This window comes from Pseudomonas sp. Bc-h, assembly GCF_002080045.1.
GTDB lineage: Bacteria > Pseudomonadota > Gammaproteobacteria > Pseudomonadales > Pseudomonadaceae > Aquipseudomonas.
In genome coordinates, this window is the sequence record NZ_MUIN01000011.1 from 1 (window position 1) to 57,032 (window position 57,032).

The 57,032-nt window shown below is 60.4% G+C and carries 53 protein-coding genes, 3 tRNA genes and 3 pseudogenes (1 of these 59 running past the window's edge); 10 read left to right on the forward strand and 49 right to left on the reverse strand.

Features of this window, described 5'->3' with window-relative positions; all coding sequences use genetic code 11:
• Window positions 1-437 (forward strand): annotated as a pseudogene (locus tag BWR59_RS20265) (threonine ammonia-lyase, biosynthetic); the annotation flags it as partial.
• A 212-nt stretch (window positions 438-649) separates the two neighbouring features.
• Here the strand turns inward: BWR59_RS20265 and BWR59_RS20270 are convergent.
• From BWR59_RS20270 to BWR59_RS20370, 21 genes and pseudogenes are all read right to left on the reverse strand, one after another.
• Window positions 650-1,537 (reverse strand): DUF2242 domain-containing protein, encoded by an 888-nt coding sequence (locus tag BWR59_RS20270; RefSeq protein ID WP_081567430.1) that lies wholly within the window; start codon window positions 1,535-1,537, stop codon window positions 650-652.
• Between the two features lie 271 nt (window positions 1,538-1,808).
• A complete protein-coding gene (locus BWR59_RS20275) occupies window positions 1,809-3,074 on the reverse strand; it encodes a 3-phosphoshikimate 1-carboxyvinyltransferase (protein ID WP_081567431.1) in 1,266 nt (421 codons plus the stop codon).
• A gap of 105 nt (window positions 3,075-3,179) precedes the next feature.
• On the reverse strand, window positions 3,180-4,133 hold the full coding sequence (locus BWR59_RS20280) for an NAD-dependent epimerase/dehydratase family protein (protein WP_081567432.1): 954 nt from the start codon (window positions 4,131-4,133) through the stop codon (window positions 3,180-3,182).
• A gap of 147 nt (window positions 4,134-4,280) precedes the next feature.
• A tRNA-Asp gene (locus BWR59_RS20285) sits at window positions 4,281-4,357 on the reverse strand.
• Window positions 4,358-4,492: 135 nt separating this feature from the next.
• Window positions 4,493-4,569: transfer RNA gene (locus tag BWR59_RS20290), tRNA-Asp, on the reverse strand.
• Window positions 4,570-4,657: 88 nt separating this feature from the next.
• Window positions 4,658-4,733, reverse strand: a tRNA-Val gene (locus BWR59_RS20295).
• Between the two features lie 180 nt (window positions 4,734-4,913).
• A complete protein-coding gene (locus tag BWR59_RS20300; protein WP_230982061.1) occupies window positions 4,914-5,693 on the reverse strand; it encodes an SDR family oxidoreductase in 780 nt (259 codons plus the stop codon).
• A gap of 9 nt (window positions 5,694-5,702) precedes the next feature.
• Window positions 5,703-6,914 carry an O-succinylhomoserine sulfhydrylase gene (locus tag BWR59_RS20305; RefSeq protein WP_081567434.1) on the reverse strand — a complete coding sequence of 404 codons (1,212 nt, stop codon included), beginning with the start codon at window positions 6,912-6,914 and terminating at the stop codon, window positions 5,703-5,705.
• A 21-nt stretch (window positions 6,915-6,935) separates the two neighbouring features.
• Window positions 6,936-8,444 carry an amidophosphoribosyltransferase gene (purF, locus tag BWR59_RS20310; RefSeq protein ID WP_081567435.1) on the reverse strand — a complete coding sequence of 503 codons (1,509 nt, stop codon included), beginning with the start codon at window positions 8,442-8,444 and terminating at the stop codon, window positions 6,936-6,938.
• A gap of 12 nt (window positions 8,445-8,456) precedes the next feature.
• Window positions 8,457-9,044 (reverse strand): CvpA family protein, encoded by a 588-nt coding sequence (locus tag BWR59_RS20315; protein ID WP_081567436.1) that lies wholly within the window; start codon window positions 9,042-9,044, stop codon window positions 8,457-8,459.
• Window positions 9,045-9,186: 142 nt separating this feature from the next.
• On the reverse strand, window positions 9,187-9,852 hold the full coding sequence (locus BWR59_RS20320) for an SPOR domain-containing protein (protein ID WP_081567437.1): 666 nt from the start codon (window positions 9,850-9,852) through the stop codon (window positions 9,187-9,189).
• Window positions 9,836-11,142: pseudogene (gene folC, locus BWR59_RS20325) on the reverse strand (bifunctional tetrahydrofolate synthase/dihydrofolate synthase). Before folC ends, BWR59_RS20320 begins: the two are co-directional and overlap by 17 nt.
• Window positions 11,139-12,059, reverse strand: coding sequence for an acetyl-CoA carboxylase, carboxyltransferase subunit beta (accD, locus tag BWR59_RS20330; protein WP_081567936.1), 921 nt, complete (start codon window positions 12,057-12,059; stop codon window positions 11,139-11,141). Before accD ends, folC begins: the two are co-directional and overlap by 4 nt.
• Window positions 12,060-12,349: 290 nt before the next feature.
• Entirely contained in the window at window positions 12,350-12,970 is a 621-nt protein-coding gene (locus BWR59_RS20335) for a phosphoribosylanthranilate isomerase (RefSeq protein WP_081567438.1), read from the reverse strand.
• Window positions 12,971-13,029: 59 nt separating this feature from the next.
• Window positions 13,030-13,854, reverse strand: coding sequence for a tRNA pseudouridine(38-40) synthase TruA (truA, locus tag BWR59_RS20340; protein ID WP_081567439.1), 825 nt, complete (start codon window positions 13,852-13,854; stop codon window positions 13,030-13,032).
• A 180-nt stretch (window positions 13,855-14,034) separates the two neighbouring features.
• Window positions 14,035-16,818, reverse strand: coding sequence for a FimV/HubP family polar landmark protein (locus BWR59_RS20345; protein WP_081567440.1), 2,784 nt, complete (start codon window positions 16,816-16,818; stop codon window positions 14,035-14,037).
• 116 nt (window positions 16,819-16,934) lie between these two features.
• Window positions 16,935-17,945: an aspartate-semialdehyde dehydrogenase gene (locus tag BWR59_RS20350; RefSeq protein WP_081567441.1), complete on the reverse strand. Its 1,011-nt coding sequence runs from the start codon at window positions 17,943-17,945 to the stop codon at window positions 16,935-16,937.
• A gap of 99 nt (window positions 17,946-18,044) precedes the next feature.
• Entirely contained in the window at window positions 18,045-18,608 is a 564-nt protein-coding gene (locus tag BWR59_RS20355; protein WP_081567442.1) for a DUF1285 domain-containing protein, read from the reverse strand.
• 10 nt (window positions 18,609-18,618) lie between these two features.
• Window positions 18,619-19,224 carry a DUF4823 domain-containing protein gene (locus BWR59_RS20360; RefSeq protein WP_081567443.1) on the reverse strand — a complete coding sequence of 202 codons (606 nt, stop codon included), beginning with the start codon at window positions 19,222-19,224 and terminating at the stop codon, window positions 18,619-18,621.
• A gap of 88 nt (window positions 19,225-19,312) precedes the next feature.
• Window positions 19,313-20,281, reverse strand: a complete 969-nt coding sequence (locus BWR59_RS20365; protein ID WP_081567444.1) for a radical SAM protein — start codon at window positions 20,279-20,281, stop codon at window positions 19,313-19,315.
• Between the two features lie 142 nt (window positions 20,282-20,423).
• Window positions 20,424-21,086: a TetR/AcrR family transcriptional regulator gene (locus BWR59_RS20370; protein ID WP_081567445.1), complete on the reverse strand. Its 663-nt coding sequence runs from the start codon at window positions 21,084-21,086 to the stop codon at window positions 20,424-20,426.
• Window positions 21,087-21,162: 76 nt separating this feature from the next.
• Between BWR59_RS20370 and BWR59_RS20375 the strand changes: the two genes are divergently transcribed.
• Complete coding sequence (locus BWR59_RS20375; protein WP_081567446.1) at window positions 21,163-22,296, forward strand: aminotransferase class V-fold PLP-dependent enzyme; 1,134 nt, start codon at window positions 21,163-21,165, stop codon at window positions 22,294-22,296.
• Window positions 22,297-22,524: 228 nt separating this feature from the next.
• Here the strand turns inward: BWR59_RS20375 and BWR59_RS20380 are convergent, their stop codons facing one another.
• The 13 genes from BWR59_RS20380 to BWR59_RS20440 form a co-directional block, all read right to left on the reverse strand.
• Window positions 22,525-23,316: a TatD family hydrolase gene (locus BWR59_RS20380; RefSeq protein WP_081567447.1), complete on the reverse strand. Its 792-nt coding sequence runs from the start codon at window positions 23,314-23,316 to the stop codon at window positions 22,525-22,527.
• Between the two features lie 14 nt (window positions 23,317-23,330).
• Entirely contained in the window at window positions 23,331-23,687 is a 357-nt protein-coding gene (locus BWR59_RS20385; RefSeq protein ID WP_037011754.1) for a PilZ domain-containing protein, read from the reverse strand.
• 43 nt (window positions 23,688-23,730) lie between these two features.
• Window positions 23,731-24,717 (reverse strand): DNA polymerase III subunit delta', encoded by a 987-nt coding sequence (locus BWR59_RS20390; RefSeq protein ID WP_081567448.1) that lies wholly within the window; start codon window positions 24,715-24,717, stop codon window positions 23,731-23,733.
• Window positions 24,710-25,354: a dTMP kinase gene (gene tmk, locus BWR59_RS20395; protein WP_081567449.1), complete on the reverse strand. Its 645-nt coding sequence runs from the start codon at window positions 25,352-25,354 to the stop codon at window positions 24,710-24,712. Before tmk ends, BWR59_RS20390 begins: the two co-directional genes overlap by 8 nt.
• 19 nt (window positions 25,355-25,373) lie before the next feature.
• A complete protein-coding gene (gene mltG, locus BWR59_RS20400; RefSeq protein ID WP_081567450.1) occupies window positions 25,374-26,627 on the reverse strand; it encodes an endolytic transglycosylase MltG in 1,254 nt (417 codons plus the stop codon).
• A gap of 3 nt (window positions 26,628-26,630) precedes the next feature.
• A complete protein-coding gene (gene pabC / locus BWR59_RS20405) occupies window positions 26,631-27,449 on the reverse strand; it encodes an aminodeoxychorismate lyase (RefSeq protein WP_081567451.1) in 819 nt (272 codons plus the stop codon).
• Window positions 27,446-28,690 (reverse strand): beta-ketoacyl-ACP synthase II, encoded by a 1,245-nt coding sequence (fabF, locus tag BWR59_RS20410; protein ID WP_081567452.1) that lies wholly within the window; start codon window positions 28,688-28,690, stop codon window positions 27,446-27,448. The genes pabC and fabF overlap by 4 nt, the downstream gene beginning before the upstream one ends.
• A 107-nt stretch (window positions 28,691-28,797) precedes the next feature.
• On the reverse strand, window positions 28,798-29,034 hold the full coding sequence (acpP, locus tag BWR59_RS20415; protein WP_081567453.1) for an acyl carrier protein: 237 nt from the start codon (window positions 29,032-29,034) through the stop codon (window positions 28,798-28,800).
• A 186-nt stretch (window positions 29,035-29,220) separates the two neighbouring features.
• On the reverse strand, window positions 29,221-29,958 hold the full coding sequence (gene fabG, locus BWR59_RS20420) for a 3-oxoacyl-ACP reductase FabG (RefSeq protein WP_081567454.1): 738 nt from the start codon (window positions 29,956-29,958) through the stop codon (window positions 29,221-29,223).
• A gap of 14 nt (window positions 29,959-29,972) precedes the next feature.
• Window positions 29,973-30,911, reverse strand: coding sequence for an ACP S-malonyltransferase (gene fabD / locus BWR59_RS20425; protein WP_081567455.1), 939 nt, complete (start codon window positions 30,909-30,911; stop codon window positions 29,973-29,975).
• Window positions 30,912-31,040: 129 nt separating this feature from the next.
• Window positions 31,041-32,048 (reverse strand): phosphate acyltransferase PlsX, encoded by a 1,008-nt coding sequence (gene plsX / locus BWR59_RS20430; RefSeq protein WP_081567456.1) that lies wholly within the window; start codon window positions 32,046-32,048, stop codon window positions 31,041-31,043.
• A 4-nt stretch (window positions 32,049-32,052) separates the two neighbouring features.
• A complete protein-coding gene (gene rpmF / locus BWR59_RS20435) occupies window positions 32,053-32,235 on the reverse strand; it encodes a 50S ribosomal protein L32 (protein WP_003179396.1) in 183 nt (60 codons plus the stop codon).
• A gap of 13 nt (window positions 32,236-32,248) precedes the next feature.
• Complete coding sequence (locus BWR59_RS20440; RefSeq protein WP_081567457.1) at window positions 32,249-32,776, reverse strand: YceD family protein; 528 nt, start codon at window positions 32,774-32,776, stop codon at window positions 32,249-32,251.
• Window positions 32,777-32,882: 106 nt separating this feature from the next.
• On the opposite strand from BWR59_RS20440, the gene BWR59_RS20445 reads away from it, so the two are divergent.
• Window positions 32,883-33,461, forward strand: a complete 579-nt coding sequence (locus BWR59_RS20445; RefSeq protein WP_081567458.1) for a nucleoside triphosphate pyrophosphatase — start codon at window positions 32,883-32,885, stop codon at window positions 33,459-33,461.
• A 58-nt stretch (window positions 33,462-33,519) separates the two neighbouring features.
• Here the strand turns inward: BWR59_RS20445 and sppA are convergent, their stop codons facing one another.
• Genes sppA through rluC form a run of 3 tightly spaced genes read right to left on the reverse strand, consistent with a single transcriptional unit; the run spans window position 33,520 to window position 36,155 of the window.
• Window positions 33,520-34,518 (reverse strand): signal peptide peptidase SppA, encoded by a 999-nt coding sequence (gene sppA / locus BWR59_RS20450; RefSeq protein ID WP_081567459.1) that lies wholly within the window; start codon window positions 34,516-34,518, stop codon window positions 33,520-33,522.
• Between the two features lie 7 nt (window positions 34,519-34,525).
• Window positions 34,526-35,206, reverse strand: a complete 681-nt coding sequence (locus BWR59_RS20455; protein ID WP_081567460.1) for an HAD-IA family hydrolase — start codon at window positions 35,204-35,206, stop codon at window positions 34,526-34,528.
• Complete coding sequence (gene rluC / locus BWR59_RS20460) at window positions 35,196-36,155, reverse strand: 23S rRNA pseudouridine(955/2504/2580) synthase RluC (protein ID WP_081567461.1); 960 nt, start codon at window positions 36,153-36,155, stop codon at window positions 35,196-35,198. Before rluC ends, BWR59_RS20455 begins: the two co-directional genes overlap by 11 nt.
• Window positions 36,156-36,871: 716 nt before the next feature.
• Here rluC and rne point away from each other — a divergent pair.
• On the forward strand, window positions 36,872-40,129 hold the full coding sequence (gene rne, locus BWR59_RS20470) for a ribonuclease E (RefSeq protein ID WP_081567463.1): 3,258 nt from the start codon (window positions 36,872-36,874) through the stop codon (window positions 40,127-40,129).
• 178 nt (window positions 40,130-40,307) lie between these two features.
• Here rne and BWR59_RS20475 read toward each other — a convergent pair whose 3' ends face one another.
• The 8 genes and pseudogenes from BWR59_RS20475 to BWR59_RS20510 all read right to left on the reverse strand — a co-directional run.
• Window positions 40,308-40,898, reverse strand: a complete 591-nt coding sequence (locus BWR59_RS20475; protein WP_081567937.1) for a nucleotidyltransferase family protein — start codon at window positions 40,896-40,898, stop codon at window positions 40,308-40,310.
• Window positions 40,899-40,969: 71 nt separating this feature from the next.
• Window positions 40,970-41,989: a UDP-N-acetylmuramate dehydrogenase gene (gene murB, locus BWR59_RS20480; protein ID WP_081567464.1), complete on the reverse strand. Its 1,020-nt coding sequence runs from the start codon at window positions 41,987-41,989 to the stop codon at window positions 40,970-40,972.
• 46 nt (window positions 41,990-42,035) lie between these two features.
• Window positions 42,036-42,800, reverse strand: coding sequence for a 3-deoxy-manno-octulosonate cytidylyltransferase (gene kdsB / locus BWR59_RS20485; RefSeq protein WP_081567465.1), 765 nt, complete (start codon window positions 42,798-42,800; stop codon window positions 42,036-42,038).
• Complete coding sequence (locus BWR59_RS20490; protein ID WP_003174668.1) at window positions 42,797-42,982, reverse strand: Trm112 family protein; 186 nt, start codon at window positions 42,980-42,982, stop codon at window positions 42,797-42,799. The genes kdsB and BWR59_RS20490 overlap by 4 nt, the downstream gene beginning before the upstream one ends.
• 17 nt (window positions 42,983-42,999) lie before the next feature.
• A complete protein-coding gene (gene lpxK / locus BWR59_RS20495) occupies window positions 43,000-43,995 on the reverse strand; it encodes a tetraacyldisaccharide 4'-kinase (protein ID WP_081567466.1) in 996 nt (331 codons plus the stop codon).
• A complete protein-coding gene (locus BWR59_RS20500; RefSeq protein ID WP_081567467.1) occupies window positions 43,995-44,426 on the reverse strand; it encodes a biopolymer transporter ExbD in 432 nt (143 codons plus the stop codon). Before BWR59_RS20500 ends, lpxK begins: the two co-directional genes overlap by 1 nt.
• A complete protein-coding gene (locus BWR59_RS20505) occupies window positions 44,423-45,097 on the reverse strand; it encodes a MotA/TolQ/ExbB proton channel family protein (protein WP_081567468.1) in 675 nt (224 codons plus the stop codon). Before BWR59_RS20505 ends, BWR59_RS20500 begins: the two co-directional genes overlap by 4 nt.
• A gap of 87 nt (window positions 45,098-45,184) precedes the next feature.
• Window positions 45,185-47,398 (reverse strand): annotated as a pseudogene (locus tag BWR59_RS20510) (DNA internalization-related competence protein ComEC/Rec2); the annotation flags it as partial.
• A 154-nt stretch (window positions 47,399-47,552) separates the two neighbouring features.
• On the opposite strand from BWR59_RS20510, the gene BWR59_RS20515 reads away from it, so the two are divergent.
• Window positions 47,553-48,068, forward strand: coding sequence for a DUF2062 domain-containing protein (locus BWR59_RS20515; RefSeq protein WP_081567470.1), 516 nt, complete (start codon window positions 47,553-47,555; stop codon window positions 48,066-48,068).
• A gap of 84 nt (window positions 48,069-48,152) precedes the next feature.
• On the opposite strand, the gene BWR59_RS20520 is transcribed toward BWR59_RS20515, so the two are convergent.
• The 3 genes from BWR59_RS20520 to BWR59_RS20530 form a co-directional block, all read right to left on the reverse strand.
• Window positions 48,153-48,932: an ABC transporter permease gene (locus tag BWR59_RS20520; RefSeq protein ID WP_081567471.1), complete on the reverse strand. Its 780-nt coding sequence runs from the start codon at window positions 48,930-48,932 to the stop codon at window positions 48,153-48,155.
• Window positions 48,929-49,861 carry an ABC transporter ATP-binding protein gene (locus tag BWR59_RS20525; protein ID WP_081567472.1) on the reverse strand — a complete coding sequence of 311 codons (933 nt, stop codon included), beginning with the start codon at window positions 49,859-49,861 and terminating at the stop codon, window positions 48,929-48,931. Before BWR59_RS20525 ends, BWR59_RS20520 begins: the two co-directional genes overlap by 4 nt.
• A 203-nt stretch (window positions 49,862-50,064) precedes the next feature.
• Window positions 50,065-50,688 (reverse strand): glutathione S-transferase, encoded by a 624-nt coding sequence (locus tag BWR59_RS20530; RefSeq protein ID WP_081567473.1) that lies wholly within the window; start codon window positions 50,686-50,688, stop codon window positions 50,065-50,067.
• A gap of 234 nt (window positions 50,689-50,922) precedes the next feature.
• On the opposite strand from BWR59_RS20530, the gene BWR59_RS20535 reads away from it, so the two are divergent.
• The 4 genes from BWR59_RS20535 to BWR59_RS20550 all read left to right on the forward strand — a co-directional run bounded on the left by BWR59_RS20535 (window position 50,923) and on the right by BWR59_RS20550 (window position 55,650).
• The gene (locus BWR59_RS20535; RefSeq protein WP_081567474.1) at window positions 50,923-53,367 is read left to right on the forward strand and encodes an acyl-CoA dehydrogenase; all 2,445 of its coding nucleotides are present in this window, start codon (window positions 50,923-50,925) and stop codon (window positions 53,365-53,367) included.
• Window positions 53,368-53,578: 211 nt separating this feature from the next.
• Window positions 53,579-53,782, forward strand: coding sequence for a hypothetical protein (locus BWR59_RS20540; RefSeq protein WP_081567475.1), 204 nt, complete (start codon window positions 53,579-53,581; stop codon window positions 53,780-53,782).
• Between the two features lie 121 nt (window positions 53,783-53,903).
• The gene (locus BWR59_RS20545; protein ID WP_081567476.1) at window positions 53,904-54,314 is read left to right on the forward strand and encodes a PA2817 family protein; all 411 of its coding nucleotides are present in this window, start codon (window positions 53,904-53,906) and stop codon (window positions 54,312-54,314) included.
• A gap of 247 nt (window positions 54,315-54,561) precedes the next feature.
• On the forward strand, window positions 54,562-55,650 hold the full coding sequence (locus tag BWR59_RS20550) for an LLM class flavin-dependent oxidoreductase (protein ID WP_081567477.1): 1,089 nt from the start codon (window positions 54,562-54,564) through the stop codon (window positions 55,648-55,650).
• A gap of 109 nt (window positions 55,651-55,759) precedes the next feature.
• On the opposite strand, the gene BWR59_RS20555 is transcribed toward BWR59_RS20550, so the two are convergent.
• Window positions 55,760-56,665 (reverse strand): LysR family transcriptional regulator, encoded by a 906-nt coding sequence (locus tag BWR59_RS20555; RefSeq protein WP_081567478.1) that lies wholly within the window; start codon window positions 56,663-56,665, stop codon window positions 55,760-55,762.
• A gap of 191 nt (window positions 56,666-56,856) precedes the next feature.
• On the opposite strand from BWR59_RS20555, the gene BWR59_RS20560 reads away from it, so the two are divergent.
• A protein-coding gene (locus BWR59_RS20560) for a cysteine dioxygenase (RefSeq protein WP_081567479.1) crosses the window boundary here: on the forward strand, window positions 56,857-57,032 show its start. It continues 433 nt past the right edge of the window; only the first 176 of its 609 coding nucleotides appear in the window; the start codon lies at window positions 56,857-56,859; the stop codon falls past the right edge of the window.

The following is a 57,032-nucleotide window of genomic DNA, read 5'->3' on the forward strand; positions in this document are numbered from 1 at the left end:
GCTACCACACCGACCGCGAGGCGCACATCTTCGTCGGCGTGCAGACGCACCCTGAGAACGACCCGCGCAAGGCCCTGATCGCCAGCCTTGGCGCGCAAGGCTTCCCGGTGCTGGACCTGACCGATAACGAACTGGCCAAGCTGCACCTGCGGCACATGGTCGGCGGGCATTCGGAGCGGGTCAGCGATGAGGTGGTGTTGCGCTTTGAATTCCCTGAGCGGCCGGGCGCGCTGTTCAACTTCCTTAACAAGCTGGGCGGCAAGTGGAATATCTCGATGTTCCACTACCGCAATCATGGTGCGGCGGACGGGCGAGTGGTCGCGGGGCTGGTGGTGCCGGAGGATGAACGGCATCTGGTGCCGCAGGCGCTGGCGGAGATCGGTTACCCGTACTGGGACGAGACGAATAACCCGGCGTACAGACTGTTTTTGGGCTGAGAACACGATATCGTCGGCAGCGCTACGCACTTGTGGGAGGGAGCTTGCTCGCGATGCGTTGGGTCCGACACAGCGATGCTGTCAGGTCCGACGCATTCGCGAGCAAGCTCCCTCCCACGAAATCAGGGGGTAGCTTGAAGCGCGGTGGCGGCTTGAAAATAGCTACCGCCGGCGAGCGGAGCGCCGCCGGCCGTACTGCTACAGATTCAGGCTTACTGAGCCGGTGTCGTCGTCTCGGAAACGGGCGCCGGTTCTGCCAATGGAGCACTCACTTCGGGAGTCGCTGTCGGTGCAGGGGTCGGTGCCACTTCTGCAGGTGCCGCAGTCTCGGCTTTCAACGGCTCAGGCTCGGCAGGCGCCGGCACCGGCTCGCTGCTCTGTTCGTTTGAGGCGGCAGGCGTCGTGGTCGGCGTGGCTAACGGCGCAGGTACAGCAGCGGGTGCTACGGGTGCAGCCGCCGGTGCTTCAACAGGCTTCTGCTCAGTCAGCGCAGCGGCTTTAGCGGCAGGCGCCGGTTCCGGCATGCCCATATCAGCCTTGGGCTTTTCTACAATGTGCGCGGCTTTCTTCACCTCAGGCGGCAGGAAGTTTTCCACCAGGGCGAAGAAACGGTCGTAGAACTTGTCGGACGCCACGGTCTCACTGGCAACTTTGACCATCGAGTCATCCGTGGAGCCAATCGGCATCGACACAGAACCCAACACGCCCACTCCCAGACTCGCCGAGTTGTTCACCTTCTTCAGCGCGTAACGGTCCTGCAGAGCGTTGGCGAACATGGTGGCCTTGGTGTCCGAACTGCCATCAGCTGCGCAGACCACATTGAAGCTGATCTCCATGTGGGTCTCGCCAGTCTGCTGGAAGCTCTTGTGGCCGCTGATGATCTTCGGGTCGCTGCTGGTGATGATGTAGCCCTGACTCAGCAACGCACGGCGACCGGCTTCACAACTGGCGGCATCGGAAACCGGATAGCTGCGCGAGAACGTTCCTGCGTCATCGAAATTCTCGTGCTCGTAAATAGCCTGTTTCTTTGACGAGCAGCCTGCGGCGGCCAGCAGGGCCAATACCCAGCACGCGGTACGAAAGCTCAGTAATTTAGACATCAAACATCCCGGGAAAAAAGGTCGACTGAACAGTGGACCGGAGAAATCGCCGGTAGTCTGCAACAAGGCTCGCGTGGGATCAACGCAGAGTTTGAAAGGATGTCGATACATCGAGGATTTTCAAAGGATATCCACCGTCTCTAGGCCCACTGCGCGGCGGTATGGGAGCAACCGCCGCGCATTGACGCACCTTGGGTGAAATTCGCCGAATGGCATCGGCATTCGACTGACGGTCGTGTTTCCCGCCTCGCTTGGCTACCGCTTGAGGTGATCAGACCTCGCCGTGCTCCAGACGCACGCCAAGGAACTCCAGCGCTCGCCAGTAGCCGGGATAGGTCTTGCCGACGCAATCCGGGTCCTGAATACGAATACCAGAAACTTTCAGCCCAGCCAGCGCGAAGCACATGGCGATGCGGTGGTCGGAATGGGTGTCGATCAGCCCGTTGCTGTTGGTGCCGGCAAGGCCTGGGTCCGACGCCACCAGCAAATCGTCGCCCTCCACTGTCGCCAAACCTGAACGCACCTGATTCAGGCCGTCGTGCAATGCCTGAACCCGGTCACATTCCTTGACTCGCAGGTTGGCCAGGTCGACGAAGCGCACCGGCGTCTCATTGAATGCAGCCAGTACCGCCAACGTCGGGATGGCGTCCTGCATCTGCGAGCCGTTGATCACTGCAGGCATTTTCGGGAATTGCGCGATCACGTCCATGGCCTTGGAGTCGGGCTGGGTGAATGCTTTGGCGGCCACGCCCAGATCGATCTTGCCAGCGGTCAGCGCCTCGGCAGCCCACAGATAAGTGGCGGCGGAGGCATCGGGTTCGATCTGATAATCGCAGGCGGTGTAGCCAGTCGGCGACACACGCCACAGTGATTCATCCACCACCTCGACTTCGGCACCGAAAGCGCGCATACAGGCGATGGTCAGATCGATATAACCGCGGGCGCCGATTTCCTTGCCGGTCAGCGCGACTTCAATCGGCGCATCGCCACAGGCCGCAACCATCAACAACGCCGACACGTATTGGCTGGAGAGACCGCCGTCGATTTCGAAGCGAGTGGCCTTGATCGAACCGGTGCCGTGGATGATCACAGGCGGGCAACCGGTGGCGCTCTCGGCGTTCAGACCGCCTTTACGCAGGGACTCGAGCAACGGGCCAATGGGGCGCTTCTGCATGTAATGATCGCCGTCCAGCGTGACGCTGCCGTTGACCGTGCACACCGCTGCCGTCAGAAAACGTACTGCGGTGCCCGCATTCCCCAGAAACAGCGGGCCCTCGGGAATGGTGAGGCTGCCACTGCCGGTGACCACGAAGCTGGTGTCGTCCGGCTCGTCGACGGTCACGCCCATCTGCCGCAGCGCGTTGGACATATGCCGCGTGTCGTCGCTTTTCAGCGCGCCGCGCAGGTGGCTGGTGCCCTTGGCCAACGCCGCGAGCAGCAGCGCACGGTTAGTGATCGACTTCGAGCCAGGTGGTGCGACATGCCCTGTCAACGGCACACCCGGCGGGATCACAGTGATGGTTTGGTTCATGCCCATGGTCCAGCTCTCCAAATTCGAAATCAGCGCCGCTTTGACTAGCCGGCAATCATGGCATTTCTCGACACGATCTGCAGCAATGCGTTGCCACGCAGTCAGCCCGTTTCAAGTGCTGCTTTTGTGACGGCTGCGGTACTCGCGGCCGACCTGCATCAACGCCCTCAAAGTGTCGGTATCGGGCTCGTACCCCAATACTTTCCGCGCCCTGGAGCAATCCACCACCAGCGAACCGCACAATTGCGTGTACATATCCCCTTTGCCCGCCAGTTTGAGCAACAGCGCCAGCAGCCCTTGCGGGACAGGGATCGACCATTGCCGTTTCTGCATGCCCTGGGCCAGCGCACCGAGCATTTGGTGCGTGGAAACATCGCTGCCATCCGAAGCCAGAAACAACTGGCCCGCGGCATCAGGATGTTGCGCCGCCAGTGAGATCAACTGGGCGAGATTGTCCAGCGAGACAATGCTTCTGGCGTTACGCACTGCCGCAAAGGGGCTGGGGATGCGTTTATTGACCACTTTCAACAAGGTTCCGAAATTGCCTGGCGCGTCGGCCCCGTACACCAGCGGAGGACGGATGATCACCAGTTGCATGTCGGCAGTCTGAAGTAGCTCGCACAGGCCCTCCTCCGCTTCCAGTTTCGAGCGGGCGTAGGCGGCGGCCGGGCTTGGGGTCGAGTCTTCGGTGAAGCGCTGCCCCACGCTCTCATTGCCATTGACGCCAATCGAGCTGATGAAGACGAAACGCCCGACACCGGCTTCCATGGCCAAGCGTGCCAGCTGCAGAGACGCGTCGCGGTTCACGCTGCGGAACAGATCAAGGGAATCGCCCCGGTCGCTCAGGACATGCGCCCTGCCCGCCAGATGCACGACACAGTCGACGGCTGCCAGACTCTCCCGGATCGCCGCTGCGTTGGCGAAATCCGCCACGCGATAATCGACGCCTGCGACGCCGCCTCCACCGCTTCTAGAAACGCCGATGACGGCGTGCCCCTGACTGATCAGCAGCTCGCAGAGCCGAGTGCCAATAAATCCAGTGGCGCCTGTGACCAGTATCCGCATGACTCGAGACTCGCTATCCATTGATTGTCCGAATGATAAACGCAGCGCCCACGAAGGCGCGGACAACTTTTCGCAGGCACAAAAAAAGCGACCCTTAGGTCGCTTTCTTTGTCGCTTCAAGGAGTTCAAGGGCCTTGAGGCTATGTATGGCGCAGCGGACGGGACTCGAACCCGCGACCCCCGGCGTGACAGGCCGGTATTCTAACCGACTGAACTACCGCTGCGTGTCGCACAGACTTTCATCTGTTTAACTCTGTTGAAACCGGCATCGAGTGCCTGCTTCGTATAACTCTGATTGATCGCCTGAAGCTTTCAATCTCAAACCGTGCTTTGAAAAACAAAGTCCGATCTGGAAAATATGGCGCAGCGGACGGGACTCGAACCCGCGACCCCCGGCGTGACAGGCCGGTATTCTAACCGACTGAACTACCGCTGCGCAGTTGTGGACTTGCGTCCTGCTGAATCTCAGTAACCTTCAGCGTGTATTCCAAACTTCGTAGTATTAACTACTCAGCGCTCAACGATGGTGGGTGATGACGGGATCGAACCGCCGACATTCTGCTTGTAAGGCAGACGCTCTCCCGGCTGAGCTAATCACCCTTTGCTTCGCTGAGGCCGCGAAATTTACGCAGGTACCTAACCTAAGTCAATACCCTGCTTGAAGTTTTTTTCAGAAGCCTCAAAAAAGTGACATTGCCGGTCGCACGCCGAAAATGAAAAAGCGAGCCGTCAGGCTCGCTCTTGCATGCAGCGATTACTTGTAGCAGTACGGCTGCTCATTCATTCAACGTAAATCATTTTCTTGCTCATGCCGCCGTCGACGACGAATTCCTGTCCGGTCACGAACCCGGCATTCTTCGACAACAACCAGGCTACAGTCGCCGCGACGTCTTCCACTGTCCCTACCCTGCCCGCCGGATGCTGCGCATGATCGGCGTCGGACAAGGGTTCGGCACGACGCCGGGAAGGATCACGGGCATCGATCCAACCCGGGCTCACCGCATTGACCCGCACTTGCGGGCCAAGGCTGATGGCAAGGGCGTGGGTGAGTGCCAGCAGACCGCCCTTGCTCGCCGCGTAGGCCTCGGTATCCGGTTCAGATTGCCGGGCACGGGTGGAACTCAAATTGACGATGCTGCCACCGTGAGCGCGGAGATACGGCGCACAGTGCTTGGCCAGCAACATGGGACCGGTGAGGTTGACCGCCAGCAGCCGATTCCAGTGCGCCAGGTCCAGGCTCTCCAGAACGGTGTTGCGTGGCTCGGCAATTGCCGCGTTGCAGACCAGCGCATCGAGGCGGCCGAACATGCCCAGGATCTCGGCAACGCCTTTGGCCACCTGCTCCTCGCTGGAAACGTCCATGGCGATGAACGAAGCGTTTTCGCCCAGCACCTGCGTCACCGTGTCACCACGCTGACGATCAACATCAGTCAGCACCACCTGCCAGCCCTCGGTGATCAGCCAGGCAGCAATGCCAAGACCAATACCCCGCGCCGCGCCAGTGACCAACGCCACACGACCGTTGTGCACACCGGCAGCTTCAACCACTAAGTCACTCACAGGCATCACTCACAGCGCAGCCAGACCACGCGCCAGATCGGCCTTGAGGTCTGCGACGTCTTCCAGACCCACGGCAACCCGGATCAGGCTGTCGCGAATACCGGCGGCTTCACGCTCCTGCGGCGACAGACGCCCGTGGGACGTAGTGCTCGGGTGAGTGATGGTGGTCTTGGTATCGCCCAGGTTGGCGGTGATCGAAATCAAACGGGTAGCGTCGATGAAGCGCCAGGCACCGTCTTTGCCGCCTTTGACTTCAAAGCTCACCACTGCGCCGAAGGCCTTCTGCTGACGCTTGGCCAGATCGTGCTGCGGATGGCTTTCGAGGCCGGCGTAGTGCACCTTCTCGATGCCGTCCTGCTGCTCCAGCCACTGCGCCAGTTCAAGAGCGCTCTGGCAATGGGCACGCATGCGGATGTTCAAGGTTTCAAGGCCCTTGAGGAACAGCCAGGCGTTGAACGGACTCAAGCTCGGCCCGGCAGTGCGCAGGAAACCGACGACTTCCTTCATCTGCTCGCTACGACCCACAACCACGCCCCCCATGGCGCGCCCCTGACCGTCGATGAACTTGGTCGCCGAATGCACGACCACGTCCGCGCCCATGCGCAAAGGCTGTTGCAACGCAGGGGTACAGAAGCAGTTGTCGACCACCAGCATCGCGCCTTTGGCGTGAGCGATGTCGGCCAGCGCGGCAATGTCCACCAGCTCGGCCAACGGGTTAGACGGCGACTCGACGAACAACAGCTTGGTGTTGGGCTTGATCGCCGCGTCCCAACCGGACAGTTCAGCCAGCGGAACGTAATCGACCTGCACGCCAAAACGCTTGAAGTACTTCTCGAACAGGCTGATGGTCGAACCGAACACGCTTTTCGACACCAGCACGTGATCGCCGGCGCTGCACAGACTCATCACAGTTGCGAGGATCGCCGACATGCCCGTCGACGTCGCCACGGCCTGCTCGCCACCTTCCAGCGCGGCGATGCGCTCTTCGAAGGAGTGCACCGTGGGGTTGGTATATCGCGAATAGACGTTGCCCGGCATGTCACCGGCGAACGTGGCGGCGGCGTCGGCTGCCGTGCGGAACACGTAGCTGGACGTGAAGAACAATGGATCGCTGTGTTCACTCTCCGGCGTGCGGTGCTGACCAGCGCGTACGGCGAGGGTATCGAAACCCACGCCTTCCAGATCGCTGTCCAGTCGACCGGCATCCCATTGCTGAGTCATGCCGTCTACTCCTTGTCTGAATTAGTTGTTGTACAGATCGATGATCGCACTGACGGCCTGAGTCTTGACCTTGGAGGCGTCGTTACGCGCCTGCTCGATCTTGTTCAGATAATGCTCGTCGATGTCACCGGTCACGTACTTGCCGTCGAAGACCGAGCAATCGAAGTTATCGATCTTGATCTTCTTGCTACCGCTGACCGCCTCGATCAGGTCACTCAGGTCCTGATAGACCAGCCAGTCGGCACCGATGAGGTCGGCCACGTCCTGGGTGGAACGGTTGTGAGCGATCAGCTCGTGAGCACTCGGCATGTCGATGCCGTAGACGTTAGGGAAGCGTACGGCCGGAGCCGCGGAGCAGAAATACACGTTCTTGGCGCCAGCTTCGCGGGCCATCTGGATGATCTGCTTGCAAGTGGTACCGCGCACGATGGAATCGTCGACCAGCATCACGTTCTTGCCGCGGAACTCGAGCTCGATGGCGTTGAGCTTCTGGCGTACGGATTTTTTCCGCGCAGCCTGGCCCGGCATGATGAAGGTACGGCCGATGTAACGGTTCTTGACGAAACCTTCGCGGAACTTGACGCCCAGGTGGTTCGCCAGCTCCAGAGCGGCAGTACGGCTGGTGTCGGGAATCGGGATGACCACGTCGATGTCGTGATCCGGACGCTCGCGCAGGATCTTGTCGGCCAGCTTCTCGCCCATGCGCAGGCGCGCCTTGTAGACAGAGATACCGTCGATGATCGAGTCCGGACGTGCCAGATAGACGTGTTCGAAGATGCACGGGGCGTACTTGGGGTTGGTGGCGCACTGGCGGGTGTGCAGCTTGCCGTCTTCGGTGATGTACACCGCTTCGCCCGGCGCCAGGTCGCGAATCAGGGTGAAACCCAGTACGTCCAGCGCGACGCTTTCCGAGGCGATCATGTACTCGACGCCTTCGTCGGTGTGACGCTGGCCGAACACGATCGGGCGGATGGCATCCGGGTCGCGGAAACCGACGATACCGTAACCGGTGATCATCGCGACGACTGCGTAGCCACCGCGGCAGCGGTTATGCACGTCGGTCACTGCCGCGAAGATGTCTTCTTCGGTCGGCTGCAGCTTGCCGCGTACGGCCAGTTCGTGGGCGAAGACGTTGAGCAACACTTCCGAGTCGGAGTTGGTGTTGACGTGGCGCAGGTCGGATTCGTAAATCTCCTTGGCCAGTTGCTCGACGTTGGTCAGGTTACCGTTGTGCGCCAGGGTGATGCCATACGGCGAGTTGACGTAGAACGGCTGGGCTTCGGCCGAAGTCGAGCTGCCCGCTGTTGGATAACGTACGTGACCGATGCCCATGTGGCCGACCAGACGCTGCATATGGCGTTGGTGGAACACATCACGAACCAGACCGTTGTCCTTGCGCAGGAACAACCGGCCGTCATGGCTGGTCACGATACCGGCAGCGTCCTGGCCGCGGTGCTGGAGGACGGTGAGCGCGTCATACAGCGCCTGATTGACGTTCGACTTGCCGACGATACCGACGATGCCACACATGCGACACAACCCCTACTTAGTGGAACTGGATTTACCGATCACATCCTGCGGCGTTATAGGCGGCAGGAGGTGATCCTTGAACGGGATATCAACGGGTACGCTGACTCCGCTGGCTAGCCACTTGCTGGACATCCCGAGAATCAGGTTTTTCGACCAGTCAGCGACCATGACAAATTGGGGAAGCAATCTGGACTGCTGCCACCATTGATCCTGTTGTACCGGGCCCAGGCTCAACAGCCCTACCGCTACTACAACCAGCAGGCCTCCGCGCGCAGCACCGAAGACCATGCCCAGAAAACGATCGGTCCCGGACAAGCCGGTGACGCGAATCAGTTCCCCGATAAGAAAGTTGACCATGGCGCCGACCAACAGGGTGGCGACAAAAAGAATGGTGCAGCCTGCAATCACGCGGGCCGAAGGTGTCTCGATGTAGTTGACCAGATACTGGGCCAGCGAACCGCCAAACATCCAGGCAACTGCACCTGCGATGATCCAGGTCAGCAAGGACAATGCTTCCTTGACGAAGCCGCGCTTGAGACTGATCAAAGCGGAGATGGCGACAATCGCAATGATCGCCCAGTCAACCGGAGTAAATGACACGTTGCAGCCTACAGACTGATGAGGCGGCGCATTTTAGCAGAGCGCTCGTCCGGCGGTAAGCAGGGATTGCGGGTGGGGACCAATTAAGGCGAACTATTGGACTTTGATGATGTTGAAAGGGGTGGCGAACGCCACCCTTCCCTTATTTACGCTCTGGCACGAAGCGTACGACGATGCCCTTGAGCTTCTGTTGCTTGTCGAGCTGGTCGCGCAGGCGGTCGGCTTCGGCACGCTCGATCAGCGGCCCCACGAACACGCGGTTGACGCCATCCGAGGTACGGATATAAGCGTTGTAGCCCTGTGTGCGCAATGTTTTCTGCAAATTGTCGGCATTCGCCCGATTGGACAGGCTGGCGACTTGCACGGCCCATGTGACCGACAAACCGTTGGCATCGACCCGACTCGGATCAGCTGCCGGAGCGGCTGGCGCTGGTGCGGCCTGAGGGGCCGGAGCCGGTTTTGCCGGCGCGGGTGCCGGAGCGGCCTTGGCAGCAGGAACCGGCTTGGCAGGTGCTGGCGCGATCGGCATCGAAGGCGGCTGCTGATTGACCGTCGGCTGGCCGGGCTGCGCGAGCTCGTCGTCGGTCGGCACAGGCTCTTGCGGCAGCGGCTGCTGCTCGGGAACCGAGACGGGCTCGACCTTGATCTGGGGTGCGACTGGCGCTTGCGGGGCAGCAGGCGCATCCACCTGCACATGGCGTGCTTCGTCCTGACGCGAAAACAGCATCGGCAGGAAAATCACCGCGATGGCAATCAGCACCAGAGCGCCGACCATGCGTTGCTTGTACGCCTTATCCAGCAAAGCCATGTGTCACTTCCTCCGTGACGCGCCAGCAAGCCATTCCAGGGCCTCGGCTACGCAATAAAAAGACCCGAACAGAACGATTTCGTCATCTGCCGTCGCGTGCACACATTGCGCTTCGAGCGCCTGCGCGACACCGGGATAGGACGTCACTTGCGCGCCAAGGTTCTGTAGCGCCGTGGCAATCTCCTGCTCCGACCGACTGCGCGGCGTTGGCAACGGCGCCACCGTCCAACTGCTGAAGCAGCCGGTGAGTTCGCCCAGCACCCCGTTCAGATCCTTGTCGCTGAGCAGTCCGAACACTGCCAGACGCTTGCCAGGCACGGGGCGTTGATTCAGTCGCTGAGCCAGAAACACCGCAGCATGGGGGTTATGCCCCACGTCGAGCAAGACCTGCAGTTGCTTGCCCTGCCACTCGAACGTTCTCCGATCAAGCCGGCCGGTGACGCGCGTATTCCGCAAAGCCGCACGAATGGATGCGTCTTGCCAAGGCAAATCCATCAACAGATAGGCCTGCAGTGCCAGTGCGGCGTTCTGCATCGGCAGGTCCAGCAGCGGCAGGTCACGCAGTTCGACGCGCTGACCACCGGCGTCAGTGCCGAACCAGTTCCAGCTGTCTACGCCCACGGACAGGTCGAAATTACTGCCGCGCAGCGACAGCGGGCAGTTCAGCGCCTGAGCGCGTTCCAGCAGAGGCTGCGGCGGATCGAGGTCGCCACACAGCGCAGGACGGCCTTCGCGGAAAATACCGGCCTTTTCAAATGCAACCGACTCGCGGGTGTTGCCCAGCCACTCGGCATGATCGACGCCGATGCTGGTGACCAGCGCCATGTCAGCGTCGATCAGGTTCACGGCATCGAGACGCCCGCCCAGGCCGACTTCCAGCACCACAGCGTCCAGGGCTGCCTGCTCGAACAGCCAGAACGCTGCCAACGTGCCCATTTCGAAGTAGGTCAGCGAGATGTCGCCACGAGCCTTCTCGATGACATCGAAGGCCTGGCAAAGCTGCTCGTCGCTTGCCTCGACGCCCTGCAGCTGCATCCGCTCGTTATAGCGGACCAGGTGCGGCGAACTGTAGACGCCGACTTTCAGGCCTTGAGCCTGCAGCAACGAAGCGACGAAGGCGCAGGTCGAGCCTTTGCCATTGGTGCCCGTGACGGTGATGACGCGCGGTGCAGGACGGGTCAGGCCGATCTGCAGCGCTACCTGTTGCGACCGGTCCAGCCCCATGTCGATGGCAGACGGATGCAGTTGCTCCAGGTAGCTGAGCCAGTCGCTCAGAGAGCGTGCGGTCATATGTTCGCCGGAGCCGGTGGAACAACGATCGGCTCGAGTTTCGGCGCGACGAATTTAGGCGTCGGCAGGCCCATCATCTGGGCCAGCAGGTTACCCAGACGCTGACGCAGCTCCTGACGATGAATAATCATGTCGATGGCGCCATGGTCCAGCAGAAACTCACTGCGCTGGAAGCCTTCCGGCAGCTTTTCGCGAACGGTCTGCTCGATCACGCGTGGCCCGGCAAAACCGATCAGGGCTTTTGGCTCGGCGACGATGACGTCACCCAGCATCGCCAGGCTCGCCGACACGCCGCCGTACACCGGGTCGGTCAGCACGGAAATGAAAGGCAGGCCTTCTTCACGCAGACGCGCCAGCACAGCCGAGGTCTTGGCCATCTGCATCAGAGAGATCAAGGCTTCCTGCATGCGCGCGCCACCGGAAGCGGCGAAGCAGATCATCGGGCAACGGTTTTCCAGTGCGTAGTTGGCGGCCTGAACGAAACGCTCACCCACGATGGCGCCCATCGAACCGCCCATGAACGAGAATTCAAAGGCGCTGCACACCACCGGCATCCCCAGCAGGGTACCGCTCATGGAAATGAGAGCGTCTTTTTCGCCAGTCTGCTTCTGAGAAGCGGTCAGGCGGTCTTTGTACTTCTTGCTGTCGCGGAATTTCAGACGGTCGACCGGCTCGAGGTCCGCACCGATTTCCTGACGCCCTTCGACATCCAGGAAAATGTTCAGGCGCGCGCGGGCACCGATACGCATGTGGTGATTGCATTTTGGACAGACGTCCAGGGTCTTTTCCAGCTCTGGCCGGTACAGCACCGCCTCGCAGGACGGGCACTTGTGCCAGAGGCCTTCAGGTACCGAGCTTTTTTTGACCTCGGAACGCATGATCGAAGGGATCAGTTTGTCTACCAACCAGTTGCTCATGCTTTCTTTCTCCAGTACCGGTGGCGAAAACGCAGTGGCGATCAATGCCACGCGCATGCCCTTAAGCTAATTTCATGTGCGGCGCCGCAAACTGTCGTACAACGATCGGCGCAAGGCCTGACCTGCTGAACCGACAACTCGTCGATCACCACCCTCAACTTCTTGTCGCGAGACGCACGTACGTCTTCGCCTGTTCAATTTTGGCCGCCCACAAACCGTGGTCGCAGGCTAGTGGACGGCGACCGCCTGTCAGCCGTCACATCGACGAACACTGCCGCCTGAAAAAACACTCATGCTCCGTGCACCGCACTCATGAACGCGCGGATCTTGTCGTGATCCTTGAGACCTCTGGACTTTTCCACCCCGCCGCTGACATCCACTGCATAAGGCCGCACCTGTGCGATGGCCTGAGAGACATTAGCCGAAGTCAGCCCGCCAGCCAGAATGATCGGCTTGCTCAGGTGCTTTGGAATCAATGCCCAATCGAAAGTTTCGCCGGTGCCACCAGGCACGCCCGCAACAAAGGTGTCCAGCAGGATGCCGCTGGCTTTTTCATACAGTGCGCAACTGGCGGCGATGTCATCACCGGCCTGCACGCGCAGAGCCTTGATGTAGGGCCGTTGATAGCCTTCGCACTGCTCGGGGGTTTCGTCACCGTGAAACTGGATGAGGTCCAGTGGCACCACTTCCAGCAATGCCTTCAATGCTTCACGGTCGGCATTCACGAACAATCCGACCGTGCTTACGAACGGCGGCAGCTGAGCGATGATTGCCTGGGCCTGCTCGATGGTTACGGCGCGCGGGCTCTTGGGGTAGAACACGAAGCCAATGGCGTCGGCTCCCGCGTCGACGGCGGCCATCGCGTCTTCTATGCGGGTAATCCCGCAGATCTTGCTGCGAACGGCTGACATGTAGTGAAAACCTCAAGCCTTGCGAAAGTCCCGGATGGTAGCAAATGCTTATCCGGGCGTCAGCCGCCAAGTTCCGTGAAGCCTGTCAGAAAGTGCGGACCGATATAGCGCTCAGGCAGCGGAAACTCGTCGCGGTACTCGACCTGCACCAGATACAGGCCAAATGGATGGGCTGTTACGCCGCCCGTTCGACGGACTCGGCTTTCGAGCACTTCGCCGGCCCATTCGATCGGCCGTTCCCCCGCGCCGATGGTCATCAGCACGCCCGCGATATTACGCACCATGTGGTGCAGGAACGCATTGGCGCGGATGTCGATGACGATCATCTTGCCGTGCCGGGTGACGCGCAGGTGATGGAGCTGCTTGATCGGCGACTTGGCCTGACACTGACCAGCACGGAACGCGCTGAAGTCGTGGGTCCCCACCAGATACTCGGCTGCCAGCGCCATGCGTTCGACGTCCAGCGGCCGGTGGTTCCAGGTGATTTCCTGACCCAGGTGCGCCGGGCGGATCTGATCGTTGTAGATCACATAACGATAGCGCCGGGCGATGGCTTTGAAGCGCGCATGAAAATGCGCTGGCATCTCTTTGGCCCAGGTCACACTGATGTCGTGGGGAAGATTGATGTTGGCGCCCATGGTCCAGGCTTTCATGGTGCGCACGGCCTGGGTGTCGAAATGCACCACCTGCCCACAGGCGTGCACGCCAGCATCGGTGCGGCCGGCGCACATCAGCGAAACCGGCGAGTCCGCCACTTTGGACAGGGCATTTTCCAAGGTTTCCTGAACCGTCAGTACGCCCGTGGACTGGCGCTGCCAGCCACTGTAGCGCGAACCTTTGTATTCCACGCCCAGTGCGATTCTGGAAAAACCTGCGGCGGCCATTTCGGCTGCCGCTGTCTCTGCCTCTGTGTCTGTAGTTGCCAAGAGCTGGAAGCCTGTCGATATGCGCAAGGGCGGCCATTATACGGATGGCGAAAAAAGACGCCATTGGTAGTGATCGGACACTCCCGATACAAAAAAACGACCGCCGAAGCGATCGTTTTCGATAGAGCAAAAACCCGATCAGGCGAGTCGCGAAAGCATCTCCCGAGCTTCGCTCTTCTGACCGTCATCCCCTTCGACCACGACTTCATCCAGAATGTCGCGCGCGCCGTCGGCATCGCCCATTTCGATATAGGCTCGGGCAAGATCGAGTTTGGTGGCCGCTTCGTCGGTGCCCGACAGGAAGTCGAACTCTGGCTCGTCGTCCGCCAACAAGGCGTCGTCCTCATTGAAGGTAGGCGCATCGTCAAACGGCTTGGCAATCGGCGGCTGCTCAAGCGTTTGCGACAAACGCTCCAACTCGGCGTTGACGTCGTCGATTTCGGACGCGAACGCGTCAGACGCCTGGTCGGTCTCCATCTCGTCGGCCAGGGACAGATCGAAATCGGCTGGCAGCTCAAGGTCATCTTCGGATGCAGGCTTGCTGGCGCCCAGGTCGGCCTTCTCGTCGAAGGCCGGCAGATCACCCAGTTCGTCTTCCATGCCGAGAAGATAGTCGTCTTCGGCCTTCAGGCCCGGCTGATCTTCTGCCAGGTTCAGGTCGAAATCCGCAAGATCGGTCGGCTCGGTATTCCCGGCCTCAGTCTGCTCGCGCAGAATCGCGTCGAAATCCAGGTCATCCGCAGTCGAGCCCCCGAATGGCGCGTCCAGATCCAGATCGCCGAGCCCGGTGCCCGCAACCGGCGCGCTGTGATCCTTCACCTCGGCAGGCGACGCCGCCTCCAGGTCATCCAGACTCAGGTCGAAGTCGTTATCGAAATCGTCAGGCGCTTCGGCGACAGGCTCGACCGCAGGCTGTGGCGCCGATTCGGGTTCTGCCTTATCGCTGAGCAGGTCTTCAACGTGCTTCGCGTCCATTTCCGCCGCCAGAGCCGCCGCTGCTGCGACACCCGCAGCTGCGGCAGCCGCGGCTGCCATGGCCGGAAAACGGCTCTTCAAGTGCTCGACTTCAGCGTGGTTTTTGCCCGTAGCCACCAACTGCCGCTCTTGAGCGACGAAACCGGCCTGATTGTCTTGTTGCGCGTAGATCTCCATAAGCTTGAGGCGCAGATCACTGCGCTGAGGCTCTTCCTTGATGGCCTCTTCCAGCAACGCCACTGCCTGATTATTACGGCCGTAGGCGATATGGATTTCAGCCTGCACGAGTACATCGGTCGGACGTTCGCGGGTCGGCTCAATGATGACGGCCGCCAGCGGTGCCTGCTTTACAGTGGACGGAGGAACCTCCAGACCCTCGAAACTGCTTTCAGGCATGTCCATGTCAGACGCAAAATCGGATTCTTCCGACAATGCGCGGGCCATCTCGCGATGCCTTTCTGCTTCAAGAATTGCATTACGCCGACGCACCAACAGCAACACCAGCAACAGCAGCACGAGCAGCGCACCACCGCCAATCAAGCCCATGAGCGCGGGGCTCGCAAGAATTTTGTCCAGCGCGCTCTGGTTATCGGCGCCGTTGGCCGCATCCGGCGGCGTGACCGCCAGCGGCTGGTCGGGAGTTGCACCGGTGACCTTGGCGCCATCGACCGGCAGCGCGTCTTCCGGGGCGATTTCATTCGGCGGCTTGCCAGCAGCGTCCGGCGCGGCAGGCGGCGGCACGATCTCGGCAGGCATCGCCGGGTTTGCGGCATTGTTCGGATTGGTCACGCTGTTCGGGCTGACCGTACTGTTCGGGTCTGCCGCGGGTGGCGGCACGACCGCGTCGGCAGCTTGCATCTTCGCCAACTGGTCGTTCTTCAGCTGAATCAGGCGGTTGAGCTTGTCGACCTGACTTTGCAGATCGCCCATCCGGCTTTTCAGCTCCTCGTTGTCACGACGGGTGCTGTCGAGACTTTCCTGCGCCACGGCGAGCTTGTTATTGAGCTCTGCATTGTCGCCCGCGGCGCCCTTTGCACCCGGCTTGGCGTTGGCGGCGACGAGACTGAGATTGTCCTTGGCGTCAATCTGCGCAGGCGCAGCACCGGCACGGTCACGGCGAGTCGCATCGACCTGACGCGCGCCGGTCGGCATGCGTCGGCCCTCACGCCAGGCGCGATTTTGCTCGGCGACCTCGGCCACGGCCCGCGGCTGCGGCGTAGCGCTCACCTCTTGCGGGGAAGGCAGGCGCAACACCTGGCCTTTTTTCAGCAAGTTGATGTTGCCGCCGATGAAAGCGTCCGGATTGAGCGCCTGAATGGCGAGCATCGTCTGCTGAACCGTACCGCCATTGCGCACGCGCTGGGCGATTTCCCACAAGGTGTCGTTGTTGGCGGTGGTGTATTCGGTGTACTTGGGTTCGGCGGGTGCCGCAGGCTTCGCCGCCTGGTCAACAGGCGCCGGGGTCTGCGCGGCCGGGGCTTGAGCAGGCGCAGTACCTGGAGCGGTAGATGGCAGTTGTGCTGCAGCCGCTGCCGCTTGCGGCGAGAATTTCGGCGGATCGAGCAACAGGCTGTACTCGCGCAGCACACGCCCGTTCGGCCAGAGCACCTGCACGAGGAATTTCACATAGGGGTCGCGAATCGGCTTGGTCGAGGTGATGCGCAGAACGCTTTTGCCGGCGGGATTGACCACGGGTGTAAACGTGAGGTCATCGAGAATCGCCATGCGCCCGACGCCAGCCTGGGCAAATTCGGCGGAAGTCGCCAAGCTCGGTACGACCTGCGCAGAGTTGAGATCCTGGACCTCGGTGAGTTCGATTTCAGCCAGCAACGGTTGGTTCAGGGTCGACTTGACGGTCAAACCGCCGAGGCCGAGCGCCTGGGCCATCCCGGATGACAGCGCCGAAGCCGCAGCAATCGCTAAAACCAGTTTACGAACCTGAACCATAGCCCATCCCTTGTTTAAAATTTCCCCGGCGACCGAGAAGATGAAGCCTGCTAGGGCGTAGGGCGTTTCGACACGCCGCAGCTAGAATGATTCTTTGAATTGTTGGCAAGTATCTTTTACGAAACATCTTTTATCAACAATTCAGCTACCTGCACAGCGTTCAACGCCGCGCCTTTGCGCACATTGTCCGACGTGACCCAGCAATTGAGTTCACAGGCGTCGTCAATCCCCGCGCGTAAACGTCCTACATAGACGGCGTCCTGTCCTACGGCGTCTCCGACCGGTGTCGGATAATCGCCAGCGTCCACCAGATCAATCCCGTCCGCCGCATCCAGCGCAGCATTGACCGCTGCCAGATCCACCGCAGAAGCTGTCTGCACCGACACGCTTAGGCTATCGCCAAAGAACACCGGGACTTGAATACAGGTCACGCCGACCTTGATTAAAGGCAGCGACAGCAACTCACGCAACTCGCTGACCAAACGTTTTTCCAGCGGCACGTGGCCTTGCGCGTCAGGCGTGCCCACCTGAGCGAGCAGGTTGAAGGCCATCTGGCGGTCAAACACGCGCGGTTCGAGTGGGCGCACGTTGAGCAACTCGGCAGTCTGTCGCGCCAACTCGGTCACGCCTTCGCGGCCCTGACTGGACACCGCCAGACACGCTGTCACGCTGATACGCTGAATATCCAGCAACGGGCGCAATGGGCCGAGCACCATCGCCAGCGCCGCGGCAACCGGGCTTGGGCACGCCACCTGATAAGGCTTGGGGAGATTCGACAGCAACGCCCCATTGACCTCAGGGATCACGTTCGGCGCCTGCTCGACCGGCAAACCGCCGGACAGGTCGATCACTGCACAGCCCGCCGCCGTCGCGCGCATGGCATAGCTGCGGGTCGCTGCCGGTCCGGCGGCAAAGAAAGCAATGTTCACCTTGCTGAAGTCGAAGGCATCGACTTCACGCACGCGCACGTTCTTGCCGCGATAAGGCACCGAGCTGCCAGCGGATTCGGCGCTGGCCAACAGATGCAACTCACCCACGGGGAAGTCGCGCTCTTCAAGAATCTGGACGATGGTTTCGCCGACAGTACCGGTGGCGCCGATCACGGCGATATCAAAGGACTGGCTCATGCAAAAACCTCAGAAAAATCAGGGGGCGGCACTTTAACCGCGAGAGACAGGCCAGGCAATTGAACTGGCCTGATAGAAGCACGCACGGCTCGAGCCCGGTCAGGGTTCCAGGCCGATGGGAAAGAACTCGCCACCGCTCCAGACACCCAGCCAGCGTTGCCCATCGACTTCACGGGACACCGCCAGATCGACCAGTTGATAGAAGACGTTGCGGTGAATCAGTGCTTCAAGGTTGGTGCGCACATGAACGTACGGCGCTGGCTCCTGAGTCTCAGGATCGATCGTTACCCTTAATGGGTGTTCGGGCCCAGCCTCGACCCCATCGTCTACGTTGGTGGTGAAGCGCAGCACTTGCGACTCACCTTCGCCCACCACCTCCAGCAACACCGCCACGAAGGGTGCGTCGTCGACCTTGATGCCAACCTTTTCAACCGGGGTGATCAGGAAATAATCGTCGCCGTCACGACGAATGATGGTGGAAAACAGACGCACCATCGGTTTGCGGCCAATCGGTGTGCCCAGATAGAACCAGGTACCGTCGCGGGCGATACGCATGTCGATATCGCCACAGAAATCCGGATTCCACAGGTGAACAGGCGGCAAACCCTTGCCGGTCTTGGGTATCTGCGCCAACAGATCGTTGGCTTTGCCCGGACCACTCATACGCTACTCCTCAGCGGGCTTCGACGCCCAACAGGCTACGAGCGTAATCCTCCATAGGCGGGCCTAGCAAATCCTCGGGCTTGGTATCGTGCAGTGTCAGCAAGCCGCCACGGCTGTGAATGCGCGCCGAATCGATGAGATAGCGGGTGCTGGTCTCGATCAGCATCAGTTGAATGACACCACTGTCGATGCCCAAACGATCCACAGCCTCCTGGTCAGACCATTCGTCAAAGTTGCCGATGCGATCGTCAGCCTTGGCGAAGCGGGTGTAGAGCAAGTAGTGCGCGCCAGCCGCTCGTGCCTCGTTCATGGCGTCGTCCAGCCCTTCCGGCGCACGCGCGCGGCGGACCATCGGGAAGTACTCGATGAAACCGTTGAAGGCCTCTTCGGCGACCACATTGGGGCGAGGATAGGCGCCGCCCGGCGGAGCGAAAGCACCTTGGGCGATATAGATGAACGAGTCCGGCTGCAGACGGAAATTATTGATGCGACGCGTCGAGCTGTGGTCCAGCAGGCCCGCATCGCTGAGCTCGTCATGAGCACCCTGTGCCAGATCGCTGACGTGCATGCAGCCACTCAATGCCAACAACGTCAGCAGTAAAACCAGGCTACGCATTACTTCCTCCAAAGTCCGGCGACGGAAAACCGGCGAATGGCCGGGTAATGCAGCTTTTGCGCCATGTTCGAGGAAGCGCCGTCCGGCATCAGCCGCCGATGATCTTCATGACCGTCGCGCCGCCGGAAAACGCCACGGCCTGCTTGTCATTCAGCGCCTTGATCAACAAACGCTGCAATGCCGGCAGCGCCTGATGCCGGGGCTTGTCGAAAAGATCGCCGACGTAATGCCGATTGCTGGAAGACAGACAGCCGTGTAGCCATCCGGTGGAAGACAAACGCAATCGCGAGCAGGTGCGGCAGAACGGCACGCTTTCGTTGGCGATCACCCCGAAGTGGCCTTCGCCGGGAATCCGGTAGCGCACCGCTGTGGCGTCCACGGGGGCATCGGCCTGCAGATATTCGTAGCGCTCGCCTATCAGCGACAGCAGTTGGGCCAGGCTGACAAATTGCTGAAGGAACCCGTTCTGATCGCTGGCCAGATGCCCCATGCGCATCAGCTCGATGAAACGCAGTTCGTATCCTCGCTCCAGGCAGTAGTTCAGCAGTGGCATGACCTGATCCAGGTTTTGCCCGCGCAGCGGCACCATGTTCACCTTTATCCGGATTCCCGCCGCCCTCGCCTGCTCCATGCCGTCGAGCACGGTCTGCAGATCGCCGCCACGGGCGATGGCGCGGAAGGCAGCGGGATCAAGGGTATCGAGCGAGACATTGATTCGGCTTATGCCGGCTTCCAGGAGAATCGGCAATTTGCGCGTAAGCAACTGGCCATTGGTCGTCAGGCTGATATCGCTCAAGCCCATCCGCCCCACCTCGCCCATGAAGCGCTCCAGCCGGGGGCTGATCAGAGGCTCGCCACCTGTAATACGCAGACGCTCGATCCCTGCTGCCTCAATCAGGAACTCCACGCCGCGCGCCATTGCCTCAGCCGACAATTCATTCTGCGCAGCCACCAGCCGCTTGCCGTCGGGCACGCAGTAGGTACAGGCGTAATTGCACGCAGACGTCAGACTGATCCGCAGGTTGCGGAAACGTCGGCCCTGGCGATCAACGATCATGGGAAGCTCCGGGAATGATGCAGCGCGGCAAAAGCTGACTCATAAATCAGATTTTGGCAAGCATCATTCCGGACAAAGAAAAGCAGCTCGCCCGGCAGACGCGTTTGCGCGCCTGCCGAACCGCTGAACAGCGCCCAAACGATCAGGCGCCGACGATTTCCGGCTTGAGGTCATGGCCGGAGTCGGGGTCGCGCTTGCGCTTGTTGCCCATACGCACACCGATATCCATCAGGAACTGGAAGAACCCTTCCTGATCTTCCAGCACATTGCTCCAGAACGGCGAGTGATAAAGCGCCACGGCGCCATGCACCAGCGCCCAGGCCGCGCAGTAATGGAAGTACGGCGGCACGTCTTCGAGCTTGCCTTCAGAGATGCGGCCCTTGATCAGCAGCGTCAGGTGTTCGAAGTTCGAGGCACGGATCTTGTGCAGTTGCTCGACCAACTCGGGCACTTGATTGCCCTTGACCACTTTCTCTTCGAGCCGGTCGAACAGGCGATAACGCTGCGGATCGCGCATGCGGAATTCGAAGTAGGCGCGCGAAAGCGCTTCCTTGTCCTTGTCGACATCGGCAGAGTGCAGCAGCTCGTTCAAATCGCGCTCGTAGTCGAGCATCAGGCGCAGGTAGATCTCCGCCTTCGACTTGAAGTGCTTGTAGATGGTGCCTTTGCCAATACCCACGGCATCAGCAATCATCTCGACGGTGACACTGTCTTCACCCTGTTCGAGAAACAGCTTTAGCGCGGTATCGAGAATTTCCTGCTCACGGCGCCGAAACTCACGGACCTTACGAGGTTCTTTCTGCATAGGAGGGGGCTGTGGGTTCAAAATCGAAGCCGCACATTATGCCTAACTTGCAGCAAATTGCACGGATCATCCGACCATGTATACGTTTCATGACGAATTCGCCCAAGCCCGGGATTTGCGTTATCTCAACCATGCAGCAGTCGGTCCCTGGCCCAAACGCACGGCAGCTGCGGTGCAAAAATTCGCTGAAGAGAACGTTCTACTGGGGGCGCGGGACTATCCAGACTGGATGAAGGTCGAGCAGCGGCTTCGTGAACGCCTTGCCCGGCTTTTGAACGCACTGTCGACCGACGACATCGCGCTGGTCAAAAACACTTCGGAAGCCCTGTCATTTGTCGCTTTTGGCCTCGACTGGAAAGCGGGCGACAACGTGATCATCAGCGACGAGGAATTCCCGTCCAACCGCGTCGTCTGGGAAGCGCTGAAACCTCAAGGCGTGGAGGTTATTCAGGTCAGCTTGCAGGGCGCTGATCCTGAGGGTGCGTTACTGGCAGCCTGTGGACCGCGCACGCGCCTGCTCTCCATAAGCTCGGTCCAGTTCGCCACCGGAACGCGCGTTGACATTGAGCGACTCGGGCAAGGGCTGAAACAGCGCGGCGTGCTGTTTTGCGTCGACGCGATTCAACATATCGGCGCCCTGCCTTTCGACGTGCAGGCGAGCCAATGCGATTTCGCCATGGCCGATGGTCACAAATGGATGTGCAGTCCGGAAGGTCTCGGGGTGTTCTACTGCCGCGCCGAGCTGCGGCCACAACTGCAATTGCATGAGTTCGGCTGGCACATGCTCGAACATTCAGGGGATTACCAGCGCGATCAATGGCAACCCGCCGCCAGCGCTCAGCGATTCGAGTGCGGCAGCCTGAACACGCTTGGCGTGATGGCACTCGATGCGAGCCTGTCGCTGCTGGAAGAAGTGGGCATTGATCAGATCGGCAAAGCCGTTACCGATCGAGTGATGTGGCTGGAGGAAGGGTTGAGCACAATCGATGGCGTGCGCTTGCACTCCACACGGACCACCGAAAGGCGCTCGGGCATTCTGACATTCAGTCTGGACCACATCGCCACAGCCGACGTCTGGCAACAACTTATGCGCAATCAGGTGGTGTGCCTGCCGCGCGGGCCCGGGATAAGATTTTCGCCGCATTTCTATACGCAGTCGCGGGTGATCGAAGAAACTCTTGCCATAGTGAAGCGCATTGCCATGCATTGAGGTATCAGCAGCGGTCTGATATTCCAAAACTGTTTAAAAAACGTACAACCTTGCGCTGGACGCCTGTGGATTATGACCAATACTTAAATTCGCTGATGCGGCATCTCCCCCAAGTGCTGGCATCGGTAAAGGCACCCATGGATAGCGTGTCTTTGTTTTACTCCTAATGGTCTTAACCCGGATTCACCCCCCAGAACCCGGGTTTTTTTTGCCTGCGATTTATGCCCCTCAGGCAGCGGACTTGACTCGCGCCAGTGGGAACAGGCGCTTGAAGTTCTCACTGGTCTGCTCGGCAAAGCGCTCATAGCTTTCACCGCGCAACATCGCCAGAAACTCTGCCACTTCGCGCACGTATTGCGGAAGGTTCGGCTTGCCGCGATAGGGAATTGGTGCCAGGTATGGCGAATCGGTTTCCACCAGCAGCCGGTCAGCTGGCACCTTGCTTGCCACATCACGCAAGGCGTCGGCGTTGCGGAAGGTCACGATTCCGGACAGCGAGATGTAGAAACCCAGGTCCAGTGCAGCCCTGGCCATGTCCCAGTCCTCGGTAAAGCAGTGCAGAACACCGGCCTGCGGCAGAGCTGCTTCGCGCAAAAGCTGCAGCGTGTCCGCCCGTGCGCCACGGGTATGTACGATTACCGGTTGGCCAGTGACGTTGGCGGCTTGCAGGTGCAAACGGAACGACGCTTGCTGCAACTCGGCAGCTTCTGGCTCGTAGTGGTAATCCAGACCGGTTTCACCGATAGCAACTACACGCGGGTGATTAAGCTCGTTGAGCAGCCACTCCATCGCAGGCTCTTCACCGGGCTTGAGGTCCAGCGGGTGAATGCCCACCGAACAATCGACATCGTCATAACGCTCGGCCAGCGCCTTGACCGCACCGGCATTGTCGGCGCTGACGCCGATGCAGAGGAAATGCCCCACACCCCGGGCGCGCGCTGCTTCCAATGCGTTATCCAGGGAGCCGGCGTGTTCGGTGAGATCGAGACGATCGAGGTGGCAATGGGAATCTACAAGCATGGGATCGCAGCAACTTACATCGTATGGGTAGGACGGTCGGACTTCAGGGCTCCGGCCAGATAGTTTTCGATCATGTTGCGGGCGGTGTTGTCGCCGTCATTGAACTGCACGCCGACGCCCGCCGCGCGATTGCCTTGGGCGCCTTTCGGAGTGATCCAGGTCACCTTGCCCGCAACCGGGATCTTTTCGGGCTCATCCATCAGATTGAGCAGCATGAACACCTCGTCGCCCAGCTTGTAACTTTTGCTGGTGGGGATGAACAGCCCGCCATTCTTGATGAACGGCATGTAGGCGGCATACAGGACAGACTTGTCCTTGATGGTCAGGGACAGGATGCCGTTACGTGGACCCGGGCTCAGTGGCACGCTCATCTCAACTTCCTCTGGCAATACTGATGTCATGCAGATGGCCAGTCTAACCCTGTCCGGTCAGGGATGCCCACTGCACCAATAACGCTTCGAGCAATAAAACGCGGTTCAGGTTCGCCTTCGACAGCACTTTCTGACGCTGCAACAGCACCCAGTCCTGCATGGCCAGCACTTTGGTCTGAGCCGATTTCTGAGCCAGATACTGCAACACTTTGCGCATATCAGCCAGACCGAGTCCGTTTTCGTCATCGGTCAACTGGTACCGCAGGATCAGGTTCGACCAGTCGCAGAACCAGTCGAACAGCAACAACAGCGGAATGTCTTTCCAGCCTTCGGCCAATTGCGTCGGTGACTGCTGGCCCTTGAGCAGTTTCTTGACCCCGTCCACCACCAATGCACGCTGCTCACGAACGCCTTGCGCCTGAAGCTTGACCGCAGCCAGCGGAGAGCCTGCGGCCAGGGTCAGCAACTCGACGCGCTCATCTTCAGTGCATTCAGGCAGGGCATCCGCAAGCCAGGCGACACTCATCGCCTCGCTCGGCAACGGGCAGGCCTGCTGCACGCAGCGGCTCTTGATCGTCGGCAGCAAACGGCTCGGCTGGTGGCTGACCAGCAGCAATACGGTGTTGCCCGACGGCTCCTCAAGGCTTTTCAGCAAGGCGTTGGCAGCGTTGATGTTCATCGACTCAACAGGCTCGATGAGCACCACTTTGCGCCCGCCCATCTGCGCGGTCTGCACCACGAAACTGACCAGATCGCGGACCTGATCGACCTTGATCGCCTTGTCCGCCTCCTCCGGCTCCAACACATAGTTGTCGGGGTGGCTGCCCGCCGTCAGCAGCGAACAGGACTTGCAATGCCCGCAGGATTCCAGCCCTTCCGGTCGCTGACAGAGCAGCAGATACATCAGGCGTTCTGCCAGCGCCCGCTTGCCAATACCCGCCGGCCCATGCAGCAGGTAGGCGTGAGCATGCTGGGTGCGACCGGCCAGTTGCTGCCAGAGCGCTTGCTGCCAGGGATAGGCCTCAGCCATGTTGACGTTCCGCGAGCAGCTTGAGCAGATCCGGCAGCAGCGTATCGAGGGAGGCCTGCACCTGATCCAGCGGCAAGGCCGCGTCCACCAGACGATAACGCTCACGTGCGGCAGCAGCGCGATCGAGATAGGTGCTGCGTACGGCTTCGAAAAACCCACGGCCTTCCTGTTCGAAACGGTCCAGACGCCCCCGCGCAGCGGCACGGGACAGACCGATTTCCACCGGCAGGTCGAATACCAGCGTCAGATCGGGACGCAGATCGCCTTGAACGAAATGTTCCAGCGCGCCAATGCGCTCGACCGACAGACCACGCCCACCGCCCTGATAGGCGTAGGTCGCATCGGTAAATCTGTCACACAGAACCACCGCGCCTCGCGCCAGCGCCGGGCGAATCACACCCGCCAGATGCTGAGCGCGGGCCGCGAACACCAGCAACAGCTCGGTATCGGCGTCCATTGCTTCGTCGCTGGGCGCCAGCAGCAGCTCGCGAATGCGCTCGGCCAGCGGCGTGCCGCCGGGCTCGCGGGTCAGCACGACGTCGATGCCATGACCGCGCAGACGCTCGGCCAGATACTCGCGATTGGTGCTCTTGCCCGCGCCTTCGGGACCTTCCAGGGTAATAAACAAACCAGTCACAGGCAGTCCTTAATCAGATTCATTGCGGGCTCGGCTCGCCTTTCTTTTCGGCGTCGTCAGGTACTTGCGGTGTCGTTTCCGGTACGGCGGCAGGCTGTTCAGGCGGCTTTTGCTCTGCAGCCTTCTCGTCAGGCACTACCGGCTCGGGCGGTGACTTTTCCGGACTTGTCGATTCTGGCGCAGTCTCGACGGCAGGCTTTTGCGCCGGCACAGGATCGACACCCGGTGTCGGCACAACAATCGGCGCCGGGCTGGAACGGTAGTCGGCACGGCGCTTGAGCTGGAATTCCTTCACCGCAGCGTTGTGGGCATCCAGATCCGCCGAGAACACATGACTGCCATCACCACGCGCCACGAAATACAGACTATTGCCCGGTACCGGATTCATGGCGGCATGAATGGCTTCGCGCCCCACCATGGCAATGGGCGTCGGTGGCAGGCCGGAGATCACATAAGTGTTGTAAGGCGTGGCTTCTTTCAGGAATGCGCGGGTGATCTTGCCGTTATACCGCTCGCCCAGACCATAGATGACGGTCGGATCGGTCTGCAACAACATCCCCAACTGCAAGCGACGCACGAAAACGCCGGCAATCTGCCCGCGCTCCTGCGGTACACCCGTCTCCTTCTCAACCAGCGAGGCCATGATCAGCGCCTGATACGGGTCAACGTACGGCACATCTGCGGCGCGCTTGTCCCACTCGTCCTGAAGGACTTCATCCAGGCGGTTGTAGGCCTGCTTGAGCAGCTCGGCATCGGTCATGCCTCGCACATAGCGATAGGTGTCAGGGAAGAAACGACCTTCAGGGAACACGTTGGGATGGCCCAGCTTCGCCATCACTTCACTGTCGCTCAGATTGCTCAGGGTCTGCTCAAGCTTTGCCTGCCTACCCAGTGCAGCGCGCACCTGGCGAAAGGTCCAGCCCTCCACCAGGGTCAGGCTGTATTGGACGACTTCGCCCTTTTCCCACAACGTCAGCAGAGATCGCGCATCCATGCCCGGCGTCATGCGGTACTCGCCACTGTGCAATGCCTGACCGGACAGATTGAACCGCCAGTAAAGCCTCAGCAGAAATGCGTCCTTGATCACGCCATCTGCCTCAAGGCGATTGAGCACCCCGGTAGGCGACGAGCCCGAGGGCACATCGAGAAGTTGTTCCTGAGTGAGATTGAGAGGTTGTTGCAGCGCGTTGTTCTGTTGCCAGAAGGCCAGACCCAGTAACAGCCCCGCCAGAACCACACCTGCTTCCAGCAAGACGAATAATTTTCGGATCACGAATCAGATATCCAGAAGCCCGCGAACAAGACTTTGCAGTTTACGGGTGACAGGCCCAACCGGCCAGTTCAGTCGCTCGAAGGCGCGCACCGGCCAGATGCCATAAACACTATTGCAGACGAATACTTCGTCGGCTTTTTGCAGGTCGGTCATTTGCAGGTCCAGCGCCCGGGCAGGCATGTTGCTCTGCTCGGCGATGGCCAGCAATTGCGCGCGCATGATGCCGGCGACGCCGCATCGCGTCAGATCCGGCGTCAGCAATACGCCGCCCTTGACCACAAACAGGTTGCTATAGACCCCTTCGACGACCCGGCCCGTAGTATCGCGCATCAGGCCTTCGGCATGCTCGGCATCATTCCACTCACCACGGGCAATGACTTGCTCCAGGCGATTAAGGTGCTTGAGACCGGCCAGCAACGGCTGCTCGGCAAGGCGGGTCTTGCAGGGAAAGAGACGAACGCCCTTTTCGGCATTCGCCAGAGGATAAGCAGGCAGCGGACTGCCTTGCAAAACGCGCCGAGGTTTGGCATCGACGGCGGGCGCATAACCGCGCAAGCCGTCACCACGGGTGACGATCAGTTTCATCACCCCCTCGCTCAGCTGCGCAGCGAATGCACGGCATTCGCTTTCAATCAGTTGCAGATCGAGGGCTATCGCCAGACGCCGACCACCCAGCGCGAGGCGCTGCATGTGCCGCTCGAACAGCAATGGCTGACCTGCCTTGACCAGAATGGTCTCGAACAGGCCATCGCCATAGGCCAAACCCCGATCCGCAACCGGCAGCGAGTCAGCAGGCGCACCATCGATCCAGCACAGCGTCATTCGGCGAACCGGCGAAACACCAGCGAACCGTTGGTCCCGCCGAAACCGAAGGAGTTGGACACCACAACGTCGATCGGCATATTGCGTGGCTCGTGAGGCACGAAGTCCAGATCGCAGCCCTCGCCCGGCTCATCGAGGTTGATGGTCGGAGGCGCTACCTGGCCGTTGATTGCCAGCACACTGAAGATGGCTTCGATCGCACCTGCCGCACCCAGCAAATGGCCGGTCATGGATTTGGTAGAGCTGACCGCCAGCTTGTAGGCGTGGTCGCCGAATACCGACTTGATCGCGTTGACTTCCGCCAGATCGCCCGCCGGGGTGGAGGTGCCGTGGGCGTTGATGTACTGAACCTGGTCGGGCGTAATCTTCGCGTCGCGCAGTGCATTGGTGATGCAGCGTGCCGCGCCTGCGCCATCTTCCGGTGGCGAGGTCATGTGGAATGCATCGCCGCTCATGCCGAAACCGATCAGCTCCGCGTAGATGGTCGCACCGCGGGCCTTGGCATGTTCCAGCTCTTCGAGGACCAGTGCGCCTGCGCCATCGGACAGTACGAAACCGTCACGGCCCTTGTCCCACGGGCGGCTGGCCCGGGTCGGTTCATCGTTGCGGGTCGACAGCGCACGGGATGCGCCGAAGCCGCCCATGCCCAGACCGCAGGCCGCCATTTCAGCGCCACCGGCGATCATCACGTCCGCTTCGTCATAGGCAATATTGCGTGCCGCCATGCCGATGCAATGGGTACTTGTGGTACAGGCCGTGGCGATGGCGTAGTTCGGCCCCTGTGCGCCCAGATGGATCGACAGGAAACCGGAAATCATGTTGATGATCGAACCCGGCACGAAGAACGGGGAGATCTTGCCCGGCCCCTGCTCATGCAGCAGACGGCTGGTGTTTTCGATGTTGGTCAGGCCACCGATACCCGAGCCCATGGCCACGCCGATGCGTTCACGGTTGGCGTCGGTAATTTCGATGCCAGCGTTGCGCACTGCCTGGAAGCTGGCTGCCAGACCGTACTGAATGAAGAGATCCAGACGACGCGCCTCTTTGGGCGACAGATAGTCTTCGACCTTGAATCCTCTGACCGAACCGCCAAAGCGGGTCGTGTAAGCCGAAAGGTCCGTGTGCTCGATAAGGCCAATGCCACTCTGGCCAGCCAGAATGCCCTGCCATGTGCTGGGCACATCGTTGCCCAATGGCGTCAGCATACCCATACCGGTGACCACGACGCGTCTACGCGACACAGGACTCTCCTTTTTTCTATTGACGAAACGCTGCCCTGTTTAAAGAAAAAACCGCACGCCTGAGGCAGTGCGGTTTTTCCAGGACAGCGAGCAACGATTACAAAATCTTACGCCTGGTGGGCAGTAACGTAATCGATAGCAGCTTGAACAGTGGTGATCTTCTCGGCTTCTTCGTCAGGGATTTCGGTCTCGAATTCCTCTTCCAGAGCCATCACCAGCTCAACGGTGTCAAGGGAGTCGGCACCCAGGTCTTCAACGAAAGAAGCGGTGTTGGTGACTTCTTCTGCCTTGACGCCAAGTTGTTCGGCAACGATTTTCTTGACGCGCTCTTCGATGGTGCTCATACCGTGTGTTAACTCCTAGTGGACAAATTCGGGCAGCTGGCCGATGGGTAAGTGTATAGAAGAGGTTTTGCGTATTTCAAGCTAAACGCAATCCCCGCTACGCCCATCGACCCTCAACCCCTTAATAGATTTCAGCTTTATAACGGATTTTAGACAGCCCGTATGACATTTTTTCGGTACGGGAAGTCACATGTACATGCCGCCGTTCACGGGGATTGTAGCCCCGGTAACGTAGCCTGCACCTTCCGAGGCAAGAAAAGCGACCACATGCGCAATCTCTTCAGCCTGCCCCAGTCGGCCCAGAGGAATCTGAGCCGTCAGGGAATCACGTTGTGCCTCTGGCAACTCGCGGGTCATATCGGTATCGATAAACCCTGGAGTGACCGAATTCACGGTCACTGCCCGCGAGCCGACTTCACGCGCCAGCGCGCGACTGAAACCTTCCAGACCCGCTTTCGCGGCGGCGTAGTTTACTTGACCTGCGTTGCCCATGGCACCCACCACAGAGCCGATGCTGATGATGCGGCCCCAACGGGCCTTGGTCATGCCGCGCAGAAGCCCCTTGGACAGGCGATACAGACTGTTCAGGTTGGTGTTGATGACGTCATGCCATTCGTCATCCTTCATGCGCATCATCAGATTGTCACGGGTGATACCGGCGTTGTTGACCAGAATCAATGGCGCGCCAACGCGTTCCTGAATCTGTGCCAGCACGGCACTGACCGACTCATCGCTACCGACATCCAGCGCGATGCCGAAGCCTTCGACGCCGTTTTCCTTGAAGTAGGCGGTGATCTTCTCGGCGCCGGATTCGGTCGTTGCAGTGCCCACCACAGTGGCGCCGTTACGACCCAATTCCAGGGCGATCGCCCGACCAATGCCACGGCTCGCACCGGTGACCAGTGCAACTTTACCCTGACTCATGCAGGTTCTCCTTATCAGGCCAGCGCCGCGAGAGTGGCGGCGAAGGCATCCGGGGTATTGAGGTTGTGGGTGTTCACGCCATCGGCGCAACGCTTGTTCAGACCCGCCAGTACTTTGCCCGGGCCACACTCGACCAGTTGCAGTGCGCCATTGGCAGCCAGCGCCTGGATCGACTCGACCCAGCGGACCGGCTTGTACAACTGTTGAAGCAAATCAGCTTTCAGCGTGCCCAGATCCGAAACCACACTGGCGCTGACATTCTGCACCAGAGGAATTTGCGGCGCCTGCCAGTCGATGGCGGCGATAGACTCAGCGAAACGCTCGGCAGCCGGACGCATCAGCTCGCAATGCGATGGCACACTGACCGGCAGCGGCAGCGCGCGCTTGGCACCCTTCGCCTTGCAGGCCTCTATGGCGCGCTCGACGGCGGCTTTGGCACCCGCAATAACGACCTGACCTGGCGAGTTGAAATTCACAGCGCTGACGACTTCACCCTGAGCCGCTTCGGCACAGGCTGCAATGACATCGGCATCTTCCAGACCCAGAATGGCCGCCATACCGCCCTGCCCCGCAGGCACGGCTTCCTGCATCAACTGGCCACGACGCTCGACCAGCTTGACCGCATCTGCCAGCGACAGGCTGTCAGCCGCGACCAACGCACTGTATTCACCCAGGCTGTGACCGGCGACGAAAGCCGGACGCACGCCACCTTCCGCCAGCCACAGACGCCACAAGGCGATCGAGGCGGTCAGAATGGCCGGCTGGGTTTTGTCGGTCTGGTTGAGGTTTTCTTCCGGACCTTGCTGGATCAATGCCCAGAGGTCATAGCCCAAAGCGTCGGAGGCTTCTTTGAACGTGTCCAGGATCATTGGGTATTGCGCGCCCAACTCGGCGAGCATGCCGAGGGACTGCGAGCCCTGACCCGGAAAGACGAATGCGACGGAAGCAGACATTAACAAGCCCCTGATTATTGTCGTCGAAAGAACGTCCGGCCAGGCCGAACGCGAGGTAATTCAAAGTGTTGCGACTGGTCAGTTGGATGACCGAGCAGTCACAAGGGTCACATTCTAGCTCAAGACACCCTACAGGAGCTCTTCCAGACGGCCGTGCAAGCGCTCTGGCAGATTCTCCTGTATTTCGATCAGCGCACGCTGGATCGCGCTTTGAAAGCCTTGCACGCCCGCCGAACCATGACTTTTGACCACGATGCCCTGCAAACCCAGAAAGCTTGCGCCATTGTGGCGGGCAGGCGCCAGATCAGCCTTGAGCCGCTTGAGCAATGGCATCGCCAACGTACCGATAGCGCGGGAAAGTACATTCTGGCGAAACAAGGTTTCGATTCGTTCGCCGATCATCGTCGCCAGCCCTTCGCTGGACTTGAGCAGGATATTCCCGACAAACCCATCGCAGACCACCACATCTGCCTCGCCGCGATACAGGCCATCGCCCTCGACGAACCCGATGTAGTTAAGCCCGGGCGCGGCTTGCAGCAGGCTGGAGGCAAGCTTGACCTGCTGGTTGCCCTTGATGTCTTCGGTGCCGACATTGAGCAGTGCGACCTTTGGCCGCGCCACACCCAACGCTTCAGCGGCAACCGACCCCATCACGGCAAACTGGTAGAGGTTTTCCGCACTGCAATCGACGTTCGCCCCCAGGTCCAGCAACTGACAGTAGCCGCGCTGGGTGGGAATTGCCGCCACCATCGCCGGGCGATCGATGCCCGGCAAGGTCTTGAGCACGAATCGCGACAGCGCCATCAACGCACCGGTATTGCCAGCGCTGACACAGGCTTGCGCCGAGCCGTCGGCCACGAGGCGCAATGCCACGCGCATCGACGAGTCCGGCTTGCCCCGCAGAGTGAGGGACGGCCGATCATCCATGGTGATGACTTCACTGGCGTTGACGACAAGCAGGCGCGAGCGATCGACACCGGAGTGGCGTGCGATGAGTTCTTCAAGAAGGGAGGCTTGACCGACGAGGGTCAGATGGAGCGAGGGTGTAGCGAGCAGGCAGGCAATGCTGGCCTGAACAATGCTGCGGGGACCGAAGTCCCCGCCCATTGCGTCGATCGCGATGACCGGAGCAGACAAGAAATTACTCGTCAGCGCCCTTGTCGATCACTTTACGGCCACGGTATACGCCTTCTGGCGATACGTGGTGACGCAGGTGAACTTCACCGGTGGTTTTTTCTACAGACAGAGTGCTAGCCTCGAGAGCGTCGTGCGAACGGCGCATGTCACGGGCAGAGCGGGATTTTTTGTTCTGCTGAACAGCCATAATTGATTAACTCCTAAACGTTTGGGTCACGCTTTAACTGCGCCAATACACTGAACGGGTTGGACCGCGTTACCTCGTCCACGCTCGGCTCGGGCTCATCGAGGCCCGCCGGCTGCTGGCATTCTTTCGGATCATGAGTTGGCACAATGGGCAAGGCGAGCAGAAGCTCATCCTCGACCAACGCCAGCAGATCCAATGGATCTTCGCCGAGTTCCAGCACGTCATAGCCTTTCGGCAACGACTGGGTATTTGCACCCTCCTTCACCACGGCGTAACTGCATTCGCTGTGGATCGGCAGGGTGACCAGCTCAAGACAACGCTGGCAAACCATTTTGACTTCGACGTCGATTTCGCTGTGGATAACCACGGCGCGTTGCTCGTCTCGTTCAAAAACGAATTTCGCCTGCACTGTACCGAGATTGTCAGCAAGCGGGTCGCAGAGTCTCTCCAAATCAGCCAGCAGCATCTCTCCCTGAAGAGTAGTGCCACGATCAGCTAATTTGCGCGGGTCAACGTGAGGTGGAATCGGGTCATTCAACATAGGCGCAGCATTCTAGGGACGAGCCCCCCGACTGTCAAAGGAAATTCAGGGCTGTTCGCAACCTGACCCTCTGATTACACTCGACTTTCATGTTTTGGAGAACCCCATGCTGCCTTTGCTCCTCGCTTCCAGCTCGCCTTATCGCCGCGAACTGCTTGAACGCCTGCGTTTACCGTTCGTCTGCGCGTCACCGGATATCGACGAAAGCCACCGCCCGCAGGAGTCCGCTACAGAGCTGGTGAAGCGCCTGGCGCAAGAAAAAGCCAAGGCCCTGGCAACGCGCTTTCCCGACCATCTGATCATCGGCTCGGACCAGGTCGCCTTGCTGGGCGAGCAGATTATCGGCAAACCCCACACTTTCGAGCGAGCACTGGAACAACTGAAAGCCAGCAGCGGCAAGAGCGTGAGCTTTCTGACCGGCCTGGCGCTCTATAACAGCCGTACGGGGCAGTGCCAGATCGATTGCGTGCCGTTCACCGTGCATATGCGCGAACTGGACGAGGAACGTATCAGCCGCTACCTGCGCGCCGAACAGCCTTACGACTGCGCTGGCAGTTTCAAGGCCGAGGGCCTGGGGGTGAGGTTGTTTCAGTCGACCGAAGGCCCTGACGCCACAAGCCTCATCGGCCTGCCTTTAATAAGGCTGGTGGACATGCTGACCGCAGAAGGCGTGGAAATCCCCTGAAGCGTCCCCCCAAAGAAAACCCGACCAATGGCCGGGTTTCTTTTGCCTGAAAAAACAGTCAGCGCAGCGAAGGCCCTTTGAAACCTGCCCACATGGCGATCTGCTCGGCGACGCTGGAGCCCAGCTTCTTGGAGAAACGATCGAACGGCGATTCCTGCACCGTGTAATCGACCATTTCCTTCTCGCCGATCACGTCACGCGCGACATAGCTGGCACTGCCCAGGCCATCCACCAAGCCCAGTGCAACAGCCTGCTCACCGGTCCATACCAGCCCTGAGAACAGTTCAGGATGATCCTTGTCCTTCAAGCGATCTCCGCGACCGGCCTTGACGCTGGCAATGAACTGCTTGTGCGTGGTATCCAGCACACCCTGCCAGAACGCGGTTTCGTCGGGCTTAGGCGGCTGGAACGGATCGAGGAACGCCTTGTGCTCGCCCGAGGTATAGGTGCGCCGATCCACGCCGAGCTTCTCCATGGTGCCCACGAAACCGAAACCGGCTGCGGTTACCCCGATGGAGCCCACCAGACTCGCCTTGTCGGCGTAGATCTGGTCGGCGGCGCTGGCGATGTAATACGCCCCCGACGCACCGAGATCGGTAATCACCGCATACACCTTGATGTCCGGCTTCTGAGCGCGCAGACGACGGATTTCGTCATAGATATAACCCGACTGCACCGGACTGCCGCCCGGGCTATTGATGCGCAGGATCACACCCTTGGTCTTCTCGTCCTCGAACGCTGCGCGCAGGCTGCCCACGATATTGTCAGCGCTCGCGGCCTCAGTGTCGGCGATCATGCCTTTGACTTCGATCAACGCGGTATGGCTGGACTTGCGCGACCCACCTTTTCCAAGATCCATCAACGGCGAGAACATCGCCAGCGCGACGAACAGGTAGATGAAGGTCAGTGATTTGAAGAAGATCCCCCAGCGACGGGAGCGACGCTGTTCCTGAACGCCCGCCAGCAGGGTTTTTTCCAGCAGCTTCCAGCTCTTGGCGTCAGCCTTGCTCTCGCCGCTTTCATCCTGCGAAGACGGTGCTTTCCATTCATCCGACATAGATCAATTACCCCAACAACGAAGATTCGGCAGTCTGCGTACCCAACCAGGCACGCAACTCGGAAAAATGATTGATCGCCAGTGCCGGTTCGAACTGAAGCAGGGAATCCAGCGCCTGCGCGCCATAGCCTACTGCCACGGAGTCCATTCCCGCGTTGCGCGCCATCAGCAGATCGAACGAAGCGTCACCGACCATCAGCGCCTTTTCCGGCGCTACACCACAATGCTGAAGGATCTCGTTGAGCATCAGAGGGTCGGGCTTGCTGGCCGTCTCGTCAGCGGCACGGGTGGCATCGAAATATTCCATCCAGCCATGGGCCTTGAGCACGCGATCCAGCCCGCGGCGTGCCTTGCCGGTCGCAACCGCCATCCGATAACCCTCGGCACGGAACGCCTCCAGCGACTCACGCACGCCGTCGAACAGCCTGGATGGCTCGACATCCATCGCCATGTAACTGTCGGCGTAATGCTGACGGAAATCGATCAGGTCGTTGGCGGTGATGTCGGGGTACAGCGTGCGAATGGCTTCTGGCAAACCCAGTCCGATGATGCCCTTGATCGCCAGCTCATCACGCACGGGACGCCCGGCGAGGTCAGCGGCAGTGCGCATCGCCTCGACGATACGACCAATGGAGTCGGACAGCGTGCCGTCCCAGTCAAAAATCAGCAGCTCGTAATCACGGCGCACTCAGCAGTCGCTCCACGGTCTTGGCCCACATGTCATCGACAGGCGCTTCCACTTTCAGCTCGCCGCCATCGGGCAGCGGCACGGTCAGGGCATAAGCATGCAGGAACAGGCGCTTGCCGCCCAGATCACGAATCTCGCGGGTGAAGTCTTCGTCACCGTACTTGCTGTCACCAGCGATGCAATGCCCGGCATGCAGAGCGTGCACGCGGATCTGGTGAGTACGACCGGTGATCGGCCGCGCTTCAACCATTGTCGCGAAGTCGCCGAAACGGCGCAGCACCTTGAACAGGGTCAGCGCCTCCTTGCCTTCGTCGTTGACCTCGACCATGCGCTCGCCGGAGCGCAGGTTGCTCTTGAGCAACGGCGCACGGACCTGCTTCTGCGACGTCGGCCAGTTACCGCGCACCAGTGCCATGTAACGCTTGTCGACGCCATCGCCGCGCAACTGCTCGTGCAGATGACGCAGCATGCTGCGTTTCTTGGCGATCATCAGCAGACCGGAAGTGTCCCGATCCAGACGATGGACCAGCTCCAGCTCCTTGGCGTCGGGACGCAACTGACGAAAGGCTTCGATGACACCGAAACTCAAGCCGCTTCCGCCGTGAACCGCGATGCCAGCGGGCTTGTTGAGGATGATCAGGCCTTTGTCCTCGTGGACGATGGCCGCTTCCAGGCGCTGCAGCAAACCTTGCGCAACCGGCACAGGCTCGTCGCGCTCAGGCACCCGAACGGGTGGAACGCGCACGATGTCGCCCGCCTGAAGCTTGTACTCGGGCTTGATCCGCCCCTTGTTCACTCGCACTTCGCCTTTGCGCAATATGCGGTAAATCAAGGTCTTGGGAACGCCCTTGAGGTACGTGATCAGAAAATTATCGATGCGTTGACCGGCAAGTTCCGGCGCAACCTCTACCAGCTGAACGCCGGGGGTTGGGGGGGTGATATTCGTCATGGCGCAAATCATAACAATTTTTTATGGATTTGAAGCACTTAATGATTGCTGCTATAGTCGCGAACGCCGCCAAAAGCGGCCTGGACAGCGGACAAACGGTATTACAACCGGCCCTGACCAACGCAATTCACGAGGGCGCGAGGCCGTCCTACGGGGCTTTCGGTGACAACGGAAGGTCAGCAAGCGTAACGAGCGCAGGTGACATGAGGCCTGAAACAAGCCCGATCGCAGAGTGAGTCACTCGCCGTCGAGGCCCATGTTCAAGGCCAGTTCACAAAGTGCAGTCGCTGGCAGACGTTCCGGGCGAATGCTTCGGAAACCACGCCTTAATTTGAGCCATGAGGCGCGAACTTCCCATCGAAGATCGCGTAAATGCAAACCCGCTGCGGATTCAGCGAGCGGCAGCACCCGAATTATCAGGGATACGTGTGGGGTGGAGACGCACAACCGTCGGACTGTGTAGCACAAGGCTTTATTCAAGACGCTTCATATCGTCCGCTACCGATGGTTGATTCCTCCTCCTGACAAAGCTTTTGCTGACAGGGTGTCATTTGTCACCACAGCAAGCAGGAAACGTCGTCGCGACTACGGCCCCGCTGGCCGGATATCGCTAGACACTGGAGTGTCCAAGCACTCCTGACGCGCCCTGACACCGACCGTGAGAAGTCGTGTGTGCCGAACGCCGTTTCCGGCAGCCCGGAAACCGACGGTACTACATGAAAAGAATGCTGATTAACGCAACTCAACCCGAAGAGTTGCGTGTTGCGCTGGTAGACGGCCAGCGCCTATACGACCTGGACATCGAATCCGGGGCCCGCGAACAGAAGAAGGCCAACATCTACAAAGGCCGGATCACGCGCATCGAACCGAGTCTGGAAGCGGCTTTCGTCGACTTCGGCTCCGAACGTCACGGCTTCCTGCCGCTGAAAGAAATCTCCCGCGAATACTTCAAGAAGTCGCCAGAAGGCCGCGTCAACATCAAAGACGTCCTGAGCGAAGGCCAGGAAGTCATCGTTCAGGTCGAAAAAGAAGAACGTGGCAACAAGGGCGCTGCCCTGACCACCTTCATCAGCCTGGCCGGTCGTTACCTGGTGCTGATGCCAAACAACCCGCGTGCCGGCGGTATTTCCCGTCGCATCGAAGGCGAAGAACGCAACGAACTGCGTGAAGCGCTCAACGGCTTGATCGCCCCTGCCGACATGGGTCTGATCGTGCGCACTGCCGGCCTTGGCCGCAGCAGCGAAGAAATGCAGTGGGACCTCGATTACCTGCTGCAACTGTGGACCGCCATCAAGGAAGCGTCCCTGGATCGCGCCGCGCCGTTCCTGATCTACCAGGAAAGCAACGTCATCATCCGCGCCATCCGCGACTACCTGCGCCAGGACATTGGTGAAGTCCTGATCGACAGCGTCGAAGCCCAGGAAGAAGCACTGACCTTCATCCGTCAGGTGATGCCGCAGTACGCCAGCAAGATCAAGCTGTACGAAGACAGCGTTCCGCTGTTCAACCGCTTCCAGATCGAAAGCCAGATCGAAACCGCCTTCCAGCGCGTGGTCGAACTGCCTTCCGGCGGTTCCATCGTCATCGATCCGACCGAAGCGCTGGTGTCCATCGACATCAACTCGGCGCGCGCCACCAAAGGCAGCGACATCGAAGAAACCGCCCTGCAGACCAACCTTGAAGCGGCTGAGGAAATCGCCCGTCAACTGCGTCTGCGTGACATCGGCGGCCTGATCGTCATCGACTTCATCGACATGACCCCGGCCAAGAACCAGCGCGCCGTGGAAGAAAAAGTCCGCGAAAGCCTCGAAGCCGACCGCGCCCGTGTTCAGGTCGGCCGCATCTCGCGCTTCGGCCTGCTGGAAATGTCCCGTCAGCGCCTGCGTCCATCGCTGGGAGAAAGCAGCGGTATCGTCTGCCCTCGCTGCAACGGCACCGGCATCATCCGTGACGTCGAATCGCTGTCGCTGGCGATCCTGCGCCTGATCGAAGAAGAAGCCCTGAAAGACCGTACGGCCGAAGTACGGGCTCAGGTGCCGATCCCGGTCGCCGCGTTCCTGCTCAACGAAAAACGCAACTCGATCACCAAGATCGAACTGCGCACCCGTGCCCGCATCATCATTCTGCCGAACGATCACCTCGAAACGCCGCACTTCGAAGTTCAGCGTCTGCGTGATGACAGCCCGGAAGCCCACAGCCTGCAGTCCAGCTACGAAATCGCCGCTGCCGCCGCCGAAGTGGAAGAAGTGCAGCCGACTGCCGCGACCCGCACCCTGGTTCGCCAGGAAGCAGCGGTCAAGACAGCACCTGCCCGCGCCAACGCTCCGGTTCCAACCGAGGTCGCCGCGCCAGTCGCTCCAGCGCCAGTCGCTCACGAGCCAAGCCTGTTCAAAGGTCTGGTGAAATCCCTGGTCAGTCTGTTCGCCACCAAGGAAGAGCCTGCTGCTCCTGCCGCCGTGGTAGAAAAACCGGCTGCCGAGCGTCCTGCCCGCAACGAAGAGCGCCGCAACGGTCGTCAGCAAAGCCGCAGCCGTAACGGTCGCCGCGACGAAGAGCGCAAGCCTCGCGAAGAACGCGCCCCTCGTGCAGAGCGTGAAGAACGCGCTCCACGCGAAGAGCGTGCGCCTCGTGAAGATCGTGCCCCGCGTGAAGAGCGCGCACCGCGCGAGCCGCGTGAAGCCCGTGAAGACAGCGCTCCACGTGAAGAACGCGCGCCACGCGCTCCGCGTGAGGAGCGTACACCACGCGCCCCGCGTGAAGACCGCAAGCCGCGTGAAGAGCGTGTGCGTGAACTGCGCGAACCGCTGGACGCCGCTCCTGCCGTCAACGTGCCACGTGAAGAACGCCCTGAGCGCGCACCGCGTGAAGAGCGCGCGCCACGCCCACCGCGTGAAGAGCGCCAGCCACGTGCCGAACAGGCCGCAGCAGCCGCCGAAGACGAAACACTGCTGAACAACGATGAGCAGCAGGATGACGGTCAGGAACACGCCGAAGGCGATCGCCCTCGTCGTCGCTCCCGCGGCCAGCGTCGTCGCAGCAACCGTCGCGAGCGTCAGCGTGATGCGAACGGCGATGTGATCGAAGGCACTGAAGGCGAAGGCAACGAAGGCACTTCGGAACAGGCTGAAGCCGGTAACGAAGGCGTTCGCAGCGAAGGCAATAACACTGAAATCGCAGCAGGCCTGGCGGTTACCGCCGCCGTAGCCGAAACCGCGATCAGTGCTCCAGCTGAAGCCGAAGCCAATCGCCAGGCAGAACGTGCCACTGCCGCAGTCGAAGCGCCAGCGGTGGAGTCAACAGCCGTCGAGAAGGCCGAAGCTGCGGTTGTGGAAGCGCCAGTCGTCGAAACACCTGCCGCCCCGGCCAAGCGTTCGATCATGCCGGAAGTTGAAGTGGCACAGTTCGACGCCAGCCTGAGCCCGTTCGAGCGTCAGGTGAAAGCCGCCGCTCAAGCCGAACTGTTCGAAACCCCAACTGCAGTCGAAACGCCATCAGTCGTTGAAGCACCCGCTCCGGCGCCAGTGGTAGAAGCGCCGGTTGCGGCACCTGTCGAAGCGCCGAAAGCCGCCGAGCCAGTGGTCGAGAAGCCAGTGGTTGCCGAGCCGGTAGTGGCTGCCCCTGTTGAGCTGGCCGCTCCGGAAATCGTCGCCGCACCGGTTGCCGTCGAACCTGCAACCGCTCCAGCACCTGTAGTCGCCGAGACACCGGCACTGCCGATGGCCAGCACCGGCCGCGCGCCGAACGATCCTCGTGAGGTTCGCCGTCGCCGCCTGGAAGCAGAGCGTCTGCAGAAAGAAGCTGAGGCCGCTGCTGTCGCTGCGCCACGGGTCGAAGCTGCCGCCGAGCCTGCGCCTGCAGTCGAAGCGGTCACCCCGCCTGCTCCGGCCAGTGACGAGCACATCAAGCCGGTCAAGGAAGTCGTGACCGAGCACGGTGAAGAACTGGAAGAAAACAAAGAGCACAAGCCTTCGTAATCTTCAGTGAATGAAAAGCCCCACCTGTGCGAGCAGGTGGGGCTTTTTTATGGACGCTTTTTGGGCTGCTGGAATTGAACGCATACAGCCGGACTGCTATAGAGGACCACCCTAGGTTTGATTCTGCTACCAGCGGGGCGTTTTCAGAGAGAAGGGTTCGACGAAAGCCAATATTGCTCTACTTGAACAGCAGCGCCGAAGGCACGTCCACATCCCAGAGGACGCCCGCATCGTCGACCGGAAGCTGCTTGACCGTAGCCCCCTGAAACAACCGCTTGGCGCCCTTCTCCCCCGCAAGCCCCATCAGAGACGGACCGAATCCACGTCCAAATCCCACAGGATGCCCATACTGCCCCGTATGCACAGGCACACTGATCGCGGCGGGCTCCAACGACTCGGCCACACGTTCGAGGGTATCCAGATGAATGAATGGCATGTCGCCCAGCACGATCAGCCAACCGCGATGATCGGGCTCGGCCGACACTGCGGCCGCAATGCTGTCGCCCATGCCTGGGGATTCCAGCACCACTATTTCGCAGCCAAAACGCAGGCCGAGTTCCGCCACACTGGAATACTCCGGCCGCGTGAGGAGCACGATCTTATCGACGACGGTACGCAGACTGACCAGCACATGCTCAAGCACGGCTCGTTCAATGCCATCACGGCCCGTGCATTGCGCCAGAAGCTTGTTGCGATGGGCACCAGCGACTTGCCGATAGCGGCTCCCCTGCCCGGCAGCAAGGACGATAGCGCACAGGGTCTCGCTCATGTTCGGCCTCTGATCTGGAATGTGCTTCACATCAAAATAGCAAAGGCCGAGCCAGAAAAGCTGGTCCAACCTCAGTAGAGATTAGGCTCCATTTCCAGCGAAACGCCAAAACGCTCGAGAATGTCAGCCTGAATCCGCCGTGCCAGATTCAACAGATCGTGCCCGGACGCCGAGCCGTAGTTGACCAGCACCAGCGATTGCAAGGTGTGAACCCCTGCATCGCCTTCCCGGAAACCTTTCCAGCCAGCCTGCTCGATCAGCCAGCCTGCTGCGAGCTTCATCAGCCCGCCAGGTTGGGGATAAGCCACTAGCCCTGGATGGGTCTGCTTGATGCGTTCGGCGAGTGCAGCCGTGACCACCGGGTTCTTGAAGAAGCTGCCAGCGTTACCCAGAACGGCTGGATCAGGCAATTTCTCGCTGCGAATCGCACAGATCGCGCGGCTGACGTGCAGCGGCGTCGGCTCCTTGATGCCCTGCTCTTCAAGCTTTTGCCGGACTGGACCGTAATCCAGATGCAGCCGCGCCGCGAAGCTCAGGTTGAAGCGCACCCGCAGGATCAGCCAGCGCCCGGTTTCATGCTTGAACACGCTGTCGCGGTAACCGAAGGCGCAGTCCGCAAGGGAGAACTCGCGCAACTCACCAGTCTGGCGATCCAGCGCCACCAGACTGTGAAAGACATCCTTGATCTCAACGCCATAAGCGCCGATGTTCTGCATGGGCGCAGCGCCAACGGTGCCGGGAATCAGGCTGAGGTTTTCCAGCCCTGACAACCCGCGCGCCAGCATTTCCTGCACGAACGGATGCCACGGCTCCCCTGCTTCGGCTTCGACCACGGCCGCGCCACAGTCTTCATGGGTGATGCGAATGCCGCGACTGGCCATGCGCAACACCAGCGCGTCGATGTCAGCGGTCAGCAGCAGATTACTGCCACCGCCGACCACCAACAGTTCGAGTTCGTGCTCTGCCGCATAGGCCAACGCTTCACGAACATCGCTGTCGGTAAGGGCTTCAGCGAAGAAACGCGCTCGAACATCGACACCGAAGGTGTTGAAGGGCTTGAGCGAGACGTTGGATTGAATCTGCAGGCTCATGAGCAAACCTGCAGACAGATCAGTTGAACGCAACGACCCATGGCCATCAACTCTCCAGCAAGCGCCTGACGCGCTCCAGATCTTCAGCGGTGTCGACTCCGGCTGGCGGCGCTTCGAGGGCATCGGCGACGTGAATGCGCACGCCGTGCCACAGGGCACGCAGTTGCTCGAGGTTTTCGGTGTTTTCCAGCCAGCACGGGCCCCAACTGACGAAGTCATGCAGGAACCCGGCGCGGTAGGCATAAATGCCGATGTGGCGACGATAAGGTACGCCTTCAGGCAGTTCGTCACGGGTCTTCGCCAAGGCATCCCGCGCCCACGGCAGCGGCGCGCGGCTGAAGGTCAGCGCGAGGCCATTGATGTCGGAGCAGACCTTGACCACGTTCGGATTGAACAAGGCGGTCACGTCGTCAATTGGCTCGGCCAGGGTCGACATGCACGCTTCAGGGTGCGCGGCCAGATTGTCTGCCACCTGATCGATAACAGCTGGAGGGATCATCGGCTCGTCGCCCTGGACATTGACCACGATAGCGTCGTTGGCCAGGCCCAAGAGTGAAGCCACTTCCGCCAGCCGGTCGGTGCCGGAATTATGGTCGTCGCGGGTCATCAAGACTTCGGCGCCGAACGCCTGACAGGCTTCGAGGATGCGCGGGTCGTCAGTGGCCACGACCACGCGCTCGGCGCTGCTTTTGCGCGCCTGTTCCCAGACGTGCTGGATCATCGGCTTGCCAGCGATGGTTTTCAGTGGTTTGCCGGGGAAGCGGCTGGAACCGTAGCGTGCAGGGATGACAACGGTAAACGCTGCAGTCATTTGTCCAGACGCTCGTCGGTGGTCAGGGTACGGGCTTCGCTTTCCAGCATGACCGGGATGCCGTCGCGGATCGGGTAGGCCAGACCTGCCCCTTTGCTGATCAGCTCGGTTTTGTCGGCGCTGAGCTTGAGCGGACCTTTGCAGATCGGGCAAGCGAGGATGTCGAGCAATTTGGTGTCCATAAGAAATCCTGAGCGAATCATGGCAAAAGACGGGTTAACTGCGAATCGAACCAACTGACGAAAGCCTGCGAGGGCACGGCTTCAACGGCCAGATACCACCAGTCGGACGCTGCGAAGGAGGCACACTTAACGGCGTCCTTCTCGGTCATGACCAGCGGCAGTGCCGGCGTGAATGCCAGCGCCTGTGCGCTGAACACGGCATGGTCGGCGAACGCATGTGGAACAGGCCGCCAGTGTAGTCCTTCAAGGGTGTTGAAGAAACGTTGCGGATTGCCGATACCCGCCACCGCGTGCAGCGCCTGCCCCGCAGGAAAGTAATCCACCGGCTGGCGCTCTCCGCTCAGCAGGTTGACCAGCGCCGAAGGCTGCAATGTAAAGGCGTAACCGTCGTCACGATCGGCGCTGGCACCGTTGTACAGCAACGCGTCGACGCTTTGCAGACGCTCCACAGGTTCGCGCAACGGGCCGGCGGGCAAACAGTGGCGATTGCCCAGCCCGCGAGCGGCATCGATGAGCACCAGTTCAAGGTCGCGAGCGAGTCGATAATGCTGCAGGCCGTCATCGGAAAGGATCAGGTCGAGCGGCTCTTCGGCGAGCAAGGCGCGTACGGCCTGTGACCGATCAGGGTCGATCATCAACGGTACGCCGGTGCGCTTGACGATCAACAGCGGCTCATCCCCGGCCTGATCGGCGTTCTGTTGCGAGGTCACACGCCACGGCAGGCTTGGTGGCTTGGCGCCGTAGCCGCGACTGACCACACCCACCCGCAGCCCCCGACCGCGGCAATAGTCGATGATCCACAGGATCAAGGGCGTCTTGCCAGTGCCGCCCACCGTGATGTTGCCCACCACGATCACCGGAACCGGTGCTGTGTAGATCTCACCCTGCCCCGCCACGAAACGCGCACGCTTGCCGTCGACTATGCGGCGATACAAGGCCTCCAGCGGGCGGAGCAGCACCAGGGCCGGATGCCCTTTGTACCAGGCGTCGAGCAAACGATCGGTCAGTGCCATCAGTTAGCGGATCCAGCCTCGACAGTGGTCATGCGCAGATGGGCGAAACCCAGCTTGCCAGCGGCATCCATGGCGGTGATGACCGCTTGGTGCGGAGTCTTGCCATCGGCGCTGATGGACAGCGGCAGGTTGGTGTCGCCGCCCGATTCCTTCTGCAAGGCATCGATCAAGGTGTCCAGCTTGCTATCGGCCAACAGCGTGTTATTCACCGAATAGACGCCGTCGGCATTGATAGTGATGTCGACGTGCTTCTTGTCAGCATCGTCGGCCGAAGCACCGGTGACGGCCTGCGGCAGATCTACGCGCAGCTGGGTCTCGCGGGTAAACGTGGTGGTGACAACGAAGAACAGCAGCAGGATAAAGACCACGTCGATCAGCGACACCAGGTTGATGTCGATGGTCTCCCGGGGTTTGCGGCGGCGAAATTTCACTTCTTTCGACCCTCGCCACGAGCGGCGGCCTTGAGGTCGGGTTTGGCGTCGGTCAGGTCGACGTCGCGGTCACCCTGCACCACTTCCACCAGCTTGATCGCTTCCTGCTCCATGCCGACCACCAGCTCATCGACGCGATTCTGCAGGTAGCGATGAAAGAAGATGGTCGGAATCGCCACGGTCAGGCCGGACGCAGTGCAGATCAAAGCCTTGGCGATACCGCCCGCGAGCATGCCCGCGTTACCGGTCATGCCGGTGCTGGTGAAGGAACTGAAGATGTCGATCATGCCCAGAACCGTGCCGAGCAGCCCCAGCAGCGGAGCCATCGCGGCAATGGTGCCGAGGGTGGCCAGATAACGCTCCAGCTCATGGATGACGCGAGCAGCGGCTTCTTCAATGCACTCTTTCATGATCTCGCGACCATGGCGGGAGTTGGCGAGACCGGCGGCCAGAATCTCACCCAACGGCGAGTCGGCGCGCAGTTCCTTGAGCTTCTCGCTGCTCAGTTGTTTGTCCTGAATCCAGCGCCACACCTGACCGAGCAGATGCGGTGGCGTAATGCGGCTGGCGCGCAAGGTCCACAGACGCTCAATGATGATTCCGACGGCGGCGATGGAACTCAAAATGATCGGTAGCATCATCCAGCCACCAGATTTGACCAGCTCCCACACAGCGACCACCCCCTGAAAAAAAGTGGCGCCACTCTAACATAGGGTCACAGCCTCGCCGAACCCGGCGATGAATAACCGGCCATTTCACTCACGCCAGAAGCGTCGAATCCCACGTTCGGCCTCGACCCCAGCGAAGGTTCCCAATTGCAAGGTGATAGCACCCAACTCAGCGCTGTCGTGAATCTCGTACCCAAGAAAGCGGTACCGTGACATCACCAGCGGATGCGGATGGCCAAAGGCATTGTTGCGCCCACGGGAAATCAACACTCCCCGCGGAGCAACGGCTCGCAGAAACAACTGCGACGATGAACTGCGGCTGCCATGATGCGGCGACTGCAGCCAGTCGGCCCGGAGATCGAAGCCCTGCGCCAGCATCGCACGCTCGGCAGGAACGTCGATATCGCCCGTCAGCAACAGACGCTCACCATTGGCTTGTACCGCCAGCACACAGGACGCCTGATTGCCTTCTGCGGCTTGCTCCCAGATCCAGGTGGTAAATTTCACCTCATCCCAGGTCCAGGTTTCGCCGTTGCGACAGGACTCGACGGACAACTCGAGGGGCATTCGCCCGACATCGCCACCCAGAACCCTCGTCACGGGCAGCGCTTGCTGGATAGCCGGAGCGCCACCGGCGTGATCGGCATCGGCGTGACTGAGGACCATCAGGTCGAGATGGGAAATTCCGGCTCGGCGAATTGCCGGCAGCACCACCCGCTCGCCAATGTCGAATTCCCCGAAGCGGGGGCCAGCGTCATATAACAGCGTGTGTTCACGGGTTCGCAGCAGAATCGCCAACCCCTGTCCTACATCCAGTTGCATGGCTTCGACCTGCCCCACAGGAATACTCTTCTGTGGGGGAAAAATGCACAGCAACAGCAGGGGCCATCCCAACGGGCGCAGCGCAATGCCTTTGGGTAATAAAAGAAGCGAAGCGCCAAGCAGGCTCAATGGCCAGACCCAGGACGGCACGGCAGGTCCGGTCCAGGCCGGCGCTGCGTCGGCCATCCACGCAAGGCAGCGAAACAACCCGTCCATGGAGAACCCGGCTAGCCAGAGCAAGCTCTCGCCAATCGGCGCAATGCCCAGAAGGAGCGTGCCAAAAAGCGCCAATGGCAGGATGAAAATGCTGACCCAGGGCACCGCGAACAGATTGACCAACGGGCCGCTCAGGCTCACCGGCAGGTTCAGCGCCAGCAGCACTGGCAACAACCCGAGCGCGATGAGCCACTGAGCCCGCGACCAGCTTTGCAGCCAGCTCCAGGCGCCCAGACGTCCGCCGAAAATCAGCATGAGGATCGCCACCGCGACAAAGGACAGCCAGAACCCTGGGCGCAGGCTGATCAGCGGCTCGGCGATCAACACCATATTCACCGCAATCAAAAAGGGCCAGACCACGCCCAGATGGCGAAATCGCAGGCGCCACAACAGCACCAGCCCCAGCATCACGCAGGCGCGTTGCACCGGGACCTCGATACCGGCGAGGAACCCGTAGGCCAGCGCCCCGGAGAATGCCAACACACAGGCCGACGGCAACCACGGCAAGACTCGCGGCCAGAGCCCCCACCGAGCTAGGCCAGCGACCAATCCATACAACAAGCCGGCGAGCAGTCCGACGTGGGTGCCGGAAATCACCAGCAAATGCACGGTGCCGGTGTCCTGCAGAATTTGCCAGTCAGCCGGGCTCAGCCCTGAATCGTCTCCAAGTACCAACGCCGTCAGCCCGCCTTCCCTTCCATAGGCGTCGACGGAAAGCAGACGCTGACGTATATCGTCGCGCCACGCCGAGACGGCCGGTTTAAGCAGCGTCCCATCCACCACAGTGCCGGTCGCGCCAATGCGCTGGGCGAGCAACCAGGCCTCGTAGTCAAAAGCGCCCGGATTCGCCAACCCGCCGGGACGCTTGAGCTTCACCGCGAGCCGCCATCTCTCCCCGCTCCGCACTTCGGGGCCGGCGTACCAGGCAATGCGAATCCGCCCAGGTAAAAGCGTGCGCCGCGATACGGCGTCTTCGAGCTGAAACCGCACCACGCCATCGACGTTATTCGGCAGCCCCACCACCTTGCCTTCCAGCCAGAGCGTCTGGCCGTCGAGTTTTTCAGGCAGGCGATCATCCAGCGCCGACTTGGCCGACACACTGGCCCAGGTCAAGCCCAACAGGAAGAAAGCCATAGGAAAGGTTCGAAACGGCAACAGCATCAGTGCCACCACGGGCATGATCAGCATCAACCAGACCGGCGGTAAAACCGGCAAAAAGCGCAGGACCAGCAGTCCCATTGCAAGCGCCAGCATCCCTGTGCGCATAAGGCTTTCCCTGTCGGCAGATGAAATTCACCTTCATGGCTTAGCCCACCGACCGAGAAGCACATTTATTAATTGTCACAATGTCTGAATTTCTATCCTTCACTATCCATGCATACTTGCCCGACTTTTCCCGCCAAAGCCCCGGATTTCCTGTATGCCACGCCACCTGATCAAGCGATACATGCCCGATCCGAACAGCATCCGGGAACACAAATCCTTACGCTTTCTTGGCAAACTGCTGCACGACCCGAACCTCTGGCACTTGAATCGCCACTCGGTTGCGCGCGCCATGGGCATCGGTCTGTTCGCCGCGCTGATGCCCATGCCGCTGCAGATGTTGCTGGCTGCGCTGCTGGCGATATGGGTACGCGCAAACATGCCGATCGCGGTCAGCCTGTGCTGGCTGACCAACCCGCTGACGATGCCGCCTGTGTTCTATTGCACCTACAAGATCGGCGCGCTGCTGATGGGACTGCCGCCGCGCAGTTTTCCGGACGAGTTGAGCTGGGACTGGATCAGCGGACAATTGTCGACGCTGTTGCAGCCGTTCTTGCTGGGTTCGGTCGTGGCGGGGGTTGTGCTGGGACTGGCGGGGTATTTCGGCACGATGGCGTACTGGCGCTGGTGGGTGGGGCGACAGTGGCGGCGGCGCAAGGCGAAGCGGGGATGACGGACTCTTGTAGCCATCCGGCTTGCCGGCGTTAGCGATGTAATGGCGCCACCGCCGGCAAGCCGTGCTGCTACAGGGGCAGCATTACTGCCGCATCCCTCTGCCACTCACCAACAACCGTGCACAGCCCAGATACAGGACGATGGTCGCCACGATCATGAACCCCAGGGCGATGCTGATCTTGATGTCCGACACGCCGAGAATCCCGAAGCGGAAGGCGTTGACCATGTGCAGCACCGGGTTGGCCAGCGACACGGTCTGCCAGAACGGCGGCAGCAGGTTGATCGAGTAGAACACCCCGCCCAGGTAGGTCAGCGGCGTGAGCACGAAGGTGGGGATGATCGAGATATCATCGAAGTTGCGTGCGAACACGGCGTTGATGAAGCCCAGCAGCGAGAAAATCGTCGCCGTCAGCACCACCACCACGACAGTCACACCCAGATGATGCACCTGCAGATCGGTGAAGAACATCGACAGGATCGTCACGATAACGCCGACCATCAGTCCGCGCAGCATGCCGCCCAGGGTAAAGCCGATCAGGATCGTGTGCGGCGAAACCGGCGACACCATCAACTCTTCCACCGAGCGCTGGAACTTGGCGCCGAAGAAGCTGGAGACCACGTTGCCGTAGGAGTTGGTGATCACCGACATCATGATCAGGCCCGGCACGATGTACTGCATGTAGGTGAAGCCACCCATATCGCCGATCTGACGGCCGATCAGGTTACCGAAGATCACGAAATACAGAACCATGGTGATCGCCGGCGGCAGCAGCGTTTGCGGCCAGATCCGCATGAAGCGTCGAACTTCGCGATAAACGATGGTGTTCAAGGCGATCAGGTTGGGGCGCAGCTCCGAACTCATACCGCCACCTTCGACAGATTCTTTTCGACCAGACCCACGAACAGCTCCTCGAGGCGATTGGTTTTATTGCGCAGGCTCAGGACCTGAACGTTCTGCAACGCCAGTTGGCCGAACAGCGCGGTGATGCCGATGGTCTTGTCCACTTGCACTTCCAGCGTGTGGTTATCCACCAGCCGCGACGGGTAGCCCGTCAGTTGCGGTGCGACTTGCATCGGGTCCTTGAGGTCCAGCAGGAAGGTCTCGACATGCAGCTTGTTGAGCAGCGTCTTCATGCCGGTGTTTTCGATGATGGTGCCGTGATCGATGATGCCGATGTTGCGGCACAGCTGCTCAGCCTCTTCCAGGTAATGCGTGGTGAGGATGATGGTGATGCCTTTCTCGTTCAGCTCGGTGAGGAAGGTCCACATCGAACGGCGCAGCTCGATATCGACGCCTGCAGTCGGTTCGTCGAGGATCAGCAGACGCGGCTCGTGAATCAGCGCGCGGGCGATCATCAATCGACGTTTCATGCCACCGGACAGCGAGCGCGAAGGCACGCCGCGTTTGTCCCACAGGCCCAGTTGGGTCAGGTACTGCTCGGCGCGCTCCTTGGCGATCTTCGGCGGGATGCCGTAGTAACCGGCCTGAGTCACCACGATGTCGAAGGTCTTTTCGAACTGGTTGAAGTTGAACTCCTGCGGCACCACGCCGATCGAGCGCTTGAGTTGCGCCGGATTGCGATCCAGGTCGTGGCCGAAGATGTTCACCGTCCCCGTGGTCTTGTTGACCAGGGTCGAGATGATGCCGATGGTCGTGGATTTGCCGGCACCGTTGGGGCCGAGCAAAGCGAAGAAATCACCCTCGGCGACGTCCAGATCGATACCCTTGAGGGCCTGGAAACCGTTGCCGTAGGTCTTGGTTAGCTGCCGGATGGACAGAGCTGAACTCATGACTGAAAACACACCAATAAAAGGAAAAAGGAAAAGTCGACGAATACAAAAAGCGTGAACGCCTCACCGAGAGGGAAGCTGACAATCCGCCGTCGTTGAAACAATCGGTTGCAAACGCGGCGCTGCCAGCAATGTTGCTTGCCGACGCCGCGCAAGTACAGCGAAGTCTATTGATAGTAGTTATTAATCTAACGCTGTCAGCTTCAGGTCAGCGCAGTCATCACTGCAGTCCGGTAGGCCGGACGCTGTTGCAGACGCTCGTACCAGGCTTTGAGGTGAGGCAGGTCCGTGCGTTCAATCGGCATTTCGAACCAGGCATAGATGAAGCTGCCCAGCGGGATGTCGCCCATGCCGAATTCGTTTCCGGACAGATAAGGCTGCGTGGACAGCGTCTTGTCGACGATGCGCAGCATGCCTTCGATGGTGGCTTTCGCGGCATTGATCTGCGCCCAGTCCTGCTGCTCGGCAGGTGTGCGCAACACACCCCAGAACACGGTCTTGAACGGAACCGCAAAAGTCGAGGTGGTCCAGTCCATCCACTTGTCCTGCTCGGCGCGGGCTTTTGCACTGCTCGGACACAGCGTCGAATCCGGCGCGTATTGCGCGGCCAGATAGCGAACGATGGTATTGGATTCCCACAACACGAAATCGCCGTCTTCGATCATCGGCACCACGCCGTTTGGGTTCCTGGCCAGGTACTCAGGCTGGTCGTTGACCCCGAAGGCGCCACCGGCGTTGATCGCCTCGTATTCCAGCCCCAACTCTTCTGCGACCCACAACGCCTTGCGAACGTTGGACGAATTCTTGCGGCCCCAGATCTTCAACATGGTTCTTGTTCTCCTGTGCGCGATAACACTGTCCGTTAAACGACGGAATTAGTGGCATATGCCTGCGGGCCAACAGTCTACTCCGAGAAGCGGGTATTCGAGCCACAACTTCACGCGCATCGGCCAGCCCCCGAACTCCCATCACGGTGTGGGGTCACTATCGATGCGCGGGCCAGAGCCGTTGCCCGCGCGCTCGATGGCGCCCATTTTCGCCATCCTCATGGAGGGCTTCTTATGCTGTTGTTGTGGATTCTGGTTCTGGTGATCGGCGTGGCCTGGCTGGCCCATCGGCGTGTCGCCCCCTTCCCTGCACTGGGGATTGTCGCGGTTTATCTGCTGGCGATGGGTGCGCTGAGTCACGCCCACGGCTGGATGATCATTCCCTGGGCACTGTGGCTGGCCGTGGCACTGCCGCTGGCGTTGCCCGACCTGCGCCGCAAATATTTCAGTGCGCCGATCTTCGCCTGGTTCCAGAAAGTATTACCGCCCATGTCGGAAACCGAGCGCGACGCCATCGACGCCGGTACGGTCTGGTGGGACGGCGAGCTGTTCAGCGGACGCCCTGACTGGAACACCCTGCTGAGCTATCCGAAAAGCCAGCTCACCGACGAAGAGCAGGCCTTTATCGACGGCCCGACCGAAGAACTCTGCGCGATGGTCAGCGACTGGGAAATCGGTCAGGCGATGGATCTGCCGCCCGAAGCCTGGGCGCATATCAAGGAACACGGCTTCTTCGCCCTGATCATCCCCAAAGAGTTTGGCGGCAAAGGCTTCTCGGCCTACGCCCACTCACAGGTGGCGATGAAGCTGGCGACCCGCAGCGGCGATCTGGCCTCCACCGTCATGGTCCCCAACTCGCTCGGCCCGGCAGAACTGCTGCTGCATTACGGCACCGATGAGCAGCGCAACCACTACCTGCCTCGTCTGGCCCGTGGCGACGACATTCCTTGCTTCGCGCTGACCGGCCCACTGGCAGGCTCCGACGCTGGCGCGATGCCCGACACCGGGATCATCTGCAAAGGCCAGTGGCAAGGCGAGGAAGTGATCGGTCTGCGCCTGAACTGGGAAAAACGCTACATCACCCTTGGCCCGGTCGCGACCTTGCTCGGCCTGGCGTTCAAGGCATTCGACCCCGAGCATCTGTTGGGCGAAGAAGAGGATCTGGGCATCAGCCTGGCGTTGATTCCTACCGATACACCGGGCGTGGAGATCGGACGTCGCCATCTGCCGCTGGGCGCCGCGTTCATGAACGGCCCCAACTCGGGCAAAGACGTATTCATTCCGCTGGAGTACCTGATCGGCGGTCAGGACATGCTCGGCAAAGGCTGGATGATGCTGATGAATTGCCTGTCCGTCGGCCGTTCGATTTCGCTGCCTGCCGTCGGCACCGGCGCCGCCAAATACACCAGCCTGGTCACCGGCCAGTACACGCAGATTCGCGAGCAGTTCAATGTGCCTCTGGCCGCCTTCGAAGGCATTCAGGAATCTCTGGCGCGCATCGGCGGCAATGCCTGGCTGATGGACAGCGCGCGCATGTTGACGGCCAACGCGGTGGACCTTGGCGAGAAGCCGTCGGTGCTGTCGGCCATTCTCAAGTACCACCTCACCGAGCGTGGCCGTGAGTGCATCACCCACGCGATGGACGTGCATGGCGGCAAGGGCATCATCATGGGCCCGAACAACTATTTGGGCCGCTCATGGCAAGGCGCGCCGATTTTCATCACCGTGGAAGGCGCGAACATTCTGTCGCGCAACCTGATGATTTTCGGTCAGGGCGCCATCCGTTGCCATCCTTTCGTGCTCAAGGAAATGGCTCTGGCCGGGCGCGAAGACCATGATCGCGCGGTGGTGGAATTCGACGACTTACTGCTGCAACACATCGGTTTCGCGGTGCGCAATGCCGCGAGCACGCTGGTGCTCAATCTCGGGTTCGGACATTTCGAAACGATGCCCGGCGATCGTCTGAGCCAAGGCTATTTCCGCGCCCTCAATCGTCAGGCCGCCGCCTTCGCCATGCTCGCGGATTTGAGCATGATGCTGCTCGGCGGCGAGTTGAAGCGCCGGGAACGACTGTCGGCGCGGCTCGGCGATGTGCTGAGCCACATGTACCTGGCATCGGCCGCGCTCAAGCGTTATCACGACCTGGATTATCCCGAGGCGCTGGCGCCGCTGTTTCGCTGGTCCATGGAAGAAGCGTTGGGTGAATCGGAACGAGCACTGGATGAGCTGCTGAGCAACTTCCCGAACCGGATTCTCGGCGGGCTTTTGCGGGTGATCGTGTTCCCGCTGGGTCGCCGTCACAAAGGCCCCTCGGACGCGCTCGACGCGCAAGTTGCCGAAATCATCGGTCGTGCCAAGGGCGATCCGGCGCTGGAATCGGTACTCGCCGGTTGCTATCGCCCGACATCGGAAAGCGATCCGGTGGGCGCGCTGCAACATGCGGCAGACCTGCTGAGCGGGGCGAAAACCCTGCACGGCAAACTGCATCACGGGCTCAAGAGCGGCCAGGTCAAAGCGGCGGGTGGAGAGCACGTGATCGATGCCGCGATGAACGCGGGCGTATTGCAGCCCGCCGAAGCCGAAAAATTGCGCGCGGCTGAAGCGGCACGGCGCAAGGTCATCGATGTGGATGATTTTGATAAGGAAGAACTGAAGGCGGCTGAAGGAAGAGTCCGCTGAACCACGCACGAAGCGCGATGCAACATCCTCTGTAGCAGCACGGCTTGCTGGCGGTGACGATCTCAAGGACGTCACCGTCGGCAAGCCGTGCTGCTACAGAATGTGTAGCGTTGGGCAACGCCAACCTCAGAAACACCGCTCTAGCCTGCACATCCCCGAAGACTGTCCTACACTCCCCGATAACAACAAGAAAACACCAAGGGGACGCATCATGATCGATCACCGCATGACTCATCGCTGCCTGCTCGCTGAAATCGCCTCGGGGGAGGACCTTCGGAGCGGCAAACCCTCACCGACCCTGCAAACCCTTCTGCTCATCGGCTTCATCACTCGCCAACCGAGTCCCGACCGCACTTTTTCCCACCTTGCACTGACCGAAGCCGGGCATCGTTATCTGGCAGGTTTGTGGCACTGACCAGATCCTCGGTCGACAGACGCATGTCGCTCTGTCGACCACCAGTCCTCATTGGGGTATCGGTCAACAGTGCGGAGATCTATACTCGCGCGCCTGTTTTTTTGTCTCTGAGGACCTCATCATGGCCGACGCCAATCTCGACCGCACTCTCAACCTGCTGACGCATCTGCGCGGCATTCTGGTGGCGCTCGGTGAAGCCGAACAGGTTCCCGAAGAAAGCCATGCCCTGTTTCTCGAACGCTATGACGAGCTGATGATGCTGCTGCCGGTCGAGCCGATCGAAAGCCAGTATCTGGGTCAGGACCTGCTCTGCCAGGTGATCCAGCGTTATCCGCAGATCGCCCATCTGGTGCCGCGCGACCTGCTCTGGTACTTCGGGGGCGACTGCCTGCACTTCATGCCCGACGAAGAAATCGATCTGTACACCGCGCTGGAAGAGCGCCGCTTCGAAGCCGAGGAGAACGAAGAGCCGTTCGACTGGGATCAGGAGAAGCAACTGCTGTCGATGGGGCAGGACGGACCGAGACACTAAGCCCGTTCGTTGAAGCAGCCTTTGTAACAGCGCGGCTTGCCGGCGGTGGCGTATCTGGAATCACCATCGCCGGCAAGCGGCACCGCTACAGTTGTTTCATATCCGATGAAACACTACATGCATTATTTTTATAATTAGCTTAGCGCCAAATCGAATTTCACACGCTCGCCACATCCCCCTATGTTGCTGACTTGCGCCAGCGCGAATGCTCCGCGCCCAGTCATCTTTACAACACAAGGAATGGTCAATGAGCGTCGAATTCATCGGTTACATCGCCACTCAACCCGGCTCGGAAATCCACCCCCGCAGCGGCCCGACGATTCAGCCTGAATACGTCGCAAAGGTCGCCCGCGCTCACGAAGAGGCCGGCTTCGATCGCGCGCTCGTGGCCTATCACTCCAACAGCCCGGACAGCGCTTTCGTCGCCTCGTACGCCGCCAGCGTTACCAGCCAACTGAAATTCCTCATCGCCCATCGGCCGGGCTTCATCGCCCCCACGGTTGCCGCCAGGCAATTCGCAACGCTGGATGTGTTCAACGGTGGCCGAACGGCCGTGCACATTATCACCGGTGGCGACGATCAGGAGCTGTGCGCAGACGGCAGCTTCATTGGCAAGGACGAGCGCTACGCCCGCACCGATGAGTACCTCAGCGTGGTGCGCCAGGAATGGACCGCCGACAAGCCGTTCGATCATGAAGGCACGTATTACCGGTTCGAAGGCGCACATTCGCTGGTCAAGTCGCCGCAACAACCACACATTCCGTTGTATTTCGGCGGCGCGTCTCAGGCGGCCATTCAGGTTGCGGGTAAACACGCTGATGTCTACGCCTTGTGGGGCGAGACCTACGAGCAGGTCAGGGATATCGTCAAACAGGTTCGCGCCGAAGCCGCGAAGCACGGGCGCACGGTGCGCTTCAGTCTGTCGTTGCGGCCGATTCTGGCAGACACCGAAGAACAGGCCTGGGCCCGCGCCGACAGCATTCTTGAACGCGCCAAAGCCCTGGCACAGGCCTCGGGAGTCGAACGTCGCGAACCGCCGAACGAAGGTTCCAGACGCCTTCTGGAGGCCGCTGCCAAAGGTGCGCGTCTGGACAAACGCCTGTGGACCGGCATCGCCGGGCTGCTGGGTGCCAAAGGCAATTCGACTTCATTGGTGGGCACCGCCGAGCAGGTCGCAGAAGCGCTGCTCGATTACTACGATCTGGGGATCACTACGTTCCTGATCCGTGGGTTCGATCCGCTGGACGATGCGATCGATTACGGCAGGAAGCTGATTCCGCTGACTCGGGAGTTGGTCGCAAGACGTGAGCAGGAGAAGCGTGAAAAGGTCGCATGAGGGATAAGACTGCATGAGGACTTCTGCAGCAGCACAGCTTGCCGGCGGCCATGACTTCAAGATCGCCACCGCCGGCAAGCCGTTCTGCTAAAGAGAGCAGCGTAAGTCTTTAGGCCGCCTCCCGCTGCTGCTTCAGCGCATCGGCGACGAGTTTGCCGAACGCAGCCACCGGCGCCTGCAGATTCCCGAGGAAACGCGGATAGATCAGCCACAGGTCCATGATCGGCTTGAAGTCCTTGAGCGGCATGACCGCCAGCAAATCCCGATGCGTACTGCGTTCGAGCAACGGCCGCGGCACCAGGCCCAATCCCATGCCATCGGCCACCAGTCCCAGTTGCAACTCGGTGCCGAAGGTTTCCAGATTGACTTTCAGGTTCAGGCCCTGATCGACCAGCGTGCGTTGCAGCCCGGCGCGAAACCCGCAGCCGTCAGGGTTCAGAACAAAACCCTGTTCATAACAATCCGCCAGCTTGACCGCTTTCTTTGGCAACCGGTCCTTGGCGCACACCACCACCAGTTCCATCTTGCCGATGGATTCGCCGACGATGCCTTCAGGGAAAATCTTGCCCGCAGGAAACAACGCCGCTGCCGCGTCCAACTCGCCGTTCTCGATTTTGCCGATCAGGTGGCTGCCCCACCCCGTGACGACCTGAGCCCGCAAGTCCGGGAACTGGCCGCGCAGATGCTTGAGCGCATCCAGCAGCACGACGTCGCCAATCGTCTGTGGCACGCCTAGGCGCAGCAGACCGCTTGGCGGTGTATCGCTGGCGACCAGTTCGCGCAACGAATCCATTTCCCGCAGGATCGCCAGACACTTCTGATAGACCTGCAAGCCCATTGGCGTCGGCTTCAGCGGCTTGGTATTACGGTCGAACAGCTCGACGCCCAACGCCTGCTCGAAGTTTTGAACACGACGGGTTATCGCCGGTTGCGTAAGGTCAAGCGACTCAGCGGCATGGCTGATGGACTGGCAGCGAATCACCGCCACGAAGGCATCGATATCATCTATTTTCATTCGCAAGGCACATGTAAAAAGGTAAGCAAGATAGGCAAAAAGCATAATTCCAATCGCCGCCAGTGGATACCCCGGCAACCTGCCTGACGGTTATCAAATGCCTTTTCGTTATAACCTAATCATCAATAAATAGCATATTAACCGTTCGCATTATGCTTATATTGGTGACTCATCCCAGCCACGGATCCGACATGACACAGACTCGACACCCCGAACGCCTGCGGGCTTTCATCGGCGCGCTGGCCGAACTGATCGACAGCCATCCGGCTGAAAGCGATCTGCTGCATCGCGGCGGCAAACTGCTGGGGCAACTGGTGCGCCATGACGACTGGCTGCCCGACGAGTTTGCCATTCCTGACCCGACCCG

Bases quoted from the DNA above. Each gene is read 5' to 3' on its own strand.
- BWR59_RS20270 (WP_081567430.1), bottom strand. From the start codon at position 1,537: ATGTCTAAATTACTGAGCTTTCGTACCGCGTGCTGGGTATTGGCCCTG.
- BWR59_RS20475 (WP_081567937.1), bottom strand. From the start codon at position 40,898: ATGAGCGAGACCCTGTGCGCTATCGTCCTTGCTGCCGGGCAGGGGAGC.
- BWR59_RS20280 (WP_081567432.1), bottom strand. From the start codon at position 4,133: ATGCGGATACTGGTCACAGGCGCCACTGGATTTATTGGCACTCGGCTC.
- lpxK (WP_081567466.1), bottom strand. From the start codon at position 43,995: ATGGCACTGACCGATCGTTTGCTCGACGCCTGGTACAAAGGGCATCCG.
- BWR59_RS20515 (WP_081567470.1), top strand. From the start codon at position 47,553: ATGCCACGCCACCTGATCAAGCGATACATGCCCGATCCGAACAGCATC.
- BWR59_RS20550 (WP_081567477.1), top strand. From the start codon at position 54,562: ATGAGCGTCGAATTCATCGGTTACATCGCCACTCAACCCGGCTCGGAA.
- fabG (WP_081567454.1), bottom strand. From the start codon at position 29,958: ATGAGTCAGGGTAAAGTTGCACTGGTCACCGGTGCGAGCCGTGGCATT.
- rluC (WP_081567461.1), bottom strand. From the start codon at position 36,155: ATGACGAATATCACCCCCCCAACCCCCGGCGTTCAGCTGGTAGAGGTT.
- BWR59_RS20540 (WP_081567475.1), top strand. From the start codon at position 53,579: ATGATCGATCACCGCATGACTCATCGCTGCCTGCTCGCTGAAATCGCC.
- murB (WP_081567464.1), bottom strand. From the start codon at position 41,989: ATGAGCCTGCAGATTCAATCCAACGTCTCGCTCAAGCCCTTCAACACC.
- BWR59_RS20305 (WP_081567434.1), bottom strand. From the start codon at position 6,914: ATGACTCAGCAATGGGATGCCGGTCGACTGGACAGCGATCTGGAAGGC.
- BWR59_RS20385 (WP_037011754.1), bottom strand. From the start codon at position 23,687: ATGAGCGTGCCACTGAGCCCGGGTCCACGTAACGGCATCCTGTCCCTG.
- BWR59_RS20275 (WP_081567431.1), bottom strand. From the start codon at position 3,074: ATGGGCATGAACCAAACCATCACTGTGATCCCGCCGGGTGTGCCGTTG.
- kdsB (WP_081567465.1), bottom strand. From the start codon at position 42,800: ATGACTGCAGCGTTTACCGTTGTCATCCCTGCACGCTACGGTTCCAGC.
- sppA (WP_081567459.1), bottom strand. From the start codon at position 34,518: ATGTCGGATGAATGGAAAGCACCGTCTTCGCAGGATGAAAGCGGCGAG.
- BWR59_RS20375 (WP_081567446.1), top strand. From the start codon at position 21,163: ATGTATACGTTTCATGACGAATTCGCCCAAGCCCGGGATTTGCGTTAT.
- BWR59_RS20360 (WP_081567443.1), bottom strand. From the start codon at position 19,224: ATGCGTAGCCTGGTTTTACTGCTGACGTTGTTGGCATTGAGTGGCTGC.
- BWR59_RS20390 (WP_081567448.1), bottom strand. From the start codon at position 24,717: ATGGCTGAGGCCTATCCCTGGCAGCAAGCGCTCTGGCAGCAACTGGCC.
- BWR59_RS20355 (WP_081567442.1), bottom strand. From the start codon at position 18,608: ATGAGTGGTCCGGGCAAAGCCAACGATCTGTTGGCGCAGATACCCAAG.
- BWR59_RS20320 (WP_081567437.1), bottom strand. From the start codon at position 9,852: ATGGCTTTGCTGGATAAGGCGTACAAGCAACGCATGGTCGGCGCTCTG.
- purF (WP_081567435.1), bottom strand. From the start codon at position 8,444: ATGTGTGGCATCGTCGGTATCGTCGGCAAGTCGAACGTCAATCAGGCG.
- fabD (WP_081567455.1), bottom strand. From the start codon at position 30,911: ATGTCTGCTTCCGTCGCATTCGTCTTTCCGGGTCAGGGCTCGCAGTCC.
- BWR59_RS20365 (WP_081567444.1), bottom strand. From the start codon at position 20,281: ATGATCGTTGATCGCCAGGGCCGACGTTTCCGCAACCTGCGGATCAGT.
- BWR59_RS20440 (WP_081567457.1), bottom strand. From the start codon at position 32,776: ATGTTGAATGACCCGATTCCACCTCACGTTGACCCGCGCAAATTAGCT.
- BWR59_RS20535 (WP_081567474.1), top strand. From the start codon at position 50,923: ATGCTGTTGTTGTGGATTCTGGTTCTGGTGATCGGCGTGGCCTGGCTG.
- acpP (WP_081567453.1), bottom strand. From the start codon at position 29,034: ATGAGCACCATCGAAGAGCGCGTCAAGAAAATCGTTGCCGAACAACTT.
- rpmF (WP_003179396.1), bottom strand. From the start codon at position 32,235: ATGGCTGTTCAGCAGAACAAAAAATCCCGCTCTGCCCGTGACATGCGC.
- BWR59_RS20545 (WP_081567476.1), top strand. From the start codon at position 53,904: ATGGCCGACGCCAATCTCGACCGCACTCTCAACCTGCTGACGCATCTG.
- rne (WP_081567463.1), top strand. From the start codon at position 36,872: ATGAAAAGAATGCTGATTAACGCAACTCAACCCGAAGAGTTGCGTGTT.
- accD (WP_081567936.1), bottom strand. From the start codon at position 12,059: ATGAGCAACTGGTTGGTAGACAAACTGATCCCTTCGATCATGCGTTCC.
- BWR59_RS20525 (WP_081567472.1), bottom strand. From the start codon at position 49,861: ATGAGTTCAGCTCTGTCCATCCGGCAGCTAACCAAGACCTACGGCAAC.
- BWR59_RS20380 (WP_081567447.1), bottom strand. From the start codon at position 23,316: ATGCTTGTAGATTCCCATTGCCACCTCGATCGTCTCGATCTCACCGAA.
- BWR59_RS20520 (WP_081567471.1), bottom strand. From the start codon at position 48,932: ATGAGTTCGGAGCTGCGCCCCAACCTGATCGCCTTGAACACCATCGTT.
- BWR59_RS20370 (WP_081567445.1), bottom strand. From the start codon at position 21,086: ATGCAGAAAGAACCTCGTAAGGTCCGTGAGTTTCGGCGCCGTGAGCAG.
- truA (WP_081567439.1), bottom strand. From the start codon at position 13,854: ATGGCCGCCGCAGGTTTTTCCAGAATCGCACTGGGCGTGGAATACAAA.
- BWR59_RS20445 (WP_081567458.1), top strand. From the start codon at position 32,883: ATGCTGCCTTTGCTCCTCGCTTCCAGCTCGCCTTATCGCCGCGAACTG.
- BWR59_RS20490 (WP_003174668.1), bottom strand. From the start codon at position 42,982: ATGGACACCAAATTGCTCGACATCCTCGCTTGCCCGATCTGCAAAGGT.
- BWR59_RS20335 (WP_081567438.1), bottom strand. From the start codon at position 12,970: ATGTCAGCCGTTCGCAGCAAGATCTGCGGGATTACCCGCATAGAAGAC.
- BWR59_RS20530 (WP_081567473.1), bottom strand. From the start codon at position 50,688: ATGTTGAAGATCTGGGGCCGCAAGAATTCGTCCAACGTTCGCAAGGCG.
- pabC (WP_081567451.1), bottom strand. From the start codon at position 27,449: ATGACGCTGTGCTGGATCGATGGTGCGCCTGCTGACTCGCTGCCGGTT.
- BWR59_RS20350 (WP_081567441.1), bottom strand. From the start codon at position 17,945: ATGAGCCAGTCCTTTGATATCGCCGTGATCGGCGCCACCGGTACTGTC.
- BWR59_RS20345 (WP_081567440.1), bottom strand. From the start codon at position 16,818: ATGGTTCAGGTTCGTAAACTGGTTTTAGCGATTGCTGCGGCTTCGGCG.
- BWR59_RS20555 (WP_081567478.1), bottom strand. From the start codon at position 56,665: ATGAAAATAGATGATATCGATGCCTTCGTGGCGGTGATTCGCTGCCAG.